This is a genomic window from Paracoccus lichenicola, from assembly GCF_009708075.1.
Taxonomy (GTDB): domain Bacteria; phylum Pseudomonadota; class Alphaproteobacteria; order Rhodobacterales; family Rhodobacteraceae; genus Paracoccus; species Paracoccus lichenicola.
This window is the reverse complement of the sequence record NZ_WMBT01000001.1, coordinates 332974-386393: the sequence shown is the minus strand read 5'-3', so window position 1 is coordinate 386393 and position 53420 is coordinate 332974. Positions and strand designations below refer to the sequence as shown.

Annotated in this window: 57 protein-coding genes, 1 tRNA gene and 1 other RNA gene (1 of these 59 running past the window's edge); 33 read left to right on the top strand and 26 right to left on the bottom strand. The window is 66.9% G+C overall.

Annotated elements, in window-relative coordinates; genetic code table 11:
• Nucleotides 1-3: 3 nt before the first annotated feature.
• Together GIY56_RS01930 and GIY56_RS01925 are read left to right on the top strand one after the other, a co-directional pair.
• Entirely contained in the window at nucleotides 4-702 is a 699-nt protein-coding gene (locus GIY56_RS01930; protein WP_154763119.1) for a bifunctional sulfate adenylyltransferase/adenylylsulfate kinase, read from the top strand.
• 97 nt (nucleotides 703-799) lie between these two features.
• Nucleotides 800-2254, top strand: a complete 1455-nt coding sequence (locus GIY56_RS01925; RefSeq protein ID WP_154763118.1) for an MFS transporter — start codon at nucleotides 800-802, stop codon at nucleotides 2252-2254.
• On the opposite strand, the gene GIY56_RS01920 is transcribed toward GIY56_RS01925, so the two are convergent.
• Together GIY56_RS01920 and GIY56_RS01915 are read right to left on the bottom strand one after the other, a co-directional pair.
• Nucleotides 2241-2468 carry a DUF1150 family protein gene (locus GIY56_RS01920; protein ID WP_154763117.1) on the bottom strand — a complete coding sequence of 76 codons (228 nt, stop codon included), beginning with the start codon at nucleotides 2466-2468 and terminating at the stop codon, nucleotides 2241-2243. The two genes, GIY56_RS01925 and GIY56_RS01920, sit on opposite strands and share 14 nt — an antisense overlap.
• Before the next feature lie 10 nt (nucleotides 2469-2478).
• Complete coding sequence (locus GIY56_RS01915) at nucleotides 2479-2889, bottom strand: Hsp20 family protein (RefSeq protein ID WP_154763116.1); 411 nt, start codon at nucleotides 2887-2889, stop codon at nucleotides 2479-2481.
• A gap of 221 nt (nucleotides 2890-3110) precedes the next feature.
• On the opposite strand from GIY56_RS01915, the gene GIY56_RS01910 reads away from it, so the two are divergent.
• From GIY56_RS01910 to GIY56_RS01895, 4 genes are read left to right on the top strand one after another with little or no spacing between them, the layout of a single operon-like run.
• A complete protein-coding gene (locus tag GIY56_RS01910; RefSeq protein ID WP_154763115.1) occupies nucleotides 3111-3329 on the top strand; it encodes a DUF465 domain-containing protein in 219 nt (72 codons plus the stop codon).
• A 54-nt stretch (nucleotides 3330-3383) separates the two neighbouring features.
• Nucleotides 3384-3869, top strand: coding sequence for a 5-(carboxyamino)imidazole ribonucleotide mutase (gene purE, locus GIY56_RS01905; protein WP_154763114.1), 486 nt, complete (start codon nucleotides 3384-3386; stop codon nucleotides 3867-3869).
• Nucleotides 3862-4896, top strand: a complete 1035-nt coding sequence (locus tag GIY56_RS01900) for a 5-(carboxyamino)imidazole ribonucleotide synthase (protein ID WP_154763113.1) — start codon at nucleotides 3862-3864, stop codon at nucleotides 4894-4896. The genes purE and GIY56_RS01900 overlap by 8 nt, the downstream gene beginning before the upstream one ends.
• Nucleotides 4893-5333, top strand: coding sequence for an NUDIX domain-containing protein (locus GIY56_RS01895; RefSeq protein WP_154763112.1), 441 nt, complete (start codon nucleotides 4893-4895; stop codon nucleotides 5331-5333). The genes GIY56_RS01900 and GIY56_RS01895 overlap by 4 nt, the downstream gene beginning before the upstream one ends.
• Nucleotides 5334-5380: 47 nt before the next feature.
• Here GIY56_RS01895 and purF read toward each other — a convergent pair whose 3' ends face one another.
• The 3 genes from purF to radA form a co-directional block, all read right to left on the bottom strand.
• Nucleotides 5381-6871 (bottom strand): amidophosphoribosyltransferase, encoded by a 1491-nt coding sequence (purF, locus tag GIY56_RS01890; RefSeq protein WP_154763111.1) that lies wholly within the window; start codon nucleotides 6869-6871, stop codon nucleotides 5381-5383.
• A gap of 136 nt (nucleotides 6872-7007) precedes the next feature.
• Nucleotides 7008-7604, bottom strand: coding sequence for a CvpA family protein (locus GIY56_RS01885; protein WP_154763110.1), 597 nt, complete (start codon nucleotides 7602-7604; stop codon nucleotides 7008-7010).
• Between the two features lie 42 nt (nucleotides 7605-7646).
• Nucleotides 7647-9011 carry a DNA repair protein RadA gene (gene radA / locus GIY56_RS01880; protein WP_154763109.1) on the bottom strand — a complete coding sequence of 455 codons (1365 nt, stop codon included), beginning with the start codon at nucleotides 9009-9011 and terminating at the stop codon, nucleotides 7647-7649.
• Between the two features lie 137 nt (nucleotides 9012-9148).
• Between radA and GIY56_RS01875 the strand changes: the two genes are divergently transcribed.
• The 4 genes from GIY56_RS01875 to GIY56_RS01860 are packed head-to-tail and all read left to right on the top strand — an operon-like array spanning nucleotide 9149 to nucleotide 12068.
• Complete coding sequence (locus GIY56_RS01875; RefSeq protein ID WP_154763108.1) at nucleotides 9149-10447, top strand: lipoprotein-releasing ABC transporter permease subunit; 1299 nt, start codon at nucleotides 9149-9151, stop codon at nucleotides 10445-10447.
• The gene (locus tag GIY56_RS01870; RefSeq protein WP_154763107.1) at nucleotides 10440-11111 is read left to right on the top strand and encodes an ABC transporter ATP-binding protein; all 672 of its coding nucleotides are present in this window, start codon (nucleotides 10440-10442) and stop codon (nucleotides 11109-11111) included. The genes GIY56_RS01875 and GIY56_RS01870 overlap by 8 nt, the downstream gene beginning before the upstream one ends.
• A gap of 46 nt (nucleotides 11112-11157) precedes the next feature.
• Nucleotides 11158-11568 carry a c-type cytochrome gene (locus tag GIY56_RS01865; RefSeq protein ID WP_154763106.1) on the top strand — a complete coding sequence of 137 codons (411 nt, stop codon included), beginning with the start codon at nucleotides 11158-11160 and terminating at the stop codon, nucleotides 11566-11568.
• A gap of 5 nt (nucleotides 11569-11573) precedes the next feature.
• Nucleotides 11574-12068 (top strand): phosphatase PAP2 family protein, encoded by a 495-nt coding sequence (locus tag GIY56_RS01860; protein ID WP_154763105.1) that lies wholly within the window; start codon nucleotides 11574-11576, stop codon nucleotides 12066-12068.
• On the opposite strand, the gene GIY56_RS01855 is transcribed toward GIY56_RS01860, so the two are convergent.
• Genes GIY56_RS01855 through fabA form a run of 4 tightly spaced genes read right to left on the bottom strand, consistent with a single transcriptional unit; the run spans nucleotide 12065 to nucleotide 15524 of the window.
• The gene (locus GIY56_RS01855) at nucleotides 12065-12892 is read right to left on the bottom strand and encodes an alpha/beta fold hydrolase (RefSeq protein WP_154763104.1); all 828 of its coding nucleotides are present in this window, start codon (nucleotides 12890-12892) and stop codon (nucleotides 12065-12067) included. The genes GIY56_RS01860 and GIY56_RS01855 overlap by 4 nt on opposite strands.
• A gap of 57 nt (nucleotides 12893-12949) precedes the next feature.
• The gene (locus GIY56_RS01850) at nucleotides 12950-13738 is read right to left on the bottom strand and encodes an enoyl-ACP reductase FabI (RefSeq protein ID WP_154763103.1); all 789 of its coding nucleotides are present in this window, start codon (nucleotides 13736-13738) and stop codon (nucleotides 12950-12952) included.
• 12 nt (nucleotides 13739-13750) lie between these two features.
• Nucleotides 13751-14980, bottom strand: a complete 1230-nt coding sequence (gene fabB, locus GIY56_RS01845) for a beta-ketoacyl-ACP synthase I (RefSeq protein ID WP_154763102.1) — start codon at nucleotides 14978-14980, stop codon at nucleotides 13751-13753.
• A gap of 34 nt (nucleotides 14981-15014) precedes the next feature.
• The gene (fabA, locus tag GIY56_RS01840; protein ID WP_154763101.1) at nucleotides 15015-15524 is read right to left on the bottom strand and encodes a bifunctional 3-hydroxydecanoyl-ACP dehydratase/trans-2-decenoyl-ACP isomerase; all 510 of its coding nucleotides are present in this window, start codon (nucleotides 15522-15524) and stop codon (nucleotides 15015-15017) included.
• Nucleotides 15525-15681: 157 nt separating this feature from the next.
• Between fabA and gshB the strand changes: the two genes are divergently transcribed.
• A complete protein-coding gene (gene gshB / locus GIY56_RS01835) occupies nucleotides 15682-16623 on the top strand; it encodes a glutathione synthase (protein WP_154763100.1) in 942 nt (313 codons plus the stop codon).
• 115 nt (nucleotides 16624-16738) lie between these two features.
• On the opposite strand, the gene GIY56_RS01830 is transcribed toward gshB, so the two are convergent.
• Nucleotides 16739-17239 (bottom strand): Lrp/AsnC family transcriptional regulator, encoded by a 501-nt coding sequence (locus GIY56_RS01830; protein WP_154763099.1) that lies wholly within the window; start codon nucleotides 17237-17239, stop codon nucleotides 16739-16741.
• A gap of 133 nt (nucleotides 17240-17372) precedes the next feature.
• Here GIY56_RS01830 and trxB point away from each other — a divergent pair, with 133 nt between their 5' ends.
• The gene (gene trxB, locus GIY56_RS01825; RefSeq protein WP_196053535.1) at nucleotides 17373-18380 is read left to right on the top strand and encodes a thioredoxin-disulfide reductase; all 1008 of its coding nucleotides are present in this window, start codon (nucleotides 17373-17375) and stop codon (nucleotides 18378-18380) included.
• 5 nt (nucleotides 18381-18385) lie between these two features.
• Here trxB and GIY56_RS01820 read toward each other — a convergent pair whose 3' ends face one another.
• From GIY56_RS01820 to GIY56_RS18320, 6 genes are all read right to left on the bottom strand, one after another.
• Nucleotides 18386-18724, bottom strand: coding sequence for a helix-turn-helix transcriptional regulator (locus tag GIY56_RS01820; protein WP_196053515.1), 339 nt, complete (start codon nucleotides 18722-18724; stop codon nucleotides 18386-18388).
• Between the two features lie 339 nt (nucleotides 18725-19063).
• The gene (locus tag GIY56_RS01815; RefSeq protein WP_154763096.1) at nucleotides 19064-20011 is read right to left on the bottom strand and encodes a D-ribose ABC transporter substrate-binding protein; all 948 of its coding nucleotides are present in this window, start codon (nucleotides 20009-20011) and stop codon (nucleotides 19064-19066) included.
• A gap of 79 nt (nucleotides 20012-20090) precedes the next feature.
• Nucleotides 20091-21128: an ABC transporter permease gene (locus tag GIY56_RS01810; protein WP_154763095.1), complete on the bottom strand. Its 1038-nt coding sequence runs from the start codon at nucleotides 21126-21128 to the stop codon at nucleotides 20091-20093.
• 24 nt (nucleotides 21129-21152) lie between these two features.
• Nucleotides 21153-22685 carry a sugar ABC transporter ATP-binding protein gene (locus tag GIY56_RS01805; protein WP_154763094.1) on the bottom strand — a complete coding sequence of 511 codons (1533 nt, stop codon included), beginning with the start codon at nucleotides 22683-22685 and terminating at the stop codon, nucleotides 21153-21155.
• A complete protein-coding gene (locus GIY56_RS01800) occupies nucleotides 22682-23344 on the bottom strand; it encodes a DUF2291 family protein (RefSeq protein WP_154763093.1) in 663 nt (220 codons plus the stop codon). The genes GIY56_RS01805 and GIY56_RS01800 overlap by 4 nt, the downstream gene beginning before the upstream one ends.
• A gap of 71 nt (nucleotides 23345-23415) precedes the next feature.
• The gene (locus tag GIY56_RS18320) at nucleotides 23416-23604 is read right to left on the bottom strand and encodes a hypothetical protein (RefSeq protein WP_196053514.1); all 189 of its coding nucleotides are present in this window, start codon (nucleotides 23602-23604) and stop codon (nucleotides 23416-23418) included.
• Between GIY56_RS18320 and GIY56_RS01795 the strand changes: the two genes are divergently transcribed.
• The 5 genes from GIY56_RS01795 to GIY56_RS01775 are packed head-to-tail and all read left to right on the top strand — an operon-like array spanning nucleotide 23603 to nucleotide 29708.
• Nucleotides 23603-25177 (top strand): FGGY-family carbohydrate kinase, encoded by a 1575-nt coding sequence (locus GIY56_RS01795; RefSeq protein ID WP_154763092.1) that lies wholly within the window; start codon nucleotides 23603-23605, stop codon nucleotides 25175-25177. The genes GIY56_RS18320 and GIY56_RS01795 overlap by 2 nt on opposite strands.
• Complete coding sequence (locus GIY56_RS01790; protein ID WP_154763091.1) at nucleotides 25167-26684, top strand: glycerol-3-phosphate dehydrogenase; 1518 nt, start codon at nucleotides 25167-25169, stop codon at nucleotides 26682-26684. Before GIY56_RS01795 ends, GIY56_RS01790 begins: the two co-directional genes overlap by 11 nt.
• Before the next feature lie 5 nt (nucleotides 26685-26689).
• On the top strand, nucleotides 26690-27622 hold the full coding sequence (locus GIY56_RS01785; RefSeq protein ID WP_154763411.1) for a sugar phosphate isomerase/epimerase family protein: 933 nt from the start codon (nucleotides 26690-26692) through the stop codon (nucleotides 27620-27622).
• Nucleotides 27622-28761 (top strand): iron-containing alcohol dehydrogenase, encoded by a 1140-nt coding sequence (locus tag GIY56_RS01780; RefSeq protein WP_154763090.1) that lies wholly within the window; start codon nucleotides 27622-27624, stop codon nucleotides 28759-28761. Before GIY56_RS01785 ends, GIY56_RS01780 begins: the two co-directional genes overlap by 1 nt.
• The gene (locus GIY56_RS01775; RefSeq protein WP_154763089.1) at nucleotides 28761-29708 is read left to right on the top strand and encodes a sugar-binding transcriptional regulator; all 948 of its coding nucleotides are present in this window, start codon (nucleotides 28761-28763) and stop codon (nucleotides 29706-29708) included. Before GIY56_RS01780 ends, GIY56_RS01775 begins: the two co-directional genes overlap by 1 nt.
• Before the next feature lie 75 nt (nucleotides 29709-29783).
• Here GIY56_RS01775 and tkt read toward each other — a convergent pair whose 3' ends face one another.
• A complete protein-coding gene (gene tkt, locus GIY56_RS01770; protein WP_154763088.1) occupies nucleotides 29784-31814 on the bottom strand; it encodes a transketolase in 2031 nt (676 codons plus the stop codon).
• An 88-nt stretch (nucleotides 31815-31902) separates the two neighbouring features.
• Between tkt and GIY56_RS01765 the strand changes: the two genes are divergently transcribed.
• The 10 genes from GIY56_RS01765 to GIY56_RS01720 all read left to right on the top strand — a co-directional run bounded on the left by GIY56_RS01765 (nucleotide 31903) and on the right by GIY56_RS01720 (nucleotide 41420).
• Entirely contained in the window at nucleotides 31903-32724 is an 822-nt protein-coding gene (locus GIY56_RS01765; protein ID WP_230312219.1) for a DeoR/GlpR family DNA-binding transcription regulator, read from the top strand.
• A gap of 4 nt (nucleotides 32725-32728) precedes the next feature.
• A complete protein-coding gene (locus tag GIY56_RS01760) occupies nucleotides 32729-33490 on the top strand; it encodes a triose-phosphate isomerase (protein ID WP_154763087.1) in 762 nt (253 codons plus the stop codon).
• A 10-nt stretch (nucleotides 33491-33500) separates the two neighbouring features.
• Complete coding sequence (locus tag GIY56_RS01755; protein WP_154763086.1) at nucleotides 33501-33983, top strand: hypothetical protein; 483 nt, start codon at nucleotides 33501-33503, stop codon at nucleotides 33981-33983.
• Between the two features lie 68 nt (nucleotides 33984-34051).
• Entirely contained in the window at nucleotides 34052-34513 is a 462-nt protein-coding gene (gene derI, locus GIY56_RS01750) for a D-erythrulose-4-phosphate isomerase (protein WP_154763085.1), read from the top strand.
• Nucleotide 34514: 1 nt separating this feature from the next.
• On the top strand, nucleotides 34515-35495 hold the full coding sequence (locus tag GIY56_RS01745) for a class 1 fructose-bisphosphatase (RefSeq protein ID WP_154763084.1): 981 nt from the start codon (nucleotides 34515-34517) through the stop codon (nucleotides 35493-35495).
• A 4-nt stretch (nucleotides 35496-35499) separates the two neighbouring features.
• Nucleotides 35500-36534 carry a class II fructose-bisphosphate aldolase gene (fba, locus tag GIY56_RS01740; protein ID WP_154763083.1) on the top strand — a complete coding sequence of 345 codons (1035 nt, stop codon included), beginning with the start codon at nucleotides 35500-35502 and terminating at the stop codon, nucleotides 36532-36534.
• Nucleotides 36535-36964: 430 nt separating this feature from the next.
• Nucleotides 36965-38293 carry an antiviral reverse transcriptase Drt2 gene (gene drt2, locus GIY56_RS01735; protein ID WP_154763082.1) on the top strand — a complete coding sequence of 443 codons (1329 nt, stop codon included), beginning with the start codon at nucleotides 36965-36967 and terminating at the stop codon, nucleotides 38291-38293.
• A gap of 148 nt (nucleotides 38294-38441) precedes the next feature.
• Entirely contained in the window at nucleotides 38442-38651 is a 210-nt protein-coding gene (locus GIY56_RS01730; RefSeq protein ID WP_154763081.1) for a hypothetical protein, read from the top strand.
• Nucleotides 38652-38703: 52 nt separating this feature from the next.
• Nucleotides 38704-40551, top strand: coding sequence for an ABC-F family ATP-binding cassette domain-containing protein (locus GIY56_RS01725; RefSeq protein WP_154763080.1), 1848 nt, complete (start codon nucleotides 38704-38706; stop codon nucleotides 40549-40551).
• A 125-nt stretch (nucleotides 40552-40676) separates the two neighbouring features.
• Nucleotides 40677-41420 (top strand): MipA/OmpV family protein, encoded by a 744-nt coding sequence (locus GIY56_RS01720; RefSeq protein ID WP_154763079.1) that lies wholly within the window; start codon nucleotides 40677-40679, stop codon nucleotides 41418-41420.
• A gap of 108 nt (nucleotides 41421-41528) precedes the next feature.
• Here the strand turns inward: GIY56_RS01720 and GIY56_RS01715 are convergent, their stop codons facing one another.
• Genes GIY56_RS01715 through GIY56_RS01705 form a run of 3 tightly spaced genes read right to left on the bottom strand, consistent with a single transcriptional unit; the run spans nucleotide 41529 to nucleotide 43370 of the window.
• Nucleotides 41529-41969 (bottom strand): YcgN family cysteine cluster protein, encoded by a 441-nt coding sequence (locus tag GIY56_RS01715; protein WP_154763078.1) that lies wholly within the window; start codon nucleotides 41967-41969, stop codon nucleotides 41529-41531.
• On the bottom strand, nucleotides 41969-42895 hold the full coding sequence (locus GIY56_RS01710) for a bifunctional riboflavin kinase/FAD synthetase (RefSeq protein ID WP_154763077.1): 927 nt from the start codon (nucleotides 42893-42895) through the stop codon (nucleotides 41969-41971). Before GIY56_RS01710 ends, GIY56_RS01715 begins: the two co-directional genes overlap by 1 nt.
• Nucleotides 42896-42926: 31 nt before the next feature.
• Nucleotides 42927-43370: a MaoC family dehydratase gene (locus GIY56_RS01705; protein ID WP_154763076.1), complete on the bottom strand. Its 444-nt coding sequence runs from the start codon at nucleotides 43368-43370 to the stop codon at nucleotides 42927-42929.
• A 129-nt stretch (nucleotides 43371-43499) separates the two neighbouring features.
• Here GIY56_RS01705 and GIY56_RS01700 point away from each other — a divergent pair, with 129 nt between their 5' ends.
• Nucleotides 43500-44357 (top strand): class I SAM-dependent methyltransferase, encoded by an 858-nt coding sequence (locus GIY56_RS01700; protein ID WP_154763075.1) that lies wholly within the window; start codon nucleotides 43500-43502, stop codon nucleotides 44355-44357.
• A 4-nt stretch (nucleotides 44358-44361) separates the two neighbouring features.
• Here the strand turns inward: GIY56_RS01700 and GIY56_RS01695 are convergent, their stop codons facing one another.
• Both GIY56_RS01695 and GIY56_RS01690 read right to left on the bottom strand, forming a co-directional pair.
• Complete coding sequence (locus GIY56_RS01695) at nucleotides 44362-45231, bottom strand: TIGR01459 family HAD-type hydrolase (protein WP_154763074.1); 870 nt, start codon at nucleotides 45229-45231, stop codon at nucleotides 44362-44364.
• A complete protein-coding gene (locus GIY56_RS01690; RefSeq protein WP_154763409.1) occupies nucleotides 45231-46148 on the bottom strand; it encodes a manganese-dependent inorganic pyrophosphatase in 918 nt (305 codons plus the stop codon). The genes GIY56_RS01695 and GIY56_RS01690 overlap by 1 nt, the downstream gene beginning before the upstream one ends.
• A gap of 138 nt (nucleotides 46149-46286) precedes the next feature.
• Here GIY56_RS01690 and GIY56_RS01685 point away from each other — a divergent pair, with 138 nt between their 5' ends.
• Together GIY56_RS01685 and GIY56_RS01680 are read left to right on the top strand one after the other, a co-directional pair.
• Complete coding sequence (locus tag GIY56_RS01685) at nucleotides 46287-46475, top strand: type II toxin-antitoxin system HicA family toxin (RefSeq protein WP_154763073.1); 189 nt, start codon at nucleotides 46287-46289, stop codon at nucleotides 46473-46475.
• A 20-nt stretch (nucleotides 46476-46495) separates the two neighbouring features.
• Entirely contained in the window at nucleotides 46496-46891 is a 396-nt protein-coding gene (locus tag GIY56_RS01680) for a type II toxin-antitoxin system HicB family antitoxin (RefSeq protein ID WP_154763072.1), read from the top strand.
• Between the two features lie 25 nt (nucleotides 46892-46916).
• Here the strand turns inward: GIY56_RS01680 and GIY56_RS01675 are convergent.
• A tRNA-Thr gene (locus GIY56_RS01675) sits at nucleotides 46917-46991 on the bottom strand.
• Nucleotides 46992-47125: 134 nt separating this feature from the next.
• Here GIY56_RS01675 and GIY56_RS01670 point away from each other — a divergent pair.
• Complete coding sequence (locus GIY56_RS01670; protein WP_154763071.1) at nucleotides 47126-48001, top strand: hypothetical protein; 876 nt, start codon at nucleotides 47126-47128, stop codon at nucleotides 47999-48001.
• A gap of 157 nt (nucleotides 48002-48158) precedes the next feature.
• On the opposite strand, the gene rpmG is transcribed toward GIY56_RS01670, so the two are convergent.
• The 3 genes from rpmG to acnA form a co-directional block, all read right to left on the bottom strand.
• Nucleotides 48159-48326, bottom strand: coding sequence for a 50S ribosomal protein L33 (gene rpmG, locus GIY56_RS01665; RefSeq protein ID WP_089389030.1), 168 nt, complete (start codon nucleotides 48324-48326; stop codon nucleotides 48159-48161).
• A gap of 119 nt (nucleotides 48327-48445) precedes the next feature.
• An RNA gene (rnpB, locus tag GIY56_RS01660) (RNase P RNA component class A) lies at nucleotides 48446-48819 on the bottom strand.
• 137 nt (nucleotides 48820-48956) lie between these two features.
• Nucleotides 48957-51680 carry an aconitate hydratase AcnA gene (acnA, locus tag GIY56_RS01655; protein ID WP_154763070.1) on the bottom strand — a complete coding sequence of 908 codons (2724 nt, stop codon included), beginning with the start codon at nucleotides 51678-51680 and terminating at the stop codon, nucleotides 48957-48959.
• A gap of 240 nt (nucleotides 51681-51920) precedes the next feature.
• Between acnA and GIY56_RS01650 the strand changes: the two genes are divergently transcribed.
• Nucleotides 51921-52856, top strand: a complete 936-nt coding sequence (locus GIY56_RS01650) for a DUF1223 domain-containing protein (RefSeq protein WP_154763069.1) — start codon at nucleotides 51921-51923, stop codon at nucleotides 52854-52856.
• A 69-nt stretch (nucleotides 52857-52925) separates the two neighbouring features.
• Nucleotides 52926-53420: the 5' portion of an inner membrane-spanning protein YciB gene (locus tag GIY56_RS01645; RefSeq protein WP_154763068.1), read on the top strand. Its footprint extends 114 nt past the window's final position; only the first 495 of its 609 coding nucleotides appear in the window; the start codon lies at nucleotides 52926-52928; its stop codon lies off the right edge, out of view.

The window sequence follows — 53420 nt, the reverse complement described above, 5'->3', positions numbered from 1 at the left end:
GCCATGACCCATTCCCACCACATCCCCCTGCGAGAGCTTTACGTTTCCGACGACGCCGCCAGCGCCCTGCAGGCCGAGGCGCGGAAGCTGCCGGGCTGGACGCTGGACACGCACCAGCAAGCCGAACTGACGCTGCTGATGAACGGTGGCTTCGCGCCCCTGCGCGGCTTCATGTCCGAGGCGGACTGGCGCGGGGCCGAGCGCGGAGAGGGGTCTTGGCCCGTCCCCCTGGCGCTGCGGGTCGGCGCGGATTTCGCGGACCGCGTGCAGCCCGGGGACGACATCGCCTTGCGCGATGCGGGGGGCGAGGTTCTGGCGGTGATGTCGGTCACCGACAAGTGGGGGGATCCGGTGCTGCTGGGCGGCAAGGTCAAGGGCCTGCGCCGCCCGCCGGGCGCAACGCCCAACAGCCTGCGCGCCCTGTTCCGCGACCGGGGCATCGCCCGCGTCCTGGCGGTTCAGCCCCGCCACCCCGATCAGGTCGCCCCCGCCGCCCGCCTGGCCGCGAACCTGGACGCCCTGCTGCTGGTCCAACCCCTGCCGGGCGTCGCGATTGATCCCCCTGCCGGTGCGGTCCTGTCGCCGCTGCCCGTGGCCCCGCCGCCCGGTCCCCGGTCCGTCCTGTGGCAGGGCCTTGTGGCGCGGAACCACGGCGCTACGCATGTCGTTCTGGACGGCGATGCGGCGGCACGGGAACTGTGACCGGCGGCATCGGGACGGCATCGGGGCGCGGATGGTGGTCCCGGGCGGGATCCTCTAGACGGGTCCGAATCTTCACGTTCTGCATAAAGGCAGCCCCATGACCCCGATGCGCGCAGGCCAGAACGGCTTCAACCCCTGGCTGGCGACCGTGCTGCTGCTTCTGGGCAACTTCATGAACCTGATCGATGTCAGCATCGTCAATGTGGCGCTGCCCTCGATCCAGGAAAACCTGGGCGCCACCGCCGCGCAGATCGAGTGGGTGTCCGCTGCCTATGTGCTGGCCTTCGCGGCGGGGCTGCTGCCCTTCGGGCGCTTCGGCGACAAGTTCGGGCGCAAGCGGCTGTTCCTGCTGGGGATCGGGCTGTTCACGCTGGCATCCGCGCTGTGCGGGTTCGCGCAGACCATGCCGATGCTGATCTGGTCGCGCGCCTTGCAGGGGATCGGCGGCGCGATGATGGTGCCGCAGGTCATGGCGATCATGCACGTGATGTTCCCGCCCGAACAGAAGGCGCGGGCCTTTGCCCTGGCGGGCGTCGTCGCCAGCCTGGGCGCGGTCACGGGACCGCTGCTGGGCGGGGCGCTGATCATCGGCGACATCGGGGGGCTGGACTGGCGGCCGATCTTCCTGGTCAACCTGCCGGTCGGGATCTTCGTGATCCTGGCGGGGCGGCGGTGGATCCCCACCATGTCGTCGGACCGCAGGATGCGGATCGACTGGCCGGGCGTCGGGTTGTTTTCCCTGGCGGTGCTGCTGGTCGTGCTGCCGGTGATCGAGGGCGCGCTGCTGGGCTGGCCCTGGTGGTGCGTGGCCATGCTGGCCGCGGCGGTGCCGGTGGGGGCGCTGTTCGTCTGGCGGCAGGTCCTGCTGGCACGTCAGGAACGCGCGCAACTGCTGCCGGTCGCGCTGATGCGCAATGGCGGCTTCGTGTCCGGTGTGGCGATGGTGATGCTGCATTTCTCGGCCATACCGGGGATGTTCCTGGTGCTGGCGATCTATCTGCAAACGGGCCAGGGCCTGGACCCGATGCAGTCGGGCCTTGCCACCGCCCCCTTTCCGCTGGGCATCATGCTGGGCAGCTATGTCACCGGACGCTTCGGCATCAGGTGGCTGTCCCCGCGCATGGCCATCGGCGTGTCGATCATGCTGGCGGGGATGATCCTGCTGCGCCACGTCACGGGCCATCCGCCGCAGGTCTTCACCCCCGCCACGCTGATCACGCCGCTGGCCGTCTGCGGCTTCGGGATGGGGCTGACGATTTCCCCGCTGTTCCAGTCCGTGCTGCAATCGGTGCCCGGGCATGACGCGGGGGCGGGGTCGGGCGCGATGCAGGCCTTTCAGCAGGTCGGCGCGGCGGTCGGCATCGCGGCCGTGTCCAGCCTGTTCTTCGTGCGCCTGCACGGGCAAGGCGGCAATGACCATGCCGCGGCCATGTCCCATGCGCTGATCTATCAGATCTGCGCCTTTGCGGCGATCCTGACGATCCTGGCCGTCCGGGGCCTGATCCGCGGCAGGGCGGAACCGCCCCGCCGCCAAGCGGTCAGTGGACGCTGAAGGGCGTCAGTTCGTTCTGGCGGGCCAGCATGAAGGCCAGCGAGCGTTCCTTGACCAGCGCCAGCCGCTCGCCATCGGCGTCGTGGACGGCATACATGCTGTCCACGCCCGCCAGCTGCTCGCGGATTTCCTGGGGCAGGGTGCTGGTCTCGACCTGCCGGATATAGACGGTCTTCTCGGCGTCGATGCCGCCGAAATCGAATTTGGTATCCATGGTGATCCCCTTACTTGCGGCTGATCGGAATGGTCTGGACGACCTGCTGCGGCTGGATGCGCTTCAGGTCAACATGCAAAAGGCCGTTTTCGATCCCTGCGCCCTCGACGGCAACCCCGTCGGCCAGCACGAAGCTGCGCTGGAACGCACGGGCGGCGATGCCCCGGTGCAGGAACACGCGGCCGGTCTCGGGTTCGGCCAGGCGGCCACGGATGACAAGCTGGCGATCCTCGGTCGTGACCGACAGGTCTGCTTCCGAGAACCCGGCCACCGCCAGCGTGATCCGAAAGCCGTCGGGCGCGACATGTTCGATGTTGTAGGGGGGATAGCCCTCGGCGCCCTTGGCGGCCCGTTCGGCCAGGCGTTCGATCTGGTCGAAGCCCAGCAGATAGGGATGCGCCCCCAGTGAAATCTTCGTCATGATCAGCCCCTGGTCGGTTAAGCGACTGCGTTGCAGGTCCCGTTCCGGCAACCCGCCCCCGATCATATGTGGTGTGGTGGCGTTTCGCGCAAGACGTGGCGCTTGCCTGCCACGGGGATTCCACATTCGTCGCATTAACCACGCCAGCCAGTTAACAGCGCGCCAAAGACGCGCTATGATGCTTGAAAAACAACGGTCAACGTCCAACCGGGCAAAGCCAGATGAACATGCACCACGAAATGTCCCATGACGAAATCGCCCTTGCGCGGCTGGCAGCCCTGCGCTGCGAGCATCGCGACCTGGACGAGGCGATCGCGGCCCTGTCGGCGTCCGCGCTGACCTCGTCGCTGGCGCTGCAACGGTTGAAGAAGCAGAAGCTGCTGCTCAAGGACCAGATCGCCCGGCTCGAGGACGAGATCACCCCCGACATCATCGCCTGATTGCGGGCCGCTGCCCTGCACGCTATTGCGGGCGCAGCAAATCGGGGGACAGCGATGGACATACCTGTGGGCATCATCATGGGCAGTCAATCCGACTGGCCCACGATGAAGGAAGCGGCGGCGATTCTGGACGAACTGGGCGTCGCGTACGAGGCCCGGATCGTCAGCGCGCACCGCACCCCCGACCGGCTGTGGGATTACGGCAAGACCGCGGTGGAACGCGGGCTGCGGGTGATCATAGCGGGCGCGGGGGGCGCGGCGCATCTGCCGGGCATGATGGCCTCCAAGACCAGGCTGCCGGTGATCGGCGTTCCGGTGCAGACCAGGGCGCTGTCCGGGGTCGATTCGCTGTATTCCATCCTGCAGATGCCCAAGGGCTATCCGGTCGCCACCATGGCCATTGGCGCGGCGGGCGCGGCCAATGCCGGGCTGATGGCGGCGGGGATCCTGGCGCTGTCCGATCCCGCCCTGGCCCAACGCCTGGACACCTGGCGGCAGGCCCTGTCCGATTCGATCCCCGAGGAGCCGCGCGATGAGTGAGGTCCGAACCATCGGCATCCTGGGCGGCGGCCAACTGGGCCGGATGCTGTCGGTCGCGGCCAGCCGCCTTGGCCTGCGCTGCCACATCTACGAACCCGGCGCAGCCCCTGCGGGCGATGTGGCCTGGCGGGTGACGACCGCCCCCTATGAGGACGCCAATGCCCTGCGCGCCTTCGCCGAAAGCGTGGATGTCATCACCTACGAATTCGAGAACGTCCCGACCTCGGCGCTCGACCTGCTGGAAAGCATCCGCCCGATCCGCCCGAACCGCCGGGCGCTTGCGGTGTCTCAGGACCGGCTGACGGAAAAGACCTTCCTGAACGGCATTGGCCTGGCGACCGCGCCCTTTGCCGATGTCCTGACCGAGGCTGACCTGGACACGGCCATCGCCGCCATCGGCCGCCCCTCGATCCTGAAGACCCGGCGCATGGGCTATGACGGCAAGGGGCAGGTGCGCATCGGTGCCGGCCCGGCGGAATGGACCGGCGCGCCCTCGGTCCTTGAAGGCTTTGTGGATTTCAGCGCCGAGATCAGCGTCATCATCGCCCGCGGCGCTGACGGCCAGGTCGCGGCCTTCGACCCCGGCCTGAACGTCCACGAAGGCGGCATCCTGCGCACCACCACCGTGCCCTGCGGCCTGCCCGGCAGCGTCACGACCGACGCCGTGCTGATTGCCGCCCGCATCGCGAACGGGCTGGACTACATCGGCGTGATGGGGGTGGAGCTGTTCGTGACCCCCCAAGGCCTGATCGTGAACGAGATCGCGCCCCGCGTCCACAACTCGGGCCACTGGACCCAGGCAGGCTGCGCCGTGGACCAGTTCGAGCAGCACATTCGCGCCGTGGCGGGCCTGCCCCTGGGCGACGGCAAGCGTTACGCGGATGTGGTGATGGAGAACCTGATCGGCGACGACCTGGACCGCGTGCCGGATCTGCTGCAGACACCGAACACGCAGGTCCATCTTTACGGCAAGGGCGCGCCGCGCCCGGGCCGCAAGATGGGGCATGTGAACCGGATCACCGGATGAGGCCGCCCAGGCTCGCCGTCCGCGCGGCGATCCTGCGGGACGACCGGCTGCTGTTGGTCAACGCCTATCCGGGCCAGCAGTCGGATCTCTGGTGCCTGCCCGGCGGCGGGGTGGAACCCGGCCAGTCGCTGCCCGAAAACCTGATCCGCGAAGTGACCGAGGAAACCGGCCTCGCGATCACCGTCGGCGCCCCGATCCTGGTCAACGAATTCCACGACCCGGATCGCAGCTTCCACCAGGTCGAGATCATCTTCCGCGCCACGCTGTCAGGCGACAGCCCGATTACCCTGGAAGACCCCGAAGGCGTGGTAAACCGCTTTTGCTGGGCCACCCGCGCCGACCTTCGCACGTTACGCCACAAACCGGAAATGCTCGCCCGCGCCGTCTGGGGCCAGCACGCCGCCTGGTACGACCCGCTGGAACGGATCGTCTGTTAATTCTTCTTCATCCAAATATCCCGGGGGTCCGGGGGCTGGCCCCCGGCTTACTCCGCCGCCTCGTTGATCGCCGTTTCCGACCCGGCCTTCATGCGGAACCCGCGCTCCAGCTGGTCAAACGGCGCCACCGGATAATCGCCCGAGAAACACGCGTCGCAATACTGCGGGCAGGCCTTGTCGCGACCCTTCGCCTCGCCAACCGCACGATACAGCCCGTCCAGCGACACGAAGGCCAGGCTGTCCACGCCGATCCAGTTGCGCATTTCCTCGGGCGTCATGTTCGCGGCCAGCAGCTTGTCGCGGTCGGGGGTGTCCACGCCATAGAAGCACGGCCAGGCGGTAGGCGGGGACGCGATGCGGAAATGCACCTCGGCCGCGCCCGCGTCCAGGATCATGTCCTTGATCTTGCGCGACGTGGTGCCGCGCACCACGCTGTCATCGACCAGCACCACGCGCTTGCCCGCGATCAGCGACCGGTTCACGTTCAGCTTCAACCGCACGCCCATGTTGCGGATCTGCTCGGTCGGCTCGATGAAGGTGCGGCCCATGTACTGGTTGCGAATGATCCCCATGCCATAGGGGATGCCCGATTCCTGCGCGTATCCGATGGCCGCGGGGGTGCCGCTGTCGGGGACGGGGCAGACGAGATCCGCCTCGATCGGCGCCTCGCGCGCCAGTTCCACGCCGATCTGGCGGCGGGTTTCATAGACCGAGCGCCCGCCGATGATCGAATCGGGGCGCGAGAAATAGACATGCTCGAAGATGCAGAACCGCCCCTTGGACGGCCCGAAGGGGCGCGAGGATTCCACCGCCCCCTTCGAGATCACGACCATCTCGCCCGGCTCGATCTCTCGCAGGAAGTCGGCGCCGATGATGTCCAGCGCGCAGGTCTCAGACGCCAGCACGAAGCCGTCGTCGCCCACCTTGCCCAGCACCAGCGGCCGCACGCCCAGGGGGTCGCGCACGCCGATCAGCTTGGTGCGGGTCATGGCGATGACGGAAAACGCGCCCTCGATCCGGCGCAAGGCGTCCTTCATCCGCTCGGGGATGTTGCGCTGGATCGACCGCGCCATCAGGTGGATGATGCATTCGCTGTCGGATGAGGACTGGAAGATCGACCCGCGCTCGATCAGTTCGCGGCGCAGGGCGGCGGCATTGGTGATGTTGCCGTTGTGCGCGATGGCGCAGCCGCCCATGTGGAATTCGCCAAAGAAGGGCTGCACGTCGCGGATCGCGGTCGCGGCCTTGGTCCCGGCGGTAGAGTATCGGACGTGCCCGATGGCCAGCGGGCCGGGCAGGGTGGACATCACGTCAGGCTTGGTGAAGTTGTCGCGGACATAGCCGAAGCGGTGCGCGCTGTTGAACCCGCTTTCGGGGTCATGGGCGACGATGCCGCCCGCTTCCTGTCCGCGATGCTGCAAGGCGTGCAGGCCAAGCGCCACGAAGTTCGAGGCGTCGGTCACGCCGATCGCGCCGAAGATGCCGCATTCCTCGTGCAGGCGGTCCGAATCGAACGGATGGGCCAAGAATGGTTGCATCGCGGCGTCCTGAATGGCTTTGGGCTGTCCCGCACCATGTAGTGCGGATGCGGCGCAAAGTCACGCCCCCGCAGGGCGGCGGGGGCGGTTTTTCGTCACCGGACCGTTACGGCAGGGCAGCCATGGAGGTGTTGCATCAGTTCGCGGCAGGCGGCGTTTCCTGGGCCTGCGGCGTGGCGGTCACGGTGCAGCCCGCCACCATCTGTTCGTACCGGCTGACGATCCAGCCGGGCGCGTCGTCGGGAACCTGTTGGTCCAGTTGCCCGCGCATCCGCTCGAACACCTGGGCGCTGCGGCTGTTTTCCACCACCGCGACCTGCTGGCTGGTCATCACGCGGTCATAGACGATGAAGGCGATGGCGACCAGCAGGATGCCGCGCGCCACGCCGAACAGGAAGCCCATGCCCTGGTCCACCCCGCCAAGGGCCGAGCGTTGCACGACCGACGAAAACAGCGGCGTGATGATGGAAAAGACCACAAGCGCCAGCGCGAAGACCACGGCAAACCCGGCGATGGTGGCCAATTCGCAACTGTCGCCCAGGAAACGGTCCAGCACGGGCAGCTGCGCGATCAGCGGGCGCATGGCGGCGGCGAAGATGAAGGCCAGGATGGCCGCGCCGATCCATCCCAGGATCGCCAGCGATTCGCGCACGAAGCCGCGCGACCAGGCCAGGATGGCCGAAAGGATGATGACCGCGGCCACCACCGCGTCGATGATCGTGAAACCGTCCATTGACCTGTCCCTTGCGCCGGTTATTGTGTCATATCAGGCACTTCAGCCGGCGCCGAAGACCTCTCCCGCAAATCCCGTCAGGTCGGCGATGCGCTGGATGCTCATCCCTCCCGCGCCCTCGACCTTTTGGCTGTCGGGCAAAATCGCCTGTGAAAAACCAAGTTTCTGCGCTTCTTTCAACCTGTTTTCCGCCTGGGCCACCGGACGCAGCGCGCCCGACAGGCTGATTTCGCCGAACAGCACCGCTTCCGGCGGCAGGGCGCTGTCCTCGCGGGCCGACAAAAGCGCCCCGGCGATGGCCAGGTCGGCGGCAGGTTCGTTGACCCGCATCCCGCCCGCGACGTTCAGGAACACGTCCAGGCCCGCGAAGGGAATGCCGCAGCGCGCCTCGAGCACCGCCAGGATCGTGCTGACGCGCCCGCTGTCCAGGCCCACCACCGTGCGGCGGGGGGAGGCCAGCGTCGATGGCGCCACAAGCGCCTGAACCTCGGTCAGGACGGGGCGCGTGCCCTCGATCCCGGCAAAGACCGCGCTGCCGGGGACCGGCTGGCCGCGTTCGGACAGGAACAGGGCGGACGGGTTCGCGACCTCGGCCAACCCGCTGCCGGTCATCTCGAAGACGCCGATCTCGTCGGCGGGGCCGAAGCGGTTCTTGACCGACCGCAGGATGCGGAACTGGTGGCCGCGTTCGCCCTCGAAATAGATCACGGTATCGACCATGTGTTCGACCACGCGGGGACCGGCGATCTGGCCGTCCTTGGTCACATGGCCCACCAGGAAGATCGCCACGCCCTTGCGCTTGGCGAAGGTCACCAGCTCATGCGCCGCCGCGCGGACCTGGGCCACGCTGCCCGGCGCAGCCTCGACCTGGTCGGACCACAGCGTCTGGACGGAATCGATGATGGCCAGATCGGGGCGTTCGGTGTCCAGCGTGGTCAGGATGTCGCGCAGGTTCGTTTCCGCCCCCAGCCGGACCGGGGCATCCGCCAGGCCCAGCCGTTGCGCGCGCATCCGCACCTGGGCGCTCGCTTCCTCGCCGCTGATATAGACCGCGTTCAGCCCGCGCCGGGCGAAGGCCGCGGCCCCCTGCAACAGCAGCGTGGACTTGCCGATGCCGGGATCGCCGCCGATCAGCACGGCGCTGCCCGGCACCAACCCGCCGCCCAGCACGCGGTCCAGTTCGTCCATGCCCGACAGGTGGCGCGGGGGCGGGGCCTCGCTCGTCGCCAGGCTGCTGAGGGGAACCGCGCGGCCCTTGTGGGCGCCAAGGCCCCGGCCCGGTCCCTGGGACAGGGGCGCTTCCTCGACGATGGTGTTCCAGGCCCCGCAGGCGTCGCAGCGCCCGGCCCATTTCTTGTGGGACGCGCCGCAGGCGGTGCAGGTGAATGCGTTGGTGGATTTTGCCATGACGGGTATGTGGCATCTGGGGGCAGGCGTCGCAAGTTGGGTATTTGAAACAAAGAAGAAGTCCCTCACGCCATTGTCGGCTTGATCTTCGCGCGCGGCCCGGTCAGGTTCCCGGCGCAAATCCAAGGCTTTCCCGCATGTCCCCCGCGCCCTTTTCCCCCTATGAATTCACCATCGCCTGGCGATACCTGCGCGCCCGCCGGGCCGAGGGGGGCGTCAGCGTGATGACCTGGATCAGCCTGATCGGCATCGCCCTGGGCGTGATGGCGCTGATCGCCACGCTGGCCGTGCGCGCGGGCTTCCGGGCCGAGTTCGTGGACACGATCCTGGGCGCGAACGCGCATACTACCGTCTATATGGCCCCGCAGCGGATCACCAACGAGTTCACCGAGGATGTTTATGTCGTGCCCGGCCGCATCGCCGATTACGACGCGATGGCCGCCAAGCTGGCCCAGGTTCCGGGCGTCACCCGCACCGCGCCGGTGGTGCGCGGGCAGGTTATGGCCACGGCCAACGACAGCTCGAACGTGGCCGAGGTTTTCGGCGTAAGCCTCGATGATCTCAAGGCAATGCCGCGGATCGTGGATCCCGAAACGTCCGTGGGCAGCCTGGACGATTTCGACCGCGGCATCGCCATCGGCTCGGGCATCGCGCGCGAACTGGCCGTGGGCCTGGGCGACAGGATCCGCCTGATCGCCCCCGAAGGCGCGCGCACCGCCATCGGCACCACGCCCCGTGTCAAGGCATACGAGGTCACCTACATCTTCAGCGCCGGGCGATACGACATCGACCGCACCCGCATCTACATGCCCATGGCCGAGGCGCAGTCCTATTTCAATCGCGAGGGCGTGGCCGACGAGATCGAGGTCTTCGTGACCGACCCCGAGCGGGTGGACGACTGGACCCTGCCGCTGATCCAGGCGGCGGGCGAGGGGGCGCAGGTCTGGAACTGGCGCGACAGTTCCGGCTCATTCCTGGCGGCGCTGGACATGGAGGATGACGTGATGTTCGTGATCCTGTCGGTGCTGGTGCTGATCGCGTCGATGAACATCACCTCGGGCCTGATCATGCTGGTCAAGAACAAGGGCCGCGACATCGGCATCCTGCGCACCATGGGCCTGACCCAAGGCGCGGTGCTGCGGGTCTTCTTCCTGTGCGGCGCCTTCACCGGGATCATCGGCACCCTTGCGGGCGTGGTCCTGGGCGTGTTGCTGGCGCTGAACGTGGACAGCATCATGGCTGCGCTGAACGCCCTGACCGGCGGCGGCGCCTGGCAGCCCGAGGTGCGCGGCATCTATCGCCTGCCTGCCGAACTGCGCGCCTGGGACATCTTCCGCGCCGTCGCCCTGTCGCTGGCGCTGTCCTTCGTCGTCACCATCTTCCCCGCGCGCCGTGCAGCCCGCATGAACCCGGTCGAGGCGCTGCGCTATGAATGAAGTCCTGCGCCTGGAAGGGGTCGGCAAGACCTATGGCAAGAACGGTCCCGCCCCGGTCACGGTCCTGCGCGGGTTGGACCTGACCGTCGCGCGGGGCGAGGTCGTGGCCCTGGTCGCGCCTTCGGGTGCCGGCAAATCCACGCTGCTGCACATCGCGGGCCTGCTGGACACGCCCGACGCGGGCCGGGTGATCCTGAATGGCCGCGACATGACCGGCCTGCCCGACAAGCCCCGGACCGAGGCGCGCCGGGCCGAGCTGGGCTTCGTCTATCAGTTCCACCACCTGCTGCCGGAATTCAGCGCGGCGGAAAACATCATCCTGCCGCAGCTTGCCAACGGCGTGCCGCAGCGCGATGCAGGCGCCCGCGCCGCCGACCTGCTGTCCCGCGTGGGCTTGTCGGCGCGCGCCGATCACCGCCCGGCGGCGCTGTCGGGGGGCGAACAGCAGCGGGTGGCGTTCTGCCGGGCGCTGGCGAACCAGCCTGCGCTGCTTCTGGCGGACGAACCCACCGGGAACCTGGACCCCGAAACCTCGGACCGGGTCTTCGACATGCTGATGGGGCTTGTCCGCGACACCGGCCTGTCGGCGCTGATCGCCACGCACAACCACGCCTTGGCCGGGCGCATGGACCGGGTGATCCGGCTGAACCAGACGGTTGCGTGATCCGTTCCGCCGGGGCACAGTCACGCCAACAATCAGAGAGGCAGTGATGAAGGCAACATATGGGGCGGCCCTGACCGGCATGGCGATGGCGGGCCTGATTGCCGCCTGCGCGCCGCAGATGTCGGACAAGGCGCAGGCGCGCAACGATTTCAACGCGCTCTGCGTGGATTGCCACGGCGCGTCGGGGCATGGCGACGGTCCCGCGGCGGCGGGCATGGTGCCGCATCCGGTCGATCTGACCCGCGTCGCGGCCAACAACGGCGGGGTCTTCCCGCGCTTGCAGGTGATGGGCCACATCTACGGCTTCACGCCGGGTCGCAGCGAATCGCCGATGCCGCAGTTCGGCGAGTTGCTGGACGGCCCGACCATCCCCTATGACGCGGGCGACGGTGTCCCCACACCCACGCCCGCGCGGCTGGTCGCCCTGATGGAACATGTCGAGGCAATGCAGCGGTAAGGCCCATGATCCGCACGGCCCTGTTGGCGGCGCTGCTTGCCCAACCCGCCGCCGCCGACCCGTTCGAGGATTTCGGCACGGCGATGAAATACGGCCTTCCCCTGGCCGCCGCCGTCTGCGCCGCCCGCGACGACCGGCTGGAGGATTTCGCGGTCCGCGGCGCCTTGCAGACGGTGTTGGTCCTGGGCCTGAAGACCTGGCTGGACGGCACGTCGATCTCGGTCCGGCCCTCGGGCGAGGGCAAGGGCTTTCCGTCAGGCCATTCCGCCGCCGCGGCCTTTGGCGCCGCCGACCTGGCGGGCAAGTGCTTTCCCGACGACCGCGCGGCGGGGATCGGCCTTTACGGCGCGGCGGGCCTGACGGCGGCCAGCCGGGTCCATGCGGGTGAACACACCGCGCAGCAGGCCCTGACCGGCGCCCTGATCGGCTTCACCTTCGGCGCCGCCGATTTCGGCATCGGGACCGAGGGCGCCAGCTTCAGCGTGGGGATGCGCTTCTAACGCCCGCAGCGGTCCAGCCAGGCGTTGATCGCGGCCAAGGACTCCGGCTCGTCCAGCCAGGGGACATGGGCGCGGTCGGGAACCTCGGCAAAGATCGCGTCGGGATGCCGCCGCACCATTTCCGCCGCGACATCCGCCGACAGCAGGTCGGAATTGGCCCCTCGGATCAGTGCGACCGGCAGCCCCGCCGTGGCATCCCACAAGGGCCAAAGGTCCGGCGCATCCCCCTGGAAAGCCGCCAGAAACGCCTCGCGCAGTGCCGGATCATAACGGATCCGCAGCCCCTCGGGCGTCTCGCTGTAATGCCGCCGCGCGTCGGCCAGCCAGCGGCCTTCGGGCACATCGGCAAAACCCGGCATCGCCGCAGGCAACCGTTCCGCAAGCGCCTGGTGCGTCCGCGCCGCCGGATTGCGGCCGACATAGTCGAAGATCCGCTCCAACCCCGCACGCCCGATCACCGGGCCGACATCGTTCAGGCACAGCCCCAGTAGCCGGTCATGCGCGACAGCCGCCAGCAACATCCCGATCAGCCCGCCGCGAGAGGTGCCCAGAACCGCCGCCCGTTCGATCCCCAGATGATCCAGCAGCGCCAGCGCATCCTTGCCTTCCTGCGGCACGGTATAAGTCGCGGCGCCCGTCCAGTCCGACTGCCCGCGCCCGCGGTAATCCATGCGGATCAGCCGCACCCCCGCCAGATGCGGGGCTACGTAATCGAAATCGCCCATGTTCCGCGTCAGCCCGGCCAGGCACAGGACCGGCAGCCCCGCCCCTTCATCCGAATAGGCCAGCCGCGCCCCGTCATTCGCCGCAAAGAACTCGACCATGGCCTGCTTTGGACCTCAAATATCCCGGGGGTCCGGGGGCTGGCCCCCGGCCTTGCTTCACAAATTCTCGCTCTGCGGCATTCCCAGGACGTGATAGCCGCCATCGACCAGCACGACCTCTCCGGTGGTGCAGGCGCCCCAATCCGACAGCAGCCAGACGGCGGTGCCGCCGATGGCCTCCAGCGTGGCGTTCTTGCGCAGGGGTGCGTTGGCCTCGGTATGGCGAAAGGTCTTGCGCGCCCCGCCAATGGCCGCGCCCGCCAGCGTCTTCATCGGGCCGGGGCTGATCGCGTTCACGCGGATCCCGTCGGGACCAAGGTCGTTGGCCAGGTATCGCACGGCGGATTCCAGCGCCGCCTTGGCCACGCCCATCACGTTGTAGAACGGCGTCACCCGGTTCGACCCGCCATAGGTCAGGGTGATGATCGACCCGCCCTCCGCCATCAGCGGATGGGCGCGCCGCGCGACCTCGATCAGCGAATAGCAACTGATCTCCAGGCTGTGCTTGAAGTTCGCGCGGCTGGTGTTCACGAACCGTCCGGTCAGCTCGTCCTTGTTGGAAAAGGCGATGGCGTGGATCACGAAATCCAGCCGCCCCCAGCGGTCCGCGATCGCCCCGAAGGCCGCGTCCAGCGACGCGTCATTCGTCACGTCCACGTCCAGCAGGAAATCCGACCCGACCGAGGCCGCGAGCGGCTGCACCCGCTTGCCGAAAGCCTCGCCCTGAAAGGAAAACGCCAGTTCGGCCCCCTGGTCGGCCACCGCCCTTGCGATGCCCCAGGCGATGGAACGGTCGTTGGCGACCCCCATCACAAGCCCGCGCTTGCCCTTCAGAAGATCGCCCATCAATGGCCCCGCTTAATCCTGATACTTCGACATCAGCAGGGTGGCGTTCGTTCCCCCGAAGCCGAAGCTGTTCGACAGCACGGAATCGAGACCGGCATCGTCCACCCGGCTTGTCGCAATCTCGCCCGGCGCGATCTCGGGGTCCAGAGTGGTGACGTTTGCAGATGCTGCAATGAAGTCATTTTGCAACATCAACAGGCTGTAGATCGCCTCGTGCACACCCGTTGCGCCCAGGGAATGGCCGGTCAGTGATTTGGTCGAACTGATCGGCGGCGTGCTGCCCTCGCCCCAGATGCGGCGGATGGCCTTGACCTCGCCGATGTCGCCCACGGGGGTCGAGGTGCCATGCGCGTTGATATAGCTGACCGTGCGCCCCTCGGGGAGGGTGGACAAGGCCAGCCGCATCGACCGCTCGCCGCCCTCGCCGGACGGGGCCACCATGTCGTAGCCGTCCGAGGTCGCGCCATAGCCGGTCACTTCGGCATAGATCTTGGCCCCACGCGCCAGGGCGTGGGACAGTTCCTCCAGCACCACGACCCCGCCGCCGCCCGCGATGACGAAGCCGTCGCGGGTCGCGTCATAAGGGCGGGACGCGGTTTCCGGCGTGTCGTTGTATTTCGACGACATCGCGCCCATCGCGTCGAACAGGCAGGACAGCGTCCAGTCCAGTTCCTCGCCCCCGCCCGCGAAGACGATGTCTTGCTTGTTCATCTGGATCTGTTCGACCCCGTTGCCGATGCAATGGGCCGATGTCGAACAGGCCGAGGTTATGGAATAGTTCACGCCCTTGATCTTGAAGGGCGTGGCCAGGCAGGCGGAATTGGTGGACGACATGCAGCGCGTCACCATGAACGGTCCCATCTTCTTGGGCGCGCCCTTTTCGATGACGGTCTGGTGCGCCTCGAAGAAGTTCGACGTGGACGGCCCGCCCGATCCCATGATCAGGCCGGTGCGCGGGTTCGACACGTCGGCTTCCTCAAGCCCCGAATCCTTGATCGCCTGTTCCATGGCGATGAAGTTGTAGGCCGCGCCCGGACCCATGAAGCGCAGGTTGCGCTTGTCAATGTGATCCTCCAGCACAATCCGGGGCATCCCGTGGATCTGGCTGCGAAAGCCGTGTTCCGCATAGTCGGGCGCGAAGACGATGCCCGACCGGCTCGCCTTCAGGCTTTCCGTGACTTCATCGGCGTTGTTGCCGATGGGCGAGACGATGCCAAGGCCGGTGATGACGACGCGCCGCATGGGCCTCCTCCTTCGTTGTGTCGGTTGGCCGCCGTCAACTGGACGACAAGGCGACCTTCATGTCCTTGACCTGGTAGATGGTCTCGCCATCCGCCTCGACGCGGCCGTCGGCCACGCCCATGGTCAGGCGCCGCGTCTGCACGGCCTTCGTGAAATCGACGTGATAGCGCAGCAGGCTGCGGTCGGGGCGGACCATGCCGGTCAGCTTGACCTCACCCACGCCCAGGGCATAGCCGCGCCCCTGCCAGCCGCGCCAGCCCAGGTTGAAGCCGGTCAGCTGCCACAGGCCATCGAGGCCCAGGCAGCCCGGCATGATCGGGTTGCCCGGGAAATGGCAGGCGAAGAACCACAGGTCGGGGGTGATGTCGAATTCCGCCACCACATGACCCTTGCCATGGGCGCCGCCATCCTCGGAAATGTCCGTGATGCGGTCCATCATCAGCATCGGCGGTTCGGGCAGTTGCGCATTGCCGGGGCCGAACAACTCGCCCCGCGCGCAGGCCAGCAGGTCGCCCTTGTCGAAGCTGGTCTTGTCCATCGCCATGCCGTCTTGCCTTTCCTGCGGGCCTTCCGGCCAGCCCCGTCCAAATCGTCGCCCCGTCTATCACTTGGGGCGACGCGCGTGCAAGTCAATGCAACGGGGCCGCTTGCATCCCGCCGGACAGCGCGCGACAAGCGTCCCAAATCCGATGGAGCATCCCATGAGCCTGTATGTCGCCCTGCAGATGGACCCGATCGAGGATGTCTCGATCACCGGGGACAGCACCTTCCGCATCGGGCTGGAGGCTCAGGCGCGCGGCCACCGGCTGTTCCAGTACACCGTCGATCAGTTGCGCTATGACGAGGGCCGGGTGATCGCGCGCGGCCGCCCCGTGACGCTGCGGCGAGAACAGGGCAACCACGTCACCTTCGGCGATTGGGCGGATGTGGACCTGTCCGATTTCGACGTGGTCTGGCTGCGCCAGGATCCGCCCTTCGACATGGGCTATGTCACCTCGACCCACCTGCTGGACCGGGTGCATCCGAAGACGCTGGTGGTGAACGATCCGTTCTGGGTCAGGAACTGCCCGGAAAAGCTGATGGTGCTGGATTTCCCCGACCTGACGCCCCCCACCATGATCGCCCGCGACCCCGCCGCGATCCGCGCCTTCCGCGAAAGGCATGGCGACATCATCGTGAAGCCGCTCTATGGCAACGGCGGGGCAGGGGTGTTCCACCTGGACCCCGAGGACCGCAACCTGTCCGCGCTGCTGGAACTGTTCGCAGGCATCAGCCGCGAACCGATGATCGCGCAGAAATACATCCACGCGGTGAGTCAAGGCGACAAGCGCATCATCCTGGTCGATGGCGAACCCGTCGGCGCGATCAACCGCGTGCCCCAGACGGGCGAGGCGCGGTCGAACATGCATGTGGGCGGCCGCGCCGAAAAGATCGGCCTGACCGAGCGCGAATACGAGATCTGCAAGCGGATCGGCCCGGTGCTGCGCGAAAAGGGCCTGATCTTCACCGGCATCGACGTGATCGACGGCTGGCTGACCGAGATCAACGTGACCTCGCCCACGGGGATCCAGGAGCTTGAGCGGTTCGACGGGATCAACGCGGCGGAGGCGATCTGGGAGGCGATCGAGCGGCGACTGGCGTAGGGTGGGGTTCCACCCCACCAGTGCACGGCTGGTCATAAGAAAGGTGGGGTAAAACCCCACCCTACATTCACCTTTGTCCAAATATCCCGGGGGTGCGGGGGCTGGCCCCCGCCCTTCACCCCGCCTCCCGCACCCGCTCCTCCACCACCTCGAACGGCACCCCCGGCTGGTCCTTCGCGGCCCGGATCACCAGCGAGGTCTTGACGCTCGCCACATTCGGCGCCGCCGTCAGCGATTGCGTCAGGAACCGCTGGAAGCTCGACAGGTCGGGCGAGACGCATTTCAGGATGAAGTCGATCTCGCCGTTCAGCATGTGGCATTCGCGGACCAGGGGCCAGCCTTGCACCAGCGCCTCGAAGGCGGACAGGTCGCGTTCAGATTGAGAGGCCAGGCGCACCATGGCGAAGACCTGCACCTCGAATCCCAGTTCGCGCGCGTCGATGTCGGCGTGGTATCCGCGGATGAAGCCCGTTTCCTCCAGCGCGCGGACGCGGCGCAGGCAGGGGGGCGCCGAGATGCCCACGCGGCGGGCCAGTTCGACGTTGGTCATCCGGCCGTCGGCCTGCAGTTCGGCCAGGATCTTGCGGTCGATGGGGTCCAGTTTCGCGCCGGCCATGCTGCTCTTTCTTGATCGGGTCTTTGGCGTTGCCGGAAACTACAATGCGGGCACCCTGCGCGCAACATTCTTTCTGCGCGCGTCCCGCGTTGCGATTTCCGGTCGGAAGGACTACCTCATGCACAAACACCCGATGAGGCGCAAGATGACCGACAGCACGCATGTGAAACTTCTGATCATAGGCTCCGGCCCGGCAGGCTATACCGCCGCCGTCTATGCCGCGCGCGCCATGCTGAAGCCGATGCTGATCCAGGGGATGCAGCCCGGCGGGCAACTGACCATCACCACCGAGGTCGAGAACTGGCCGGGCGAGACGGAAATCCAGGGACCGGACCTGATGGTCAGGATGGAGGAACACGCCCGCGCCATGGGGACCGAGATCGTGATCGACATGGTCACGTCGCTGGACCTGCAGCGCCGCCCCTTTGTCGCGACCTGCGACAGCGGCCGCGTGGTGACGGCGGATGCGGTGATCCTGGCGACCGGCGCGCAGGCCCGCTGGCTGGGCCTGCCGTCCGAGGAGAAGTTCAAGGGCTTCGGCGTCAGCGCCTGCGCCACCTGCGACGGCTTCTTCTATCGCAACCGCGAGGTCGTGGTGATCGGCGGCGGCAACACCGCGGTGGAAGAGGCGCTGTTCCTGACCAAGTTCGCCAGCAAGGTGACGCTGGTCCACCGCCGCGACAGCCTGCGGGCCGAGAAGATCCTGCAACAGCGCCTGTTCAACCACCCCAAGATCGAGGTGATCTGGAACCACGCCCTAACCGAGGTCACGGGCACCGACACGCCCCTGGGCGTGACGGGGGCGGTCCTGTCCTCGACCGTGGACGGCAGCACGCGCGTGGTCCCGGCGGATGGCGTCTTCGTCGCCATCGGCCATGCGCCCGCCAGCGAGCTGGTGCAGGGCCAGCTGGAGCTGCACAACGGCGGCTATGTGAAGGTGGAGCCGGGCAGCACCCGCACCTCGATCCCCGGGGTCTTCGCGGCGGGCGACCTGACCGACCACGTTTATCGCCAGGCGGTGACAAGCGCGGGCATGGGCTGCATGGCGGCGCTGGATGCGGAAAACTGGCTGGCCGAGCATGACGATGCAGGCCAGCCCGACCCCGACCATGCCTGGCGGGAAGACGAGATGGCGGGCTGACGCCCTTACGCGGTGATGTCGTCGATATCGACCCCAAGCGCCCCTGCCACGGCCTTCATGGTGGAAAGGCGGGGGTCGATCTTGCCGCCCTCGATGTCGCTCAGCGTCGCGGTGCGGATGCCCGCCTTCTGCGCCAGGGCGGCCTGGCTGAGGCCCGCCGCCTTGCGCCATGCCGCCAGCGGGTGAAGATCGCCGTTCAGCAGGGCGTTCAGCAACTCGGACGGCATCATGGGGGCATTGCGGTCCACGGCATCCGCCAGGGCGGCATCGCCCGCGTCCTCGACGAGGGATCGGTATTCCTCGGCGGTCAGGACGACCATGGTGTCGCTTGCGGCATTGGTCATTGCACGATCCAGAATGCACGATGGCGCGTTTTCCGCAAGAACTGTCCTGTGACTGGCGAAGGCCATCGCCTTCGCCACGGCGTAACATATCTACCAGAACCGCCGGGCCTTTAAGGCCCGGCCAGCGCCCGCCCCGCCCTCGGCGGGCGCTTACACGCCCACCGGGTCAGGCGCTGGCCTCTCGTGGTTTCTTGCGGCACCGTCTTTGGTTGCACCCTCGCGTAGCGGGCGGGGGAAACGCAGTGCGTTTCCTGATCCCGCCCGGACTGGGCGATGCGATAAGGAAAAACAGAAAGCCGGGGACATTGCCCCGGCTTTCCGCTTGATCGTCCGTCGCCCTTACTGCTCCAGCGTGAACGCCGCGCTGTACTTGTCCACGTTGTCCGCCGTGATCAGCAGGCAGTCGAACAGCTGCTTTTCCGTCTCCACCCCAGTCGAGCCGTTCTTGATGAAGTTGTCGGCCTGGCGTACCGCTTCCTCGGCGAAGACGGCCACGGGCTGCAACACGGTGTATTGCATCTCGCCCGCCTTGACCGCCTCGACCGCATCGGGCGATCCGTCGAAGCCGCCGACCTTCACCTGCTCCAGCTTGCCGGCCTCCTTCAGGGCGGCGATCGCGCCCAAAGCCATCTCGTCGTTGCCCGAGATCACGCCGATGATGTCAGGATTGGCTTGCAGCAGCGACTGCATCTTCTGATAGCCCTGGGTGCGGTCCCAGTTGGCGACCTCCTGGCCCACCTTCACCAGGTCGGGATATTGGCTCAGCACGGTTTCAAACCCGTTGGATCGGGTCTGGGCGTTGTTGTCCGAGGGCGCGCCGAACAGCTCGACATAGTTGCCCGCATCGCCCACGGCCTCGACCCAGGCCTGCGCGCCAAGGGCCGCGCCTTGCGCGTTGTTCGACACCAACTGCGCCTTGGCGAGGCCTTCCTGGTTGATCTCGGCATTGACCAGGAAGACGGGGATCCCGGCGTCCACGGCCTTCTGCACCGCGCCAACCGAGCCATCGGCGTTCGCCGGATCCAGGATCAGCGCGACCGACTTGTTGGTGATCGCGGTATCGACCAGCGTGCTTTCGGTGTTGGTGTCGCCCCGGTGGGCGGCGACGTTGGCGGTATAGCCCAGCTCCTCGGCCGTGGCCTTGGCGACCTCGCCTTCCGTGAACCAGTATGGGTTCGCGGGGTCGTTGACGATGATGGTGATCAGCCCCTCGGCTGACGCCGCGCCTGCCATCATCGGCATGGCGACGGCGGCGGCAAGCAGCGCGCGGCGGGTCAGGTTCAGCATTTCTCTCTCCCTTTGGTAAAAACTGCCGCGATGTGGCAGGACGATCCGTCCGAAACCCCGGACGGGAAGGATGGGCTTGTCAGGTCTTGCGCCCGCCGCGCCCGTATTGGATCGAGTTCATCAGCACGGCCAGCACGATCACCGCGCCGGTGAAGACCGTCTGCCAGTAGGAACTGACGCCGATGATCACAAGGCCCGCCGACAGGAAGCCGATCACGAAGGCCCCCAGCATCGTGCCACGCACGCCCCCGCGCCCGCCGGTCAGCGCCGCGCCGCCGATCACCACCGCCGCGATGGCGGTCAGCTCATAGGTCGTCCCCGCCGTCGGCCCGGCGGATGTCAGTTGCGAGGCCAGCACCAGCCCCGCCACAGCCGCCAGCGCGCCCGACACCGTATAGACGGTGATCTTGACCAGCCGCGTCGGCACGCCCGACAGTTCCGCCGCCCGTTCGTTCCCGCCCGACGCATAAAGCCACCGCCCGAAGGCCGAGCGCGACAGCATCAGCCCCGCGAGGACCGCCACCACCGCCAGCACGATCACGCTGATGGGGATGCCCCACAGCCGGTTGAAGCCCAGCCAGTTGAAGCCGGTATTCCCCAGGGCCTCGGATCCGCGCAGGTTGTTGTAGGTCAGCCCGTTCGTCATCAGCAGCGCGACACCGCGGGCCACGTACATCACGCCCAAGGTGGCGACAAAAGGCGGCACCTTGAAGAAGGCGACCAGCACCCCGTTCAGCGCGCCCACAAGCGCCCCGATGGCGACCGTCAGCACCACCACCGCCCAGACCGGCGGATACAGGATCACCCCCGCCCAGGGCAGTTCCACCCCCTGCATCATCGCGCCCGCGCAGACCCCGCACAGCGCGAGGATGGATCCGACCGACAGGTCGATGCCGCCGTTCAGGATCACCAGCAGCATTCCCACCGACAGGATGCCGTAGATCGCCACCTGCGACGACATGATGAGGAAATTGCTGACGGTAAAGTAGTTCGGCGACAGGGCTGAGAAGACCGCGATGATGGCGATCAGCGCGAAGAAGGCGCGGCCTTCCAGCAGCAGGCGGCCCAAGCTGAAGCCGCCGGACTTGGGCGCGGGCGCGGTGGTGGTTGCGGACATCGGTTTTCCTCGCTCAACGGCCTATCAGGCGGCCACGGACTCGCCCGAGGCGGCCATGATCTTTTCCTTGGAAACGGTGCAATCGAATTCGGCCGAGATCCGGCCCTTGTGCATGACGATGATCCGATGGGCGACGGACAGGCATTCGCCGACCTCGGACGTGGAATAAAGGACGGCAAGGCCCTGGCGCGCGCCTTGGGCCAGCAGGCGGAAGACCTCGGCCTTGGCGCCGATGTCGATGCCGCGCGAGGGTTCGTCCAGCATGATGACGCGGGGTTTCGTAGCCAGCATCTTGCCGATCACGACCTTCTGCTGGTTGCCGCCCGACAGCGACCCGATAGGCGCGCCCCCGCCCGAGGTCTTGACGGTGACGCTGCGGATGCTGTCGTCGATCAGCGCCTTTTCCGCGCGGCTGCTGGTGAACAGCCCGCGCGTGAATCTGCGGATCGAGGCCAGCGACAGGTTCTGCCCCACGCTCATGGTCTGGACCAAGCCGTCGCGCTGCCGATCCTCGGGGACCAGGGCCAGCCCGCGCGCGATGCGTTCGGCGATGGACAGGTGGGATATTTCCTGACCTTCCAGCACGATCTCGCCGCCCGTGGCGCGCAGCCGCCCGGCGCAGGTTTCCAGCAGTTCGGTGCGCCCCGCGCCCATCAGGCCATAAATGCAGACGATTTCCCCGGCGCGCAGGTCCAGCGACAACCCGCGCACCAGATCCTTGCCGGTCGCGTCGGGCACCGACAGGTTGCGGATCGAAAGGGCCACGCCGCGCCTGTGGCTGTCGGGCGGGCTGCCCAGATCATAGTTCTCGCCCACCATGTTGCGCACGATCCAGTCCAGGTCGATGTCCGCGCGCGGGGCGTTAGCCGTCATGGTCCCGTCGCGCAGCACGACCGCGTGGTCGGTTATCGTCAGGGCTTCTTCCAGGTGGTGAGAGATATAGACGATGCTGACCCCGCGCGCGGTCAGGTCGCGGATGACCTTGAACAGCACCTCGACCTCGGACGCCGACAGCGCGCTGGTCGGTTCGTCCATGATCAGGATGCGGCTGTCCACGGACAGGGCACGGGCGATCTCAACGATCTGCTGCTGGCCCAGGCGCAGTTCCTCGACGGGGGTCAGGGGGTCGATCTCCTCCTCCAGCTCCTCCATCAGGGCGTGGACCTGGCGTTCCTCCTCGGCGAAGTCCACGCCCAGGGGGCCGCGCAATTCACGGCCCATGAAGATGTTGTCGCGCACCGACAGGTTGGGGGTGAGGGACAGTTCCTGGTGGATGATGGAAATGCCGCGGTCGCGCGCCTCGTTGGCGTTGGCGAAGACGACAGGCCTGCCGTCCAGGATGATCTGGCCGGCGGTGGGCCGGATCACGCCCGACAGGATCTTCATCAGCGTGGACTTGCCCGCGCCGTTTTCCCCGAACAGGGTCGTGACCTGCCCGCGATGGATGTCGAAGTTCACGCCCTTGAGCGCATGGACGTTGCCGTATGACTTGGCGACGTTGCGCGCGGCCAGAACGACTTCGCGCGCGTCGGGATTGCCTTGGGTCTGGCGGGTCATTGGACCGCGACCTCGACCGGGGTGATCATCCAGTTCTTGGGGTTGATCAGCCGGAAGGCGCCGGTGACGGTCAGGGTCTTGCCGGTCAGGCTGGCGGTGTCGATCCCGTCCAGGACGGCGGCCTTCATGGCGCGGTTGATCCCCGATCCGGCGTCCTGGTATTCGATCTGGTTCCTGAAATCGCCAAAGGCGATGTCGCCCGGCGCGTCGCGCAGGTCGGTGCCGTTGATCGCCGGGCCGGTCTGGACACGCACAGTGATGTCCTCGGGCACGCCGGGGACCGTCAGCGGATAGACGCCCGAGCGGGGTTCCCCCGCCACGCCGGTCAGCGTCACGAACATGATCGCACCGGTGGACGACGGGATGCCGTATCGCTTTGCCGCAGCGTCCTTGTCGGCCAGCACGGCGGGGGCGAGGGTGGCGACATCCACGGCCTTTTCCTTGACAAAGGCCTGGATGCGCGGGAATTCCGTTTGGCCGTAGGCATCAGGGGAAAAGGCCTGGACGCGGACATCGGCCTCGGATCCGATGGGGACCACGGTGGTATCCAGCGCGATGGCGCCCAGCAGCAACACGACACCCGCCGCGCCGATCAGCAGCCCGCGCCGCGAGGGGGCAGGGGCCTTGGGGGCGGACAGGCCCGGATCGGAATGTGCCATGCGTCGATTTCCCCCCTTCGTCGCGTCGTCCCCAGCCTGCGATCCTTGGGCCGGACAGGCAGGGCGCCTCCTCAAGCATTCCCCGCCTTGCCGATCACCGTATCTGAAATTAATTTCGGTGTCTGCAAAAAAATGCATTCACGATGCTTGTCCTTTCGTGTATGGAATCCGGACGGGGCGTGGTCCTGCGATGGACCCGCGCAGGAGGATTTGGAATGACCGCCGACCCATTCGGCCTGTTGTGCAGGGGCCTTGTCCATGCCGGGCCGTGACATCCTGATCGGCATCGACGCGGGCACCTCGGTCATCAAGGCGGTGGCCTTCGATCTGGCAGGGCGGCAGGTCGCGGCGGCGTCGGTGCCCAACCGTTACCACACGGGGGCGGACGGATCGGCCACGCAACCGCTGGCGCAGACCTGGGACGATTGCGCCGCCGCCCTGCGCGGGCTTGGCGCCAAGGTGGACGGACTGGCCGCGCGCACGGCGGCGCTGGCGGTGACGGCGCAGGGCGACGGGACGTGGCTGGTGGGCCGCGATGGCCCGGTTGGGGACGCCTGGCTGTGGCTGGACGCCCGCGCCGCGCCGACCGTGGCGCGGCTGGCGGGCGGTCCTGCGAACCGCATAAGGTTCGAGGCGACGGGCACGGGTCTCAACACCTGCCAGCAGGGCGCGCAGATGGCCCACATGGACGCCCATACGGATCTGCTGGACCGGGCCGAGGTCGCGCTGCATTGCAAGGACTGGCTTTACCTGAACCTGACCGGCATCCGCGCGACCGATCCGTCCGAGGCCAGCTTCACCTTCGGCAACTTCCGCACCCGCCAATACGACAACGCGGTGATCGCGGCGCTTGGCCTGACGCATCGCCGGTCGCTGCTGCCCCCGATCATCGACGGGTCGCAGGTCACGCATCCGCTGACCGCTGACGCCGCGCGCCAGACCGGGCTGCTGGCGGGAACGCCGGTATCCTTGGGCTATGTGGACATGGTGATGACGGCGCTTGGCGCGGGCGTTTATGGCGGGGCAGAGGGCGACGTGGCCTGTTCCACGGTGGGCTCCACCGGCGTTCACCTGCGCGCCGTCCGCGCGGAAAATGTGCATCTGAACGCCGAGGGCACCGGCTATGTCATCTGCCTGCCCATCCCCGGCATCGTCACGCAGGTGCAGACCAACATGGCGGCGACGCTGAACCTGGACTGGGTGCTGGGCCTGGCGGCGGGGATCCTGTCCGACATGGGCCATGCCGCGACGCACCGCGACTTGGTCGCCCATATCGAAGGCTGGCTGGCGCGGTCACGCCCCGGTCAGATCGTCTATCACCCCTACATCTCGGACGCGGGCGAACGCGGGCCGTTCGTCAACGCCGACGCCCGTGCGGGCTTTGTCGGCCTGTCGGCGGGCCACCGCTATCCCGATCTGATCCGCGCCGTGGCCGAGGGCCTGGGCATGGCCATGCGCGACTGCTATGCCGCCATGGGACCGCTGCCCGCCGAGCTGCGCCTGACCGGCGGCGCGGCCCGGTCGCGCGGGTTGCGCGCCATCCTGTCGGCCAGCCTCAACGCCCCCGTCCGCGTGTCCGACCGGGATGAGGCCGGCGCGGCGGGCGCCGCCATGATGGCCGCCGTCGCCATCGGCGCATACCCCGACATGGAATCCTGCATCGCCGAATGGGTGACGCCGCTGCTGGGGGAACCCGAAGCCACCGACCCCGCTCTGGTCGCGGCCTATGACACGTTGTTCCCCGCCTTCACCGCTTCGCGCCGGGCCTTGCCGCCCGCCTGGGACGCGCTTGCCGCGGCCCGTTCCCTGAAAGGACACCGACATGACCCCTGAACCCGACATGATCGACCTGTTCGTCATCGGCGGCGGCATCAACGGCGCGGGCGTGGCCCGCGACGCGGCGGGCCGGGGCCTCAAGGTCGTCTTGTGCGAAAAGGACGACCTCGCGCAGGGCACCTCGTCCCGGTCGGGCAAGCTGGTCCACGGGGGGCTGCGTTACCTCGAATACTACGAATTCCGCCTGGTCCGCGAGGCGCTGATCGAGCGCGAGGTGCTGCTGCGCGCCGCCCCGCACATCATCTGGCCGATGCGCTTCGTCCTGCCGCACAGCCCGCAGGACCGCCCAGCCTGGCTGGTCCGGCTGGGCCTGTTCCTGTATGACCACTTGGGGGGCCGCAAGACCCTGCCCGGCACCCGCACGCTGGACCTGCGCCGCGACCCCGAGGGCGCGCCGCTGCTGGACCAGTACCACAAGGGGTTCGAATACAGCGATTGCTGGGTGGACGACGCGCGCCTTGTGGTGCTGAACGCCGTGGGCGCGGCGGAAAAGGGCGCGACCGTCCTGACCCGCACCGCCTGCGCCTCCGCGCGCCGCGAAAACGGCGCCTGGACCGTCCAGACCCGCAGCATCGCGACGGGCGAGACGCGCGTCTTCCGCGCCCGCTGCGTGGTCAATTGCGCGGGGCCATGGGTGTCGGACGTCATCAACAACGTCACCGGCGCCAATTCCGCGCGCAAGGTCCGCCTGGTCAAGGGCAGCCACATCATCGTGCCGAAATGGTGGTCGGGCCAACAGGCCTATCTGGTCCAGAACCACGACAAGCGGGTGATCTTCATCAACCCCTACGAAGGCGATCTGGCGCTGATCGGCACCACCGACATCCCCTGGGACGACCGGGCCGAGGACGTGGCGATCTCGGATGCCGAGGTCGATTACCTGCTGGCCGCCGTGAACCGGTACTTCAAGGAAAAGCTGCGGCCCTCGGACGTGCTGCACAGCTATTCCGGGGTGCGCCCGCTGTTCGACGACGGGCAGGGCAACCCGTCCGCCGTGACGCGCGATTACGTCTTCGACCTGGACGCGACGGGGGGCGCGCCGCTGCTCAATGTCTTCGGCGGCAAGATCACCACCTTCCGCGAACTGGCCGAACGCGGGATGCGCAAGCTGCGCGGCGTCTTTCCGCAAATGGGCGGCGACTGGACGGACGAGGCCCCCCTGCCGGGCGGGGAAATCGCCAATGCCGATTTCGAATCCTTCCTGAACCTTTTGCGCGAACTGCACCCCTGGATGCCGCGCCCGCTGGTCGTCCACTATGCCCGCCTCTATGGCGCGCGAACCAAGGACGTGGTGGCCGGTGCGATGAACATGGCCGGCCTTGGCCGCCACTTCGGCGGCACGCTCTATGAAGCCGAGGCCCGCTATCTGGTCGCGCGCGAATGGGCGCAAACGCCCGAGGACATCCTGATGCGGCGCACCAAGCATTACCTGCACCTGACGCCCGCCGAACAGCGGGCCTTCGCGGACTGGTTCACCCGCTCCGACCTGGCGCAGGCCGCGTGACCGCCATGGCCCTGACGCTGTCGCTGAACACCAACCCGCTGGTCAACCGCTTCGCAGACCCTGACGACCTGATCGACACCGTGGCGCGCGATCTGCGCATCCGCGACCTGCAACTGACGCACGAGTTCATCAACCCGTCCTGGCCCGCCCCGGTGATCCGCCGCCTGACCCGCCAGATGGGCGCGGCGCTGGACCGCACCGGCGTCCGCGTGACCAGCGGCATGACCGGGCCTTACGGGCGGCTGAACCACTTCGGCCACCCCGACCGCGACGTGCGGCGATACTATATCGATTGGTTCAAGACCTTCGCCGACATCATCGGCGATCTGGGCGGCACGGCGGTCGGCACGCAATTCGCGATCTTCACCTATCAGGATTACGACGACCCCGCGCGGCGCGAATCGCTGATCCAGACCGCCATCGACTGTTGGGCCGAGGTCGCGGACCATGCCAAAGCAGCGGGGCTGAAATATGTCTTTTGGGAACCCATGAGCGTGGGCCGCGAGTTCGGCGAAACCATCGACGCCTGCATGGAATTGCAGGACCGGCTGACGGCGGCGGGCATGGCGATGCCGATGTGGATGATGGCCGACATCGACCACGGCGACGTGACAAGCCCCAATCCCGACGACACCGACCCCTATGCCTGGGCGCGCGCGGTGCCCAAGGTGTCGCCCATCATCCACATCAAGCAGTCGATGATGGACAAGTCGGGCCACCGCCCCTTCACCGCCGAATACAACGCCAAGGGCCGGGTGCAGCCCGAACCCTTGCTGGCCGCCCTGGCCGAAGGCGGCGCGGTGGACAACGAGATCTGCCTGGAACTGTCCTTCAAGGAGCGAGAGCCGAACGACCGCCAGGTGATCGCGCAGATCGCCGAAAGCGTGGCCTTCTGGGCGCCGCATATCGACAGCGGCGCCGGGGACTTGCGCGTCTGATGGTCCCGCCCTTCGCCTTTGCCACGGCCACCGAGATCCTGTTCGGCAGGGGGCAGGCGGGTGCTGCTGCGGCGCGAGTGGCGGATTTGGGGCGACGGGTGCTGCTAGTCTACGGCCGCGACGCCAGGCGGGCGGATTGGCTGGCCGATGCGCTGACAGGTTCGGTGACGCGCTTCGCCGTGCCGCGAGAGCCTGACGTTGACCTGATTACGGACGGCATCGCGGCAGCGGCGGGGGCCGAGGTCGTGGTGGCGCTTGGCGGCGGCGCGGTGATCGACGCAGGAAAAGCCATCGCCGCATTGGTCCCCGCGACCCGCCCCATGCTGGACCACCTGGAGGTCGTGGGGCAGGGCCTGCCCCTGGACCATCCGCCCTTGCCCTTCGTCGCCATCCCCACCACGGCGGGCACCGGGGCCGAGGTCACGCGTAACGCCGTCATCGGCGTGCCTGACCACCGCCGCAAGGTCAGCCTGCGCGACGCCCGGATGCTGCCGCGCCTGGCCATCGTCGATCCCGCGCTGACGGACGGCTGCCCGCGCGCGGTGACGCTGGCCTCGGGCCTGGACGCCATCACGCAGGTGATCGAGCCTTATGTCTGCACCCGCGCCAATCCCCTGACCGATGCGCTGTGCCGCGACGCGATCCCGCGCGGCTTGGCGGCGATCCGGCGGTTGATGGAGGCCGAGAACGCCGACGCCCGCGACGACATGGCCTGGGTGTCCCTCTGCGGCGGCCTGGCGCTTGCCAATGCGGGCCTTGGCGCGGTCCATGGCCTTGCCGGGCCGCTGGGCGGGCTGACCGGCGTGCCGCATGGGGCGATCTGCGGGGCGCTGCTGCCGCACGTGCTTTTGGCAAACTGTCGCGCCGCCACCGACCCCGCCACCACCCGACGCCTCGACCAGATCGCCCGCTGGATCGGCGCGGCCTTCGACACCCCCCACGCCTCGATGGCCGAGGCCGCGCGTGCCCTGGCCGACTGGTCCCACCGCGCGGGCCTGCCCGCCCTGTCGGCCTTGGGCATCGGACCCGAGGCGCAGGAGGCAGCAGCGGCCGCCGCTGCATCCTCATCCTCGATGAAAGCCAACCCCGCCGCCCTGACCGCCAGCGACCTGCGGCGCATCATGGAGGACGCGGGCTGATGGCGCGGCGCGGCGGGATCGACCCCGAGGAAAGCCTGGCGATCCGCGCGGCCTGGCTGCATTACGCGGGCGGCATGACCCAGGCGGCGGTGGCGAAACGGCTGGGCGTGACCGGCGTCAAGGCGCACCGGCTGATCGCGCGGGCCGTGGCGGACGGCGTGGTCAAGGTCAGCATCGACGGCGCCATCGTCGAATGCGCGGTGCTCGAGGACCGGCTGTGCGGGCGCTACGGCCTGGCCTTCTGCGAGGTCGCCCCCGACCTGGGCGAGGACGGCATCCCCTTCCGCGCCCTGGGCCTGGCCGGGGCCAGCTTCCTGCGACGCGAGATCGAGCGCGGCCAACACAAGGTCATCGGCCTGGGCCATGGCCGGACGCTCGCGGCGGCGGTCCGGGAACTGCCGCGCTTCGACGCGAACGGCACGCGCTTCGTGTCGCTGCTGGGCGGGCTGACGCGCAACTATTCGGCCAACCGCCATGACGTGATGCACCGGCTGGCCGAAAAGACCGGCGCGCAGGCCTATGTGCTGCCGGTGCCGTTCTTCGCCAACTCCGAGTCGGACCGCGCGGTCCTGCTGGCGCAACCCGGCGTGCGCGACATCTTCGACCTGGCCAACGGCGCGGGGCTGAAATTCGTGGGCATGGGCACGGTCGATCCCGGCGCGCAACTGGTCGCATCCGGCATGATCGAGCCGCGCGAGATCGACGAGATCCGCGAAGCTGGCGGCGTGGGCGAGATGATGGGCCATTTCTTCGACGCCCAAGGCCGGGTGCTGGACACGACCCTGACCGCGCGCACCCTGTCGGCATCGCTGGACGAGCCGGGCGACAGCCGCGTGGTGGTGATCGCGGGCGGGGCCGACAAGGTCGAGGCGATCCGCGCGGCGTTGCGCAGCGGGCGGTTGCGTGGGCTGATCACGGATGAGGCGACGGCGGAGGCGCTGGCGTGATGAAAGGTGCGTGTGAACACGCACCCTACGAAGTCGATCACACCGTAGGGTGCGTGCTTGCACGCACCGCCATGCTCACCGCCCGACCAACGCCTTCGCCCGCGCCACGATGGCCTCTTTCGTGATCCCGAACTCCTGATACAGCCGCTCGATGGGGGCGGAGGCGCCAAACCCCGTCATGCCGATCACGTCGTCCTCGGATGCGACATAGCGCGTCCAGCCGAACTTGCCCGCGGCCTCGACCGCGATGCGCGGCGCGTCGCCCAGGGTCGCGCGGCGATAGTCCTCGGGCTGCGCCTCGAACAGCTCCCAAGAGGGCATCGACACCACCGCCACCGACATCCCCTCGGCGTGCAAGGCCTCTGCCGCCTGGACAGCCAGTGCCACCTCGGTCCCCGTCCCGATCAGGGTCACGTCGCGGCCGTCCCCGAACTGGCGGATCACATAGGCGCCCTTGGCGGTCAGGTTCTCGTCGCCCGCTTCCAGCCGCAACTGCGGCACGTCCTGGCGCGACAAGGCCAGCAGCGACGGCACATGGCGGTTGCGGATGGCGATGTCCCAGGCTTCCAGCGTTTCCACCGTGTCGGCGGGGCGCAGCACCGTCAGGTTCGGGATGGCGCGCAGGGACGCCAGATGCTCGATCGGCTGATGGGTGGGACCGTCCTCGCCCAACCCGATGCTGTCATGGGTCATGACGAAGATCGTGCCGACCCCCATCAGCGCAGACAGGCGGATGGCGTTGCGGGCATAGTCCGAAAACACCAGGAACGTCCCCCCATAGGAGATGAAGCCGCCATGCAGGTTGATGCCGTTCATCGCCGCCGCCATGCCGAATTCACGCACGCCATAGCCGATGTAACGGCCCGGCGCAGCCCGCGTGTACTGGCTGTCTACGGCCTTGACGCGGGTCAGGTTGGAACCCGTCAGGTCGGCCGATCCGCCGATCATCTCGGGCAGCACGGCGGTCAGCGGTTCCAGCGCCATCTGGCTGGCCTTGCGGGTCGCGGCCTTTTTCGGCTCGGCGAACAGCGCGTCGCGGGCGGCCTTCAGCGCGTCCTCGTAGGCCTCGGGCAGGGTGCCGGTCAGGCGGCGCTGGAATTCCGCGCGCACGTCGGCGCTGCGGTCCTTGAGGCGCGCTTCCCAGGCCTCGCGGTCGGCGGCGCCGCGCGTGCCGATCTTGCGCCATTCGGCCAGCAGCTCCTCGGGGATGACGAAGGGGTCGTGCGGCCAGCCGATGGCCTCGCGGGTCAGCGCGGCCTCATCCTTGCCCAAGGGCGAGCCATGGACCGAATACGTCCCCGCCTTGTTGGGCGAGCCGAACCCGATCACCGTCTTCATCGCGATCAGCGATGGCTTGCCCGTTTCCGCCTTTGCCGCTGCAATCGCGGCATCCAGCGCCTTGCCGTCATGGCCGTCGCATTGCTGGACATGCCAGCCGCAGGCCTGGAATCGGGCCGGAATATCCTCGGAAAAGCTGATCGAGGTCGGGCCGTCGATGGTGATGTCGTTGTCGTCATACAGCACGATCAGCTTGCCCAGGCCCAGATGGCCCGCAAGGCTGATGGCTTCCTGTCCGATGCCTTCCTGCAGGCAGCCGTCGCCGGTAAAGACATAGGTGTGATGATCGACCAGATCGTCGCCGAATTCCGCTGCCAGCCGCCGTTCCGCCAGCGCCATGCCGACGGCGGTGGCCAAGCCCTGGCCCAGCGGGCCGGTGGTGGTTTCCACGCCCTTGGCATGGCCGTATTCCGGGTGGCCCGCCGTGATGGACCCCCACTGGCGGAAGGCCCGGATCTGCTCCAGCGTCATGTCCTCGTAGCCCGTCAGGTGCAGCAGGCTGTAGAGCAGCATGGACGCATGGCCGTTCGACAGAACGAAGCGATCTCGGTCCGGCCAGTTGGGGTTTTTCGCGTCGAATTTCAGGTGGTTGCGGAACAGCACGGTCGCCGCATCCGCCATGCCCATGGGCGCGCCGGGGTGGCCCGAATTGGCCGCGTTCACCGCGTCGATGGACAGCGCGCGGATGCAGTTGGCCAGCGCGAAGTTCTGCGGGTCCAGTCCGGCTTTGGCAGCGATCTTGGGGTCTTTGGGCGAATCGAGCGGCATGTGGTCCTCCGGCGGGTTTGGGGGTGCATAGCGCGGCGTGGTGCGGATCACAACGATAATCACAAAACGCCGTCACAATGTCACAAGAATGATGTTGCGATTTCCGCAGGCGGTGTTACAAACCGGCGCAACCGAGGAGGACCAGGTGAAGCGCGAGGAACGCAGGCAGGCGATCATGGACCTTCTGGTGGGCGCGCGCGCCGTGGACCTGGACGACCTGGCCGACCGTTTCGCCGTGTCGCGCATGACCATCCACCGCGACCTTGACGACCTGGAACAGGCGGGCCTGCTGCGCAAGGTGCGCGGCGGCGCCACCATCGAGGCGGGAACGCAGTTCGAAAGCGACTTCCGCATCCGCGCCTTGCAGGACAGCGATGCCAAGGCCCGCATGGCCCGCGCCGCGCTGGAGCTGGTCGAACCGGGCATGACCGTGATGGTCAACGACGGGTCCATGGCCGCGCTGCTGGGCGCGAGCCTGACCGACAAGGCGCCGGTGACCGTCATCACCAACAACGCCGCCGTGATTGATCGCCTGAAGGACGCGCCCCGCGTGACGCTGATCGCCCTTGGCGGCACCTACAGCGCCAAGTTCAACGGCTTCTTCGGCGTCGTGACCGAGGATGCGCTGTCCCGCCTGCGCGCCGACCTGGCCTTCATCTCGACCCCCGCCGTGGCGGGCTTGCGGGCCTTCCACATGGACGACGCGGCGGTCCGGGCCAAGCGCGCCATGATGGCCGCCGCCGACCGGGCCGTGCTGCTGGTCAACCATTCGCGCTTCGGCCGGTCGGCGCTGCACGCGCTGGCGGATCTGACCGACTTCGACGCCATCATCACCGACGCCGCCCCGGCCCCCGAGGATCGCGCCGCGATCGACAGGGCCGGGCTGCGGCTGACCATCGCAAGGGACTGAGCGCATGAGCGATTTCTGGATCGGCACAAGCTGGAAGATGAACAAGACGCTGGCCGAGGCGCGCGTCTTTGCCGAAGGCTTGGCCGCGGCGGATGCCGACCGCGACCCCCGCATCCAGCGGTTCGTGATCCCGCCCTTCACCGCCGTGCGGCAGGTCAAGGACTGGCTGTCTGGCACATCCGTCAAGGTCGGGGCGCAGAACATGCACTGGGCGGACGAGGGGGCGTGGACGGGCGAGGTGTCACCGGTGATGCTGCGCGACTGCAACCTGGATATCGTGGAACTGGGTCATTCCGAACGCCGCGAGCATTTCGGCGAAACCGACGAGACGGTGGGCCTGAAAACCGAGGCCGCCGTCCGCCACGGGTTGATCCCGCTGATCTGCATCGGCGAGACGCTGGCCGAGCGAGAGGCGGGCCGCGCCCAGGACGTTCTGGAAACGCAGGTGCGCGGCGCGCTGTCGCGGCTGTCTGCCGACCAGAAGAACGCCGAAATCCTGCTGGCCTATGAACCCGTCTGGGCCATCGGCGTCAACGGGATCCCCGCAACCTCGGACTATGCCGATGCGCGCCAGGCCGAGATCGTCGCGGTCGCGCAGAACATCCTGGGGCGCAGGGTGCCCTGCCTTTACGGCGGCTCGGTCAATCCGGGCAATTGCCAGGAGCTGATCCAATGCCCGCATATCGACGGGCTGTTCATCGGCCGCTCCGCCTGGGACGTGGACGGCTATCTCGACATCCTGGCACGCTGCGCAAACAAGATTTGAATGTGATGCTATGAAATACCGCGCAATTTCGGTAAAGGCATTCCTTCTGCTTCTTGCGGCAGCGGCTCCTGATATTTCTGTTTCGGATACTCTCAAATGGCGCAGTCTTGACTTGTCCTATGATCTTTCGGACGGCATCAACCGGATCAGGCTGGAACGTTCGGGCGAATTTTTGAAGATAATCGAGATTTTTGACAGACCGTGCTATTCCCCCAACCAAACGGCTAGAACTGTTAAAACCTTGAGACGGGATGACATAAGGGCTTTGGAGCGGAAGAGTCTCCTTGGAGAAGCCGGCTTGTTTGTAAGGCTTCGGCAAAATGAGGAAGCAGTTGAGGAAATAACCGACTGCGCCGGAAATTTCTATCGAAGCAGCATATCTCACCAAGTTCTTATACTGACCAGCCCTCGCGAGGAAACGGCAGTGAGAATTTATGAATTCATTGAAAAATTCAAGGATGATGCGGATACCGAAAGTCATACCGCGATCTAAGAAGCGGTTAATCAAAGGAAATTTGATAATTGAACGACAACAACAACGGTGTGATAAGGAGAGAAGCAATGAAACTGGCAATCGCAGGCGACAGCGCAGGCGAGGGTCTGGCCAAGATCCTGGCCGATCACCTCAAGGACAAGCACCAGGTGTCCGAAATCAGCCGCACCGACGAAGGGCCGGATGCCTTCTACGCGAACCTCTCGGACCGGGTGGCAAGCCAGGTCAAGGACGGCACCTATGACCGCGCCATCCTGGTCTGCGGCACCGGCATCGGCGTCTGCATCGCGGCCAACAAGGTGCCCGGGATCCGCGCCGCGCTGACCCACGACACCTATTCCGCCGAACGCGCCGCCCTGTCGAACGACGCGCACATCATCACCATGGGCGCCCGCGTGATCGGCCCGGAACTGGCCAAGGCCATCGCCGACAAGTGGCTGGCCGAGACGGAAAACTTCGACAAGGCCGGGAAATCGGCGGGCAACGTGAACGCCATCGACGCGGTCGATGCGAAATACAACAAGGCCTGACATGCTGAAACTGCCGAACGACGGCCCACCTGTGGGCCGCCTGCTATCGCAGGTGCTGACCGGAGACGGCCCCGCCGCCATCGTCCATGCGATCGCGCGGGCGCAGCCCCCGCTGATGGAACGCCTGGGCGCGGGACGCCTGCACGGCGACCCGACCGAGATCGTGGGCGTCAACGACTCGGGCGACCGCCAGAAGGCGCTGGACGTGGGCGCGCATCACCACATGATCGCGGTGCTGCGGGATGCGGGCGTCCGCCAGGTGCTGTCCGAGGAAGCCGAGGCGGTCATTCCGCTGAACCCCGACGGCGAATGGGACGTGGCGATGGACCCCATCGACGGATCGGGCAGCATCGGCATCGGCGCGCCCCTGGGGATGCTGTTTTCCATCCTGCCCGCCGCGCCTGAAGGTTTCCTGCGCACGGGCGAAGCCGTGGTAGCCGCGGGCTATGCATCTTTCGGTCACTCGATGGATTTCGGCTGGTCCCTGGGCGACGGCACCCACATCGCCGGCTGGGACGCCGAGGCGGGCGAGTTCCGCATGGTGCGCGAGAACGTCACGCTGAAGCCAACCGCATCCACCATCGCCTATAACGCGTCGAACGAACGCCACTGGGCGCCGGGCCTGCAAGCCTGGGTCGCGGACCTGCGCGCGGGCAAGGACGGGCCGCGCGGGCGCGACTTCAACATGCGCTGGCTCGCCGCCGCCGTGGGCGAGCTGCACCGCATCCTGCTGAACGGCGGCGCGTTCCTGTATCCCGCCGACCGCCGCCCCGGCTATGAAAACGGGCGGCTGCGGCTGGTCTATGAATCCATGCCCATCGCCTTCCTGGTCGAACAGGCGGGCGGGTTGGCGTCCGACGGGACGCAACCCATCCGTTACCGCAAACCGTTTGCGCTACACGACATGACGCCCCTGATATTCGGCGCTAAGGACGAGGTCGAGACGATCCTCGGCTATCTGGCCGAACCCACCGAAGGATAACGACATGCCCATGATTACCTTGCGCCAGCTTCTCGACCACGCGGCCGAGAACGGCTACGCGGTTCCCGCCTTCAACATCAACAACATGGAGCAGGGCCTGGCGATCATGACCGCGGCGCAGGCGACCCGGTCGCCGGTGATCCTGCAAGCCAGCCGGGGCGCGCGGGCCTATGCCAACGACCTGGTGCTGGCAGGCCTGATCCAGGGCTTCGCCCGCGCCTTCCCCGACATCCCGCTGTGCATGCACCTGGACCACGGCAACGGCCTTGCGACCTGCGCCACCGCCATCCAGAACGGCTTTACCAGCGTGATGATGGACGGCAGCCTCAAGGCCGACGGCAAGACGCCCGCCGACTATGCCTATAACCGCGACATCACCGCCAAGGTGGTCGAGATGGCCCACGCCTGCGGCGTCTCGGTCGAGGGCGAGCTGGGCGTGCTGGGCAGCCTGGAAACCGGCATGGGCGACCAAGAGGACGGCCACGGCGCGACCGAGCAACTGGGCCACGACCAGCTTCTGACCGACCCGGACGAGGCCGTGCGCTTCGTCAACGACACGGGCGTGGACGCGCTGGCCATCGCCATGGGCACCTCGCACGGCGCCTACAAGTTCTCGCGCAAGCCCGACGGCGACATCCTGGCGATGCACGTGATCGAGGAAATCCACACCCGCCTGCCCAACACCCACCTGGTGATGCACGGGTCGTCGTCCGTCCCCGAGGATTTGCAGCAGATCATCAACAGCCATGGCGGCGACATCAAGCCGACCTGGGGCGTCCCGGTCGAGGAAATCCAGCGCGGCATCAGGCACGGCGTCCGCAAGGTCAACATCGACACCGACAACCGCCTGGCCATGACAGCCGCCATCCGCAAGGTCTTTGCCGAGGAACCCTCCGAGTTCGACCCGCGCAAGTACCTGAAGCCCGCGATGCAGATGATGTCGCAGGTCTGCAAGGACCGGTTCGAGGCGTTCGGGACGGCGGGCAACGCGGACAGGATCGTGCCGCTGCCGTTGTCGGTGATGGCTGGGCGGTATTGATCTGGCGGGGATGGAGGGAAGGGGCCTCGCCGGCTGGCGGGGCCTTTTTGTAAACAAATATAATTCAGTACCAGGGGTCGCTGTGCAGGAGAAAGCTGCCGTTCGCAGTTGCCTAGACGAAAAGGTTCCAAATTTTTCGAACATTTCTTGGTGAGGTAGTATATTTTTGCTTACTTGTCCTTGCAATGGGAAAAAGAACGCCTACCTCATCCAGTGCCCCGGGGCATCGGACCCGGATGACCAGTGTTAAGGCCCGCAAGCGCTACCCGCGCCCAGGGGCACCGGGTGGTCGTGATTTCGGTCATGGCCCATCCTTCGCACATCGTGGTTGCAATATACCACGCCAGGTTTTGTCGTACCGGAGGGCACCTCGGTGTCTGTTGATGGGAGCTAGGTTCAATAGCCCGGGCATTTGACGAACGGAGTCGCTATGCCCGGGTTTTACCTGCCTTCCGAAAACGAGTTTGATCCATCAACTGATGATTTTGTGTTACCCGCTATATCGAAAGAGCGGAGGTACAAGCATTTCGATCTGCCCCTAGTTAACCGGGAGTTGGTATTTGACTTTTCGCACGAAGACGAACCACATAGATTCTTGCCGCTGCTCGGATTCACTGACGTCGCCAGAAAGTATGTCATCAACGAAACTGGAAGCCGTGAGATAAAGGTGAAGGAGCGACCGATCCGCTTCGCCGGTCACGAGGATGCGGCATACCTGCAAGCCTACGCCGGTCACCTCAACGGGTTCTACGAGCAGGCACTTGCCCAAGACGGTATCTCTGGATCCGTGCTGGCCTATCGTCGGGGCGGCGGCACCAACATTCACCATGCAAAGGCGCTGTTTGATGAGATCAGGTCTCGGGGTGACTGTACCGTCTTTGCGATGGACATTTCTGGCTTCTTTGACTGCCTCGATCACACGATGCTCCGCGACGAGGTGGCTGGTCTGCTGGGTGTGACGCGGCTGAAGGGGCATCATGCGACCGTGTGGAGGAACGTGACCCGTTACTCCTGGGTCGAGACAGATGATCTAGATAAGCTGCTGGGACGACAGCGTATCAGGCATGGGCGGGTATGCTCACCCGCAGACTTTGTGAGTCATGTTCGGGGTAGGAAGGATGGCCTTATTCGGAAGCATGACCAGACGTTCGGCATCCCGCAGGGCACCCCCGTATCCGGCCTGTATGCTAACATCTATCTCCGCACCTTTGACCGAGAGATGATCGCTTGGTGCGCTAGGCTGGACGGCTCCTACAGAAGATATTCGGATGACATTGCGGTTATTCTGCCTTTGGGCGCAAAAGTGCATCATGTCGTTCCAGTAGTCGAGAAGATGCTTTCAGACTTCTGCCTTGCTATGTCCGTGGACAAGACGGACACTGCTGACTTCAAGGATGGGCTATTGGTGTCGGCTACACCAATCCAATACTTAGGCTTTACCTTCGACGGGCACCAAACACAGATCCGGGCCTCTTCACTCGATGCCTACCGGGGTAAAATGCGCCGGGGAATTCATGCCAAGATGATCGCTGCGAAGAGAAAGAACGTGCCGTCGTTCGAGGTATTTAAGCGTGAGAGCCTTGCGCGATACACCCATTTGGGCAAGCGGCGTAACTTTTTGCGGTATGCCTACAAGGCAGCTGATGTCATGGGTTGCCCGGAGATTAGGCAGCAGGTTAGTCGTCATGTTACTTGGTTTAATCGCGCTTGGGAGCGCGAAGCCGTCCGCGTGTTTGGAGGGCTCGTCACGACGCCATAAGAGCCGAACATTGTGCAATAGTCCTATGCTGTCAGATCAGGAACTGTGGCACCCCACCCCTGAAACTTCCCGCCCCCCTCCGCCGTTGTCCCCCCGACACCCCGAGAGGAGCCTCCCCATGCCCACCGAACCCAAACCCAGCCGCGGCATGCCACGCTCGCTGCTGTATGCCCTGATCCCCGCCGGATTCCTGATCATGGTGGCCTTCATGGTGTTGTCGGGGCGCGACACCTCGGAAACCGCGGCCGAGGCTGCGGCCGAGGCGACGGACACCGTGCCCCTGCCGATCGAAGGCGCGGCGGGCCAGCCTGCGCCCGAAGCCGCCCCGACGGACGGCGCGGCCGAACCGGCGAACTGAACCGGCGGCAAGGCCGCTTGACGCCGCCGCCCGCATCGGCCATGGCCCACCCATGCTGCGCATCGACGACATCTCCTATTCCATCCAGGGCCGCCCCTTGTTCGAGGGGGCGTCCGCCACCATTCCCGAAGGCCACAAGGTGGGCCTTGTCGGCCCGAACGGCGCGGGCAAGACCACGCTGTTCCGCCTGATCCGGGGCGAACTGGCCCTCGACGGGGGCGAGATCAGCCTGCCGTCCCGCGCCCGCATCGGCGGCGTCGCGCAGGAATCGGCGGCGACTGCGACCTCGGTCCTCGATACCGTGCTGGCCGCCGACACGGAACGCGCGGCCCTGCTGGCGGAAAGCCACACCGCCACCGACGCGCACCGCATCGCCGACATCCAGACCCGGCTGACGGATATCGACGCCTGGTCGGCCGAGGCGCGGGCGGCCTCGATCCTCGACGGGTTGGGCTTCTCGACGGCGGACCAGGCGCGGCCGACAGCCGATTTCTCCGGCGGCTGGCGGATGCGGGTGGCGCTGGCGGGGGTGCTGTTCGCGCAGCCCGACCTGCTACTGCTGGATGAGCCGACCAACTATCTGGATCTGGAAGGCGCGCTGTGGCTGGAAACCTATCTGGCGCGCTATCCGCATACGGTCATCATCATCAGCCACGACCGTGACCTGCTGAACCGCGCCGTGGGCCATATCCTGCATCTGGAAGCGCGCAAGCTGACGCTCTACACCGGCGGCTATGACGATTTCGCGCGGATGCGGGCCGAACGCCGCGCCCTGCAAGCCGCCGAGGCGAAGAAGCAGCAGGCCCGGCGCGACCATCTGCAGGGCTTCGTGGACCGCTTCGGCGCCAAGGCTTCCAAGGCCCGCCAGGCCCAGGCCCGCGTCAAGATGCTGGCCAGGATGGAGCCGATCACCGCGCCCGAGGAGGCCAGGCTGTTCCGCTTCGGCTTTCCGCAGCCCGAGGAACTGTCCCCGCCCATCGTCGCGATGGAGGGAACCAGCGTGGGTTACGATGGACGCCCGGTCCTGCGCAAGCTGGCGCTGCGCATCGACCAGGACGACCGCATTGCGCTCTTGGGCCGGAACGGGCAGGGGAAATCGACGCTGTCCAAGCTGCTGGCCGAACGCCTGCCGCCGATGGAGGGAAAGCTGACCCGGTCCGGCAAGCTGCGCATCGGCTATTTCGCGCAGCATCAGGTGGACGAACTGCATCTGGACGAAACGCCGCTGGATCACATCCGCAGCCTGCGCCCGAACGAGGGGCAGGCCAGACAGCGCGCCCGCCTGGCCGGTTTCGGGCTGATGGAGGCGCAGGCCGAAACGAAGGTGGGCCAGCTTTCGGGCGGGCAAAAGGCGCGGCTGTCGCTGCTGATCGCGACCATCGACGCGCCGCACCTGCTGATCCTGGACGAGCCGACCAACCACCTGGACATCGAATCCCGCGAGGCCCTGACCGAGGCGCTGAACGACTACACCGGCGCCGTGGTGCTGGTCAGCCACGACATGCACCTGCTGGGCCTGGTTGCGGACCGGCTGTGGCTGGTGCGTGACGGCGCGGTCGCGCCCTATGACGGCGACCTGGACGATTACCGCCGCTTCCTGCTGGGCGGGGACGAACCCAAACGGGTTGACGAGACGCCGAAACCCGCCCCCAAGCGCGCGCCCCGCGACGCCGTGCTTTCCCTGCGCGCCGAGGTCCGCCGGGCCGAGGAGCGCGTGCAGAAGCTGGCCGAGATGCTGGAAAAGCTGGACGTGAAGCTGGCCGATCCTGCCTTGTACAACGATCCGCACGAGGCGAAACGCTGGACCGCCAAGCGGGCCGAGGCCGTGCAGGCCATGGCGCGGGCCGAGGGTATCTGGATGGCCGCGCTGGAAAATCTGGAAGGGGCCGAGCGGGCATAGCTGTTGCCCAAATGCGCCGCCCGGCCGATGATGACGGCAGGACGGCGCGTCATGCCTTGTGCGGATCTGCGATTCGACCCTAGGAAGCCTTTACATCCCGCCGACCCTCCCTGAAGGATCCGACCATGAAACACATGCTGGCCTTGGCCGTTCTTGCCGCATCCGCTGCCACGGGTGCCCATGCGCAGGAATTCGGCTTTGCAGGCCGCGAATTTTCGGTCGATCTGGGGGTCGGCGTGGATGTCGGTCCCGATTATCCGGGATCCGACGATGCAAAGGCCGGCCCCTGGCTGATCTGGCGCAATGCCGGTTTCACGCAGCCCGGCAGCGACTTGCGCGAAGGCTTTGCCATTTCCCCGTCCTTCGGCACGGTGGGCGAACGCGAGGCGTCGGACAACGACGATCTGTCGGGCATGGACGACATCGACGCCGCCTATGAACTGGGGCTGCGGGTCAGCTATGGCACCGGCCCGCTGACGGCCTTCGGTTCGGTCCGCAAGGGTTTCGAGGGACATGAGGGGCTGACCGGAGAGGTCGGCGCCAAATACCGCACCGACCTGTCGGACCGCTTGTCGCTGTGGTCGGGCCTGTCGCTGGGCTATGGCGACGGCGATTACAACGACACCTATTTCGGCGTGAACGCGGACGAGGCCATTCCCGGCCGTCCCGCCTACGACATCGGCGGCGGCTTCAACAAGGCGGCGATCACCTTCGAGGCGCGCTATGCCGTGACCGACACCATCGCCCTGCTGGGCGAGGTCGAATACGGCAAGCTGATCGGCGACGCGGCGGATTCGCCCGTCGTCCAGGATGAATACCAGCCGTCGCTGAAGCTTGGCATCGTGCGGAAGTTCTCGTTCGGGTTCTGAACGGACGGCCCGGTCTGGCTTGTCCATGCCGCCCGACCCGAAAACCGGACTGACGCGATGCAGGGCCTGTGGCCGCACCGGGCGCCTTCTTGCAAGGCGACGGGTCTGCTAGGACAAGTCCTCGATGATGTAGTCGTCCCAGTCATCCTCGCTGATCTCGATCTCGCTCACGGTCCAGCCGCGGACGCTGGCGCCGGCGCGGTGGACGGTTTCGCGGTCGCCCGAGATCAGGTGGTGCCACTTGTACAAGGGCCGCCCCTCGTGGCGCAGGCGATAGGCGCAGGTGGCGGGCAGCCACCAGGCGATCTCGGCCAGCTTCTTCGGCGTCAGGACGACGCAGTCGGGGACAAAGTCGTGGCGGTTGGCATAGCTGCTGCACTGGCATTTCTCGCCGTCCAGCAGCCTGCAGGCGACCCGGGTGAAGGCCAGCTCGTTCGTGTCCTCGTATTCGATCTTGTTCAGGCAGCACTTGCCGCAGCCGTCGCACAGCGCCTCCCATTCGTCGGGCTGCAACCGGGGCAGGGGCAGTTCCCAGAACCGGTCGCGCATCACGCGCCCGCCAGGACGGCGCGGGCCTGGTCCGCATCCGCGGCGATCTGGTCGATCAGCACCTGGACGCTGTCGAACTTCGCCTCGTCGCGCAGGAACTCGACAAGGCCGACCGACAGGTGCTGGCCATACAGGTCGCCGCTGAAGTCGAACAGGTGAACCTCGAGGTTGGGCGCGTTGCGGCCGAACATCGGGCGCACGCCCAGGCTGGCCACGCCCTGGCAGGACAGCCTGTCCGGCCCGGTCAGCACCTCCACGACCACCGCATAGACGCCGAGGCGCGGCAGGTGCAGGTCGTCCATGCGCATGTTGGCGGTGGGCCAGCCGAATTCGCGGCCGCGCTTGTTGCCGTGGATCACCTCGCCCTCGATCCGGTGCAGGTGGCCCAGCATCCGTTCCGCGTCGCGGGGCCGCCCCTCGGCCAGGGCGCGGCGGATAGCGGTGGAACTGTAGTCCTCGCCACCGGTCCCCACCAGCGGCACCGCCGTCACCCCGAAGCCGAGCGATCGGCCCAGATCGCGCAGGGTGGCGACATTGCCCGCCCGGTCCTTGCCGAAGACGAAATCCGCGCCGACCGTGACATGGCTGACGCCAAGCCCGGCCACCAGCACGTCGCGGGCGAAGGCCTCGGGCGAAAGGCCGGCCAGGACGGCGCCGAAGGGCAGTTCGTAAAGATGTTCCACGCCTAGCCGGGCCAGTCGGTTGGCGCGGGATTCGGAATTCATCAGGCGGAAGGGCGGGGCATCGGGGGCGAAGACCTGGCGGGGATGCGGCTCGAAGGTAACGATGCCCAGGGGGGCACCCGCTTGCCGCGCGGCCTCGATCACGGCGCGGTGGCCCAGGTGGATGCCGTCGAAATTGCCCATGGCGACGGAAGCGCCGCGGGCGCTTGCCGGAAGTCCTGTCCAGTCGCGGTGGATCTGCAAAGGGTGCCCCCAATGGGGCGCTGGCGCCCCGTCAGTCGAACTTGCGGCTTGGCGCCAGAACGACCGCCTCGCCTTTCAGGACGACCGTATCACCCACGAGGCAGCGGGTTGCAAGCGTGACCCTCCGTTTCGCGTGGTCGATGGTTTCCACCGTCACTTCCGCGCGCACGGTGTCGCCGGGGCGGACGGGCGCCATGAATTTCAGCGTCTGGCCCAGATAGACGGTCCCGTGGCCCGGCAACTGTTCCCCGATCACGGCCGAGATCAGCCCCGCCGTCAGCATCCCGTGGGCGATGCGCCCCTCGAAGATCGTGTCTCGGGCATAGGCGTCGTCCAGATGCACCGGGTTGCGATCGGTCGAGACCTCGGCGAACAGTTCGATGTCGCGGTCGGTCACCTGCTTTTGCAGGTGGCGGGTCATCCCGACCTCCAGATCCTCGATGACGATGGTGCCGCGGGGGAAGTTGTCCAACATGCTGCGTTCCATGGGGGGGCCAAATGCGGGCTATGATGCTGCATAGCAGCGATAAAGAAGGCGCGCAATATTTGTTCCCGTTTTCTGCATGAAAGTATAATATTGTTGCCGAACCGCAAGGGCCGTGCCATGCAGATCGTGAACCAGCCGCAAGCCGATTTCTGGACATCGCCAGCGGGACGCGCCTGGATCGAACACGAAGGCAGCCTGGATGCCACGATGAAGGGTGTCCTAGACGTGCTGCTGGATGCCGCCGCGTTGTCAGGTAAAGCGAGGGTGCTTGATGTCGGCTGCGGAACGGGCGCCAGCACGATCGCTGCGGCGCGGATGGTTCCGGAGGGAACGGTGCTGGGGTTGGACATCGCCGCGCCGATGCTGGACCGGGCGCGGATGCGTGCCCTGGAACAGGGGGTGACGAACGCGTCCTTCCGCCTGTGCGATGCGCAGGTCGAGGCGCTTTCCAGGACCGGCCACGATGTCCTGATTTCCCGCTTCGGGATGAGCTTTTTCGACGACAGCGTGGCCGCGTTCCGCAATCTGGCGACGGCGCTGCGGGATGGCGGGCGGATGGTCTTCGTGTCCTGGGCCGGACTGGACCAGAACCCATGGTTCCTGATCCCGCAACAGGTCGCCGGGCGGCGGCTGGCCGTGCCGCCGGATCCGCCCTCCGGGGCGCCCGGTCCGCTGGCCTTCGCGGATGCGGCGCATGTCCTGGACCTGATGGACCAGGCCAGCCTGACCGATGGCCGCGCGGAAACCCGGCTGATCGACCTGACGCCCCCCGGCGGCGTGACTGGGGCGGCGCATCTGGCCACCCATGTCGGACCCGCGGCGCGGCTGCTGAGGCTGTGCAACGCCACGCCCGCGGATCGCGCAGCCATCGCCGCCGCTATCGAACAGGATTTCGCCGCGTTCGATCAAGGGGCCGGGGTGCGCATCCCGTCCGCCGTGCATGTGTTTTCCTGCCGCGTCCGGCGGCAGGGCTGATCCGTCAGCGCAACCGGCCGATGCTGTATTGCGGGGCCAGGGAATGTCCCTCCAGCCAGTCCAGCAGCAGCGCCATGTCCGGGTTCTCGACATCCGGCCCAAGCGCGTCGGCGGCCAGGCCGCCCGTCACGAACAGCGCGTCGATGCCCTGGTCCAGCGCGCCCTTCACGTCGGTGAAGATGCCGTCGCCGATGGCCAGGATCCGCGCGTCCGGTCCCAAGTCCAGCAGGCGCCGCGCGCGGTCATAGATCGGCGGATGCGGCTTGCCGAAATACAGCGACTGCCCGCCCAGGCCATCGTAATATTCCGCAAGCGCGCCCGCGCAATAGATGCGGGTTTCGCCCATGTCCACGATCACGTCGGGATTGGCGCACAGCAACGGCAGCCCCCGGTCGCGCGCCTGCATCAGGCGGTCGTGGTAATCCCCGGGCGTTTCCGTCAGTTCGTCGAATGGTCCGGTGGCGACGATCCCCTCGGCGTCCTCCAGCGGCACGCGCCGGATCGGCGGGGCGTCGGCGAATTCGGCGGGAATGTCGTCGAAGAAGCCGTCGTCCTTGGCCGTGCCGATATGCCAGACCTTGCGGCCGACCGCGCCTGCGAACATCGCCTCTTGCGCGGCATCGCCGGAACTGACGACGATGTCCCAGGCGTCGCGCGGCACGCCCATGCGGTCAAGCTGGGCGATCACGTACTGGTTGGGGCGCGGCGCGTTGGTCATCAGGACGACCCGGCCGCCGGTCTGGCGAAAGGCCTGCAGGGCGGCGACGGCGGCGGGATAGGGCTGCTTGCCGTTGTGCAGGCAGCCCCACAGGTCGCAGAACAGCACGTCGTAACCGGCGCCGATCTGCGACAACGACTGGATGATCCTGCTCATCAGAGGGCGAGAACCGGGATGATCTGCTTCTTGCGGCTCATCACGCCGGGCAGCACCACGCTGTCGCCCGTGACGGGCACGCCGAAGCTGCGTTCGGCCAGAAGGCGGACGAAGTCGTTCGGGATCAGCAGGGTCGCTTCCTTGCGCAGGATATCGACGATGAAGCACAGCACCTCGTCCGCGCCGTCCTCGGCGGCCACGCGCGGCATGGCGGCCAGCAGCGCGGCCTTGCGCGCCAGCAGCACCTGCGGCGCCGTGGTTTCCAGGACCGTGATGCGCAGCTGCTTGCCGCCCAGCTCGTATTCCTTGCTGTCGGTGCGCAGCAGGGTTTCATCCGAAAAGGCGCTGATGTCGGACTTGGCCGCGAACATCTCGGTCGCATAGTCGGGGATGGTGATGCCCAGGTCGGCGGCCAGCTTTTCGGCCACGGCGCGGTCATGGGGGGTGGTGGTCGGGCTGCGGAATTCCAGTGTGTCCGACAGGATGCAGGTCAGCATCACGCCCCGGATGGCCTCGGGCGCGCGGGCCATGTCGGCGCCGATCAGGTCGTGCATGATCGTGGCGGTGCAGGCCAGCGGGCGCACGGTGATGTTGATGGGGGTGCGCGTCTTGATGCCGCCTGCCAGAAGGTGGTGGTCGATGATCTCGATCACGTCGGCCCCGTCCAGGCTGGGGGGCAGTTCGGCGGGGTTGTTGGTGTCCACGATCACGCACTGGTCGCCCGGCGCCACGTCCGCGATGATCTGCGGCTTGTCCAGGTTCCAGCGGTTCAGCATCCACAGGGCTTCGGTGTTCGGTTCCCCTTGCAGCACCGCCTGGGCGGGGGTCTTGCGCACCTCGTTCAGATACCAGGCCCAGATGATGGGGGAACCGGTCGAATCCGTGTCGGGGGCGGTATGGCCGAAGACCTTGATCATGATGCACCTTCGCAGCGTCTGGATGTCGCGCGCGTTATAGGGCGGGCAGGGGGCGATGTCCAAGGGGCGATTGCCGCCTGCCTTGAACTCTGGCGGGCAAGAGATTACGATGTGTAAATATTTGCGCAATGCTGAAGCATGAAGATCGAGACAGACAGCCGCAAGATCATCCGCATCCTGAAGGCGGAAGGGTTCGAGGAGGTCTCGAAGCGGGGGTCTCACCTGAAGCTTCGCAAGGGCGACAGGACCGTGATCGTGCCCCATCCGAAGAAGGACTTGCCGACCGGAACGGCGATCAGCATCTATAGGCAGGCCGGGCTTATCTGACGTTTCGACAGGATCGACACATGAGGTTCTACACCGCGATTGTTCACAAGGACGAGGGTTCGGCCTATGGTCTGTCCTTTCCCGACCTGCCGGGCTGCCATGCGGCGGCGGATGGCTGGAACGCCATCCCGGCCGCCGCAGCCGAAGCCCTGGATCTGTGGTTCGAGGGCCAGGAGGACGTGGAACCCTCTCCCATCGATGTCATTCGCAGTCGCGCGGATGTGGCGGCGGACCTGGCCTCTGGCGCGACGTTGATGACGGTGCCTTACATCAGCGCCGACGGCGCGCTGGAGCGGATCAATGTTTCCATAGAACGGGGGTTGCTGCGATCCATCGACAGCACCGCCAAGGCACGCGGCATGACCCGGTCGGCCTTTTTGGCCGCCGCCGCACGGCACGAGATCACCGGCGCCTGACTGTTGTGCAAAGCCATCTGATAAATGGTGCCGGTTGAGGGGATTGAACCCCCGACCTTCGGTTTACAAAACCGCTGCTCTACCGCTGAGCTAAACCGGCGCGTTCCTGCGATTACCCCCTGACGGCGGTTTTCGCAAGCGCCGCCGCGATGCAAAGCGGTTTGACTGCGCCGGCGGGGTGGCTACTGTGCGCGTCACCCGCAAGGGTTGAGAAGAAGGAAGGACGGCTCCGATATGCAGATGGTGTTTCACCTGGGGGTGCATGGCACGGATGGCGACAGGCTGCTGAAGACGCTGCTCAACAACCGCGACTCGCTGACGCAGCACGGCACCGACATCATCACTCCGAACCGCCATCGCGGGCTGTTCGAGGAGGCGCTGATGTCGCTGAAGGGCGGGCGCGCCACCGCCGAGATGCAGCAGATCATGCTGGATGCCATCCTGCACAGCGAATCCCCCGCCCGCGCGGTCTTTTCCACGACCACCTTCATGGGCGCGCCGGGCCGGGCCGTCGGGCAGTCGGGCCTTTACCCGCAGATGGGCGCGCGGGCGCAAGCGCTGGCGAACCTGTTCCCCGATCACGAGGTCGAGTTCTTCCTGGCCATCCGCAACCCCGCCACCCTGATCGCCGAGGTGCTGCCGATCTTTCCCGGCGGCGGCTATCACGTGCTGATGCAGGGCCGTCAGCCGCTGGATCTGCGCTGGCGCGACCCGATCCAGGCGCTGCTGCGCGCCGTTCCCGGCCGCCGGGTGGTGATCTGGTGCCACGAGGACGTGCCCCTCATCTGGCCCGAGATCGCCCGCCTGGCCGGCAACATCCCCCCGGACGTTCCCCTGAAGGGCGGGATGACGTATCTCGAGGAGATCCTGGACAAGGAGGGCATCACCCGCCTGAAGGAAGCCCTGTCCACGCAGGACCGGCTGACCGTCGCGCAGCGCCGCGCGATGTCGTCCGAAGTGATCCAGAGCCACGCGCTGCCCGCCGTGCTGGACCAGGTGATCGACCTGCCCGGCTGGACGCAGGACGTGGTGGACCGGGTGACGGACAATTATCGCGCGGACGTGGCCGAGATCGCGGTGCTGCCGGGGGTGGAGTTCGTGCTGGCGTGAGGAAGGGGGATGTTCCCCGCAGGAAGCGGATCGGACATTCCTTGTCCCCGGGACCACGCCCCCGCATTCAGGACATGCGGCCAGAAAAAAGGGCACCCCGCAGGCGCCCTTTCATCCCTGATCGAACCTCATGGCCCGATCTTGTCCGGCAGGATCCTTACTTGATCTTGCCTTCCTTGTATTCGACGTGCTGACGGACGACCGGGTCGAATTTGCGGACGGTCATCTTTTCGGTCATGGTGCGGGCGTTCTTCTTGGTCACGTAGAAGTGGCCCGTGCCGGCGGTCGAGTTCAGCCGGATCTTGATGGTGGTCGGCTTCGCCATGTCATTGCTCCTGCTTCGGGGCAATCGCGCGGCGCAGACCCCGTGGAATTCGTTTGAAGCCCGGCTTTTACTCGCGCGGGCGTCGAAGTCAACCGCGAATCGCCGCATGGGGGCGTGATTTGCGCGGAGGGCCTGTAAGCCGGATTCTGTCCACCGCCATGGGCGGCTGGATGACCATTCCTCTGGCCCGGCGGTTGCCCGACGGGTCTAGCTGCCTACCCGGACCTGCTGGGGCAAGGCGGCCCTGCGGGGTTGCCCCCGCGCGCGGTCCCTATTCGGCATTGCTCCCGGTGGGGCTTGCCATGCGGGCGCTGTTGCCAGCCCCCCGGTGGGCTTTTACCCCACCGTTTCACCCTTGCCTGCACGGATGCAGGCGGTCTGTTCTCTGTGGCGCTTTCCCTGGGGTTGCCCCCGCCGGGCGTTACCCGGCACCGTCGCCTCATGGAGTCCGGACTTTCCTCGACGTTGCCGCCGCGGTCATCCAGCCCTCCGCGCAGGGGGGATATGGCGGGGAAGGGCGGCGGGGTCAATGAAAAACCCCCTGCCGGACCTTTGGCACAACAAAACCCCCGCTGCATGACAGCGGGGGCGTAGGGTGCGTGCTTGCACGCACCACGGTTCTTCACCCGATCAGCTTTTCGCCAGGTTGCGCAGCACGTAGTGCAGCACGCCGCCGTTCTTGAGGTATTCGATCTCGACCTCGGTATCGACGCGGGCTTTCAGCCGGATTTCCTTCACCGTGCCATCGCCGTAGCGGATGGTGCAGGGCACCAGCGACAGCGGCTTGAAGTCGCCCGCAAGGCCGTGGATCGACACCACCTCGTCGCCGGTCAGGCCCAGCGTCTTGCGGTTCTCGCCCGGCAGGAACTCGAACGGGACGACGCCCATGCCGACCAGGTTGGACCGGTGGATGCGCTCGAAGCTCTCGGCGATCACGGCCTTGACGCCCAGCAGGTTGGTGCCCTTGGCCGCCCAGTCACGGCTGGACCCCGCGCCGTATTCGATGCCGCCAAAGATCACCAGCGGCACGCCCGCGTCCTGATAGGCCATCGAGGCGTCGAAGATGGTCGTCTGCTGGCCGTCCGGGCCTTTGGTGTATCCGCCCTCGACCCCGTCCAGCATCTCGTTCCTGATGCGGATGTTGGCAAAGGTGCCGCGCATCATGACCTCGTGGTTGCCCCGGCGGGAACCATAGCTGTTGAAGTCCTTGGGCGCGACCTGGCGTTCCAGCAGATACTGGCCGGCGGGGGTGGTCGGCTTGAACGACCCGGCGGGGCTGATGTGGTCGGTGGTGATCATGTCGCCCAGGATCGCCAGCACCCGCGCGCCGTCGATGTCGCTTATGACGCCCGCTTCCTTGGCCATGCCCCGGAAATAGGGCGGGTTCTGGATATAGGTCGAGGTCGGCGGCCAGTCATAGGTTTCGCTATCCGTGACCTCGACCGCCTGCCAGCGTTCGTCGCCCTTGAAGACATCGGCGTATTTCGACTGGAACGCTTGCCGCGTCACGGTCGCGTGGACCAGGTCGGCGATTTCCTTGTTGGTGGGCCAGATGTCCTTCAGATAGACATCGCGGCCTTCCGGCGTCTGGCCGATCGGGTCGCGGGTCAGGTCCACGTTCAGGTCGCCCGCGATGGCATAGGCCACCACCAGGGGCGGCGAGGCCAGGAAGTTCGCGCGCACGTCGGGCGAGATCCGGCCCTCGAAGTTGCGGTTCCCGGACAGCACGGCGGTCGCCACCAGGTCGTTGTTGTTGATGGCCTTGGAAATCGCCGGATCGCCCAGGGGACCCGAGTTGCCGATGCAGGTGGTGCAGCCATAACCTACCAGGTTGAAGCCCAGGGCGTCCAGATCCTCTTGCAGGCCCGCGGCCTCAAGATACTCGCCCACCACCTGAGAGCCGGGCGCCAGCGAGGTCTTGACCCAGGGCTTGCGGTTCAGGCCAAGCGCGCGGGCCTTCCGCGCCACCAGACCGGCCCCGATCATCACGTAGGGGTTCGAGGTGTTGGTGCAGGACGTGATCGCCGCGATCACGACCGAGCCGTCACGGATGGAATAGTCCGTGCCTTCGACCGGAACGGTCTTCAGCACGTCCCGGACCATCACCTCGCCATCGTCCTGCGCGCCGCCGCGATAATCGGCGACCAGCTTGCCGAAGGTCTGGGCCGAGTCGGTCAGCGGCAGGTAATCCTGCGGACGCTTGGGACCGGAAATCGCGGGGACGATGGTGCCCATGTCCAGTTCCAGCGTCGAGGAGTAGACCGGCGCATAATCCGCCCCGCGCCAGAAGCCGTTCTGCTTGGCATAGGCTTCGACCAGCGCGATCCGATCCTCGTCCCGGCCGGTGTTGCGCAGGTAGCGCAGGGTTTCGTCGTCGATGGGGAAGAAGCCGCAGGTGGCGCCGTATTCGGGGGCCATGTTGGCGATGGTCGCGCGGTCGGCCAGCGGCAGGTTGTCCAGCCCCTCGCCGTAGAATTCGACGAACTTGCCCACGACACCGTGCTTGCGCAGCATCTGCACGACCTTCAGCACCAGGTCGGTGGCGGTCGTGCCCTCGACCATGCGGCCGGTCAGCTTGAAGCCCACGACCTCGGGGATCAGCATGGACACGGGCTGGCCCAGCATCGCGGCCTCGGCCTCGATCCCGCCGACGCCCCAACCCAGGACCGCGAGGCCGTTCACCATGGTCGTGTGGCTGTCGGTGCCCACCAGCGTGTCGGGATAGGCCACCAGCGCGCCGTTCTGGTCGGTGTCGGTCCAGACGGTCTGGGCCAGGTATTCCAGGTTCACCTGGTGGCAGATGCCGGTTCCCGGCGGCACCACGCGGAAGTTCTGGAACGCGTTCTGGCCCCATTTCAGGAACTGGTAGCGTTCGATGTTGCGTTCGTATTCCAGGTCCACGTTCTTCTGGAAGGCGCGCGGGTTGCCGAATTCGTCGATCATCACCGAATGGTCGATGACCAGATCGACCGGGTTCAGCGGGTTGATCTTTTGCGCGTTGCCGCCCAGGCCCAGGATGCCGTCGCGCATCGCGGCCAGGTCCACGACCGCCGGGACGCCGGTGAAGTCCTGCATCAGCACGCGGGCGGGGCGATAGTTGATCTCGCGCGGGTTCTTGCCGCCCAGGGTGGCCCATTCGCCGAAGGCCTTGATGTCATCGACCGAGACCGAAAATCCGCCATCCTCGAAGCGCAGCAGGTTTTCCAGCACGACCTTGAGCGCGGCGGGCAGTTTCGAGAAATCGCCAAGCCCGGCCTGGGTCGCGGCGTCGATCGAGTAATAGGCGTATTCGCGACCGCCCGCCGTCAATGTGCGGCGCGTCTTGGCGGTGTCGGTTCCGATCTGGATGGGCATGGGGGCCTCCCTGTCTGCGAATGGGATGGGTGGGGCTTGCGTGGCCCTGCTTTGCCCGATGCGGCAGGACAGCGCAAGGGTATCACGCGGCAAATTGTATGCAATCGCATACCATAGATGGGGCTGTTGCTCAAGGGGCACAAGGGCTGCTCACGCGGCGGCTAACAAAGCCTTGATTTGTTCCGGGCATGACGCGGGGGCTATGCAGGGTGCCAGGTTTCATGACTATCGGATCCCCGAATGCTGGCCGTATCGGCAGCCCTGCGCCCCAAGACCCTTGTCGCCGCAGCCCTTTGCGGCCTGACCGCCTTTGGCGGGATGGCTGTCGCGCAGGGACCGGGGGGCGAGGGCAGGGGACCCGGCGACGCGCCGGTCATTTCCGCGCCCAGCGATCCCGGGCGGTCGGCCCCCTCGTCGGCCTATGCGCCGACGGAACTGGGCGGGGTCAACAGCTTTGCCGCGACCGACACGCCCCCGCCGATGGAAAGCTATGGCTTCACCGATGCGGTTCCGGTGGTGGTCGAGCTTTTCACCTCGCAGGGGTGTTCGTCCTGTCCGCCGGCCGACGCGATGCTGGCCACCCTGTCGGGAGAGCCGGGCATCCTGCCCTTGTCCTTTCACGTCGATTACTGGGACTATCTCGGCTGGGCCGACAGCTTTGCGCGGCCCGAGTTCACGGCCCGGCAGGAACGCTATGCCCGTGCGGCGGGCGAGCACGCGGTCTATACGCCGCAGCTGATCGTGGGCGGCGTGGATACCGCGGTGGCGCTTGGGCCTGCGCAGCTGATGGCGCTGATCGACGCCAGCCGCGTGGCCCCCGCCATGGTCAGCGTGCAGCGAGAGGCCGGCGCCAAGGGGCAGGTGATCGAGCTGATGCCCTTGTCCGACCTGGGCGGCGGGGTCGAGATCCTGCTGGTCCGCTATGCCCCCGAACGTGCGGTCGAGATGACGGCGGGCGAGAACCGGGGCCGTGTCGTCACCTATACCAATGTCGTCCTGTCGCTGGACCGGCTGGCCGAATGGGACGGGACCGCGCCCCTGCGCATGACCGTCAGCCCCGATGGCGCGGCGGATGACAGCTTTCCCGCCGATACGCGCCACGCGCTTCTGGTCCAGAAGGAACTGGGCCGGGACAAGCTGCCGGGACCGATCCTTGCGGCGATCCCCCTGGATTGACGCGGCGGGACTTGCCGCGCGGCTTGCGATGCGGGAAAACGGGCCGCCGACCGGATGAAGGATGCTGCCATGAAGGAACCGAAACCCTGGGTGCTGCCCGCGCTGGAATGGGGTCCGCTGCTTCTGTTCTTCGCGGTCTTCATGCTGAACCGCGGCGGCAGCGTCGGCCTGTGGGGGCAGGATTACACGCCGCTGGTCTTTGCCACCCTGGTCTTCATGCCGGCGCTTGCGGTGGCCACGCTGATCCGCTGGCGGCTGACGGGCCACCTGTCGCCGATGCAGATCGCCACGCTGCTGCTGGTGGTGGTCTTCGGCGGGCTGTCGGTCTGGCTGAACGACCCGCGCTTCTTCAAGATCAAGCCCACGATCATCTATCTGCTGTTCGCGGGGCTTCTGGGCTTCAGCCTGGTCACGCGGCGCAACTGGCTCGGCGCGATCCTGTCCGAGGCCCTGCCCATGGACGCCGAGGGCTGGCGCAAGCTGACGGCGCGGATGGCGCTGCTGTTCCTGGCGCTGGCCCTGGCGAACGAGGTCGTCTGGCGATCCATGACCGAGACCACCTGG

What these genes read in the sequence shown, in the direction of transcription:
- GIY56_RS01930 (WP_154763119.1), top strand. Translation starts at nt 4, where the DNA reads ATGACCCATTCCCACCACATCCCCCTGCGAGAGCTTTACGTTTCCGAC.
- GIY56_RS01925 (WP_154763118.1), top strand. Translation starts at nt 800, where the DNA reads ATGACCCCGATGCGCGCAGGCCAGAACGGCTTCAACCCCTGGCTGGCG.
- GIY56_RS01920 (WP_154763117.1), bottom strand. Translation starts at nt 2,468, where the DNA reads ATGGATACCAAATTCGATTTCGGCGGCATCGACGCCGAGAAGACCGTC.
- GIY56_RS01915 (WP_154763116.1), bottom strand. Translation starts at nt 2,889, where the DNA reads ATGACGAAGATTTCACTGGGGGCGCATCCCTATCTGCTGGGCTTCGAC.
- GIY56_RS01910 (WP_154763115.1), top strand. Translation starts at nt 3,111, where the DNA reads ATGAACATGCACCACGAAATGTCCCATGACGAAATCGCCCTTGCGCGG.
- purE (WP_154763114.1), top strand. Translation starts at nt 3,384, where the DNA reads ATGGACATACCTGTGGGCATCATCATGGGCAGTCAATCCGACTGGCCC.
- GIY56_RS01900 (WP_154763113.1), top strand. Translation starts at nt 3,862, where the DNA reads ATGAGTGAGGTCCGAACCATCGGCATCCTGGGCGGCGGCCAACTGGGC.
- GIY56_RS01895 (WP_154763112.1), top strand. Translation starts at nt 4,893, where the DNA reads ATGAGGCCGCCCAGGCTCGCCGTCCGCGCGGCGATCCTGCGGGACGAC.
- purF (WP_154763111.1), bottom strand. Translation starts at nt 6,871, where the DNA reads ATGCAACCATTCTTGGCCCATCCGTTCGATTCGGACCGCCTGCACGAG.
- GIY56_RS01885 (WP_154763110.1), bottom strand. Translation starts at nt 7,604, where the DNA reads ATGGACGGTTTCACGATCATCGACGCGGTGGTGGCCGCGGTCATCATC.
- radA (WP_154763109.1), bottom strand. Translation starts at nt 9,011, where the DNA reads ATGGCAAAATCCACCAACGCATTCACCTGCACCGCCTGCGGCGCGTCC.
- GIY56_RS01875 (WP_154763108.1), top strand. Translation starts at nt 9,149, where the DNA reads ATGTCCCCCGCGCCCTTTTCCCCCTATGAATTCACCATCGCCTGGCGA.
- GIY56_RS01870 (WP_154763107.1), top strand. Translation starts at nt 10,440, where the DNA reads ATGAATGAAGTCCTGCGCCTGGAAGGGGTCGGCAAGACCTATGGCAAG.
- GIY56_RS01865 (WP_154763106.1), top strand. Translation starts at nt 11,158, where the DNA reads ATGAAGGCAACATATGGGGCGGCCCTGACCGGCATGGCGATGGCGGGC.
- GIY56_RS01860 (WP_154763105.1), top strand. Translation starts at nt 11,574, where the DNA reads ATGATCCGCACGGCCCTGTTGGCGGCGCTGCTTGCCCAACCCGCCGCC.
- GIY56_RS01855 (WP_154763104.1), bottom strand. Translation starts at nt 12,892, where the DNA reads ATGGTCGAGTTCTTTGCGGCGAATGACGGGGCGCGGCTGGCCTATTCG.
- GIY56_RS01850 (WP_154763103.1), bottom strand. Translation starts at nt 13,738, where the DNA reads ATGGGCGATCTTCTGAAGGGCAAGCGCGGGCTTGTGATGGGGGTCGCC.
- fabB (WP_154763102.1), bottom strand. Translation starts at nt 14,980, where the DNA reads ATGCGGCGCGTCGTCATCACCGGCCTTGGCATCGTCTCGCCCATCGGC.
- fabA (WP_154763101.1), bottom strand. Translation starts at nt 15,524, where the DNA reads ATGGCGATGGACAAGACCAGCTTCGACAAGGGCGACCTGCTGGCCTGC.
- gshB (WP_154763100.1), top strand. Translation starts at nt 15,682, where the DNA reads ATGAGCCTGTATGTCGCCCTGCAGATGGACCCGATCGAGGATGTCTCG.
- GIY56_RS01830 (WP_154763099.1), bottom strand. Translation starts at nt 17,239, where the DNA reads ATGGCCGGCGCGAAACTGGACCCCATCGACCGCAAGATCCTGGCCGAA.
- trxB (WP_196053535.1), top strand. Translation starts at nt 17,373, where the DNA reads ATGAGGCGCAAGATGACCGACAGCACGCATGTGAAACTTCTGATCATA.
- GIY56_RS01820 (WP_196053515.1), bottom strand. Translation starts at nt 18,724, where the DNA reads ATGACCAATGCCGCAAGCGACACCATGGTCGTCCTGACCGCCGAGGAA.
- GIY56_RS01815 (WP_154763096.1), bottom strand. Translation starts at nt 20,011, where the DNA reads ATGCTGAACCTGACCCGCCGCGCGCTGCTTGCCGCCGCCGTCGCCATG.
- GIY56_RS01810 (WP_154763095.1), bottom strand. Translation starts at nt 21,128, where the DNA reads ATGTCCGCAACCACCACCGCGCCCGCGCCCAAGTCCGGCGGCTTCAGC.
- GIY56_RS01805 (WP_154763094.1), bottom strand. Translation starts at nt 22,685, where the DNA reads ATGACCCGCCAGACCCAAGGCAATCCCGACGCGCGCGAAGTCGTTCTG.
- GIY56_RS01800 (WP_154763093.1), bottom strand. Translation starts at nt 23,344, where the DNA reads ATGGCACATTCCGATCCGGGCCTGTCCGCCCCCAAGGCCCCTGCCCCC.
- GIY56_RS01795 (WP_154763092.1), top strand. Translation starts at nt 23,603, where the DNA reads ATGCCGGGCCGTGACATCCTGATCGGCATCGACGCGGGCACCTCGGTC.
- GIY56_RS18320 (WP_196053514.1), bottom strand. Translation starts at nt 23,604, where the DNA reads ATGGACAAGGCCCCTGCACAACAGGCCGAATGGGTCGGCGGTCATTCC.
- GIY56_RS01790 (WP_154763091.1), top strand. Translation starts at nt 25,167, where the DNA reads ATGACCCCTGAACCCGACATGATCGACCTGTTCGTCATCGGCGGCGGC.
- GIY56_RS01785 (WP_154763411.1), top strand. Translation starts at nt 26,690, where the DNA reads ATGGCCCTGACGCTGTCGCTGAACACCAACCCGCTGGTCAACCGCTTC.
- GIY56_RS01780 (WP_154763090.1), top strand. Translation starts at nt 27,622, where the DNA reads ATGGTCCCGCCCTTCGCCTTTGCCACGGCCACCGAGATCCTGTTCGGC.
- GIY56_RS01775 (WP_154763089.1), top strand. Translation starts at nt 28,761, where the DNA reads ATGGCGCGGCGCGGCGGGATCGACCCCGAGGAAAGCCTGGCGATCCGC.
- tkt (WP_154763088.1), bottom strand. Translation starts at nt 31,814, where the DNA reads ATGCCGCTCGATTCGCCCAAAGACCCCAAGATCGCTGCCAAAGCCGGA.
- GIY56_RS01765 (WP_230312219.1), top strand. Translation starts at nt 31,903, where the DNA reads ATGATGTTGCGATTTCCGCAGGCGGTGTTACAAACCGGCGCAACCGAG.
- GIY56_RS01760 (WP_154763087.1), top strand. Translation starts at nt 32,729, where the DNA reads ATGAGCGATTTCTGGATCGGCACAAGCTGGAAGATGAACAAGACGCTG.
- GIY56_RS01755 (WP_154763086.1), top strand. Translation starts at nt 33,501, where the DNA reads ATGAAATACCGCGCAATTTCGGTAAAGGCATTCCTTCTGCTTCTTGCG.
- derI (WP_154763085.1), top strand. Translation starts at nt 34,052, where the DNA reads ATGAAACTGGCAATCGCAGGCGACAGCGCAGGCGAGGGTCTGGCCAAG.
- GIY56_RS01745 (WP_154763084.1), top strand. Translation starts at nt 34,515, where the DNA reads ATGCTGAAACTGCCGAACGACGGCCCACCTGTGGGCCGCCTGCTATCG.
- fba (WP_154763083.1), top strand. Translation starts at nt 35,500, where the DNA reads ATGCCCATGATTACCTTGCGCCAGCTTCTCGACCACGCGGCCGAGAAC.
- drt2 (WP_154763082.1), top strand. Translation starts at nt 36,965, where the DNA reads ATGCCCGGGTTTTACCTGCCTTCCGAAAACGAGTTTGATCCATCAACT.
- GIY56_RS01730 (WP_154763081.1), top strand. Translation starts at nt 38,442, where the DNA reads ATGCCACGCTCGCTGCTGTATGCCCTGATCCCCGCCGGATTCCTGATC.
- GIY56_RS01725 (WP_154763080.1), top strand. Translation starts at nt 38,704, where the DNA reads ATGCTGCGCATCGACGACATCTCCTATTCCATCCAGGGCCGCCCCTTG.
- GIY56_RS01720 (WP_154763079.1), top strand. Translation starts at nt 40,677, where the DNA reads ATGAAACACATGCTGGCCTTGGCCGTTCTTGCCGCATCCGCTGCCACG.
- GIY56_RS01715 (WP_154763078.1), bottom strand. Translation starts at nt 41,969, where the DNA reads ATGCGCGACCGGTTCTGGGAACTGCCCCTGCCCCGGTTGCAGCCCGAC.
- GIY56_RS01705 (WP_154763076.1), bottom strand. Translation starts at nt 43,370, where the DNA reads ATGTTGGACAACTTCCCCCGCGGCACCATCGTCATCGAGGATCTGGAG.
- GIY56_RS01700 (WP_154763075.1), top strand. Translation starts at nt 43,500, where the DNA reads ATGCAGATCGTGAACCAGCCGCAAGCCGATTTCTGGACATCGCCAGCG.
- GIY56_RS01695 (WP_154763074.1), bottom strand. Translation starts at nt 45,231, where the DNA reads ATGAGCAGGATCATCCAGTCGTTGTCGCAGATCGGCGCCGGTTACGAC.
- GIY56_RS01690 (WP_154763409.1), bottom strand. Translation starts at nt 46,148, where the DNA reads ATGATCAAGGTCTTCGGCCATACCGCCCCCGACACGGATTCGACCGGT.
- GIY56_RS01685 (WP_154763073.1), top strand. Translation starts at nt 46,287, where the DNA reads ATGAAGATCGAGACAGACAGCCGCAAGATCATCCGCATCCTGAAGGCG.
- GIY56_RS01680 (WP_154763072.1), top strand. Translation starts at nt 46,496, where the DNA reads ATGAGGTTCTACACCGCGATTGTTCACAAGGACGAGGGTTCGGCCTAT.
- GIY56_RS01670 (WP_154763071.1), top strand. Translation starts at nt 47,126, where the DNA reads ATGCAGATGGTGTTTCACCTGGGGGTGCATGGCACGGATGGCGACAGG.
- rpmG (WP_089389030.1), bottom strand. Translation starts at nt 48,326, where the DNA reads ATGGCGAAGCCGACCACCATCAAGATCCGGCTGAACTCGACCGCCGGC.
- acnA (WP_154763070.1), bottom strand. Translation starts at nt 51,680, where the DNA reads ATGCCCATCCAGATCGGAACCGACACCGCCAAGACGCGCCGCACATTG.
- GIY56_RS01650 (WP_154763069.1), top strand. Translation starts at nt 51,921, where the DNA reads ATGCTGGCCGTATCGGCAGCCCTGCGCCCCAAGACCCTTGTCGCCGCA.